At 70.7% G+C, this 56944-nt stretch carries 52 protein-coding genes and 3 tRNA genes (2 of these 55 only partly in view); 29 read left to right on the forward strand and 26 right to left on the reverse strand.

The window, feature by feature from the left end:
- Together AS029_RS01020 and AS029_RS01025 are read left to right on the forward strand one after the other, a co-directional pair.
- On the forward strand, window positions 1–67 hold the 3' end of the coding sequence (locus tag AS029_RS01020) for a response regulator (RefSeq protein ID WP_058230757.1). Its footprint begins 602 nt before the window's first position; 67 of the gene's 669 nt are visible here — the last part of the coding sequence; the start codon falls outside the window, past its left edge; it ends in the stop codon at window positions 65–67.
- 141 nt (window positions 68–208) lie between these two features.
- On the forward strand, window positions 209–751 hold the full coding sequence (locus AS029_RS01025) for a TetR/AcrR family transcriptional regulator (RefSeq protein WP_244886975.1): 543 nt from the start codon (window positions 209–211) through the stop codon (window positions 749–751).
- 16 nt (window positions 752–767) lie between these two features.
- Here AS029_RS01025 and AS029_RS01030 read toward each other — a convergent pair whose 3' ends face one another.
- From AS029_RS01030 to AS029_RS01040, 3 genes are all read right to left on the reverse strand, one after another.
- Entirely contained in the window at window positions 768–1790 is a 1023-nt protein-coding gene (locus AS029_RS01030; RefSeq protein WP_058230759.1) for a pirin family protein, read from the reverse strand.
- Window positions 1787–2125, reverse strand: a complete 339-nt coding sequence (locus AS029_RS01035) for a GNAT family N-acetyltransferase (RefSeq protein WP_058230760.1) — start codon at window positions 2123–2125, stop codon at window positions 1787–1789. The genes AS029_RS01030 and AS029_RS01035 overlap by 4 nt, the downstream gene beginning before the upstream one ends.
- A 120-nt stretch (window positions 2126–2245) precedes the next feature.
- A complete protein-coding gene (locus tag AS029_RS01040; protein WP_058230761.1) occupies window positions 2246–3004 on the reverse strand; it encodes a hypothetical protein in 759 nt (252 codons plus the stop codon).
- Between the two features lie 166 nt (window positions 3005–3170).
- Between AS029_RS01040 and AS029_RS01045 the strand changes: the two genes are divergently transcribed.
- From AS029_RS01045 to AS029_RS01080, 8 genes are all read left to right on the forward strand, one after another.
- Entirely contained in the window at window positions 3171–4859 is a 1689-nt protein-coding gene (locus AS029_RS01045) for a PHP domain-containing protein (RefSeq protein ID WP_058230762.1), read from the forward strand.
- A gap of 8 nt (window positions 4860–4867) precedes the next feature.
- Entirely contained in the window at window positions 4868–5077 is a 210-nt protein-coding gene (locus AS029_RS01050) for a twin-arginine translocase TatA/TatE family subunit (protein ID WP_058230763.1), read from the forward strand.
- A 147-nt stretch (window positions 5078–5224) separates the two neighbouring features.
- The gene (locus AS029_RS01055; protein ID WP_058230764.1) at window positions 5225–7489 is read left to right on the forward strand and encodes a carbon starvation CstA family protein; all 2265 of its coding nucleotides are present in this window, start codon (window positions 5225–5227) and stop codon (window positions 7487–7489) included.
- Between the two features lie 20 nt (window positions 7490–7509).
- The gene (locus tag AS029_RS01060; protein ID WP_228375849.1) at window positions 7510–7737 is read left to right on the forward strand and encodes a YbdD/YjiX family protein; all 228 of its coding nucleotides are present in this window, start codon (window positions 7510–7512) and stop codon (window positions 7735–7737) included.
- 13 nt (window positions 7738–7750) lie between these two features.
- Window positions 7751–8923, forward strand: coding sequence for a sensor histidine kinase (locus AS029_RS01065; RefSeq protein ID WP_058230766.1), 1173 nt, complete (start codon window positions 7751–7753; stop codon window positions 8921–8923).
- Window positions 8920–9624 carry a LytR/AlgR family response regulator transcription factor gene (locus tag AS029_RS01070; protein ID WP_058230767.1) on the forward strand — a complete coding sequence of 235 codons (705 nt, stop codon included), beginning with the start codon at window positions 8920–8922 and terminating at the stop codon, window positions 9622–9624. The genes AS029_RS01065 and AS029_RS01070 overlap by 4 nt, the downstream gene beginning before the upstream one ends.
- Window positions 9625–10108: 484 nt before the next feature.
- Window positions 10109–10501 carry a hypothetical protein gene (locus AS029_RS01075; RefSeq protein WP_058230768.1) on the forward strand — a complete coding sequence of 131 codons (393 nt, stop codon included), beginning with the start codon at window positions 10109–10111 and terminating at the stop codon, window positions 10499–10501.
- Window positions 10498–11952: a sodium/solute symporter gene (locus AS029_RS01080; RefSeq protein ID WP_058230769.1), complete on the forward strand. Its 1455-nt coding sequence runs from the start codon at window positions 10498–10500 to the stop codon at window positions 11950–11952. Before AS029_RS01075 ends, AS029_RS01080 begins: the two co-directional genes overlap by 4 nt.
- A 228-nt stretch (window positions 11953–12180) precedes the next feature.
- On the opposite strand, the gene AS029_RS01085 is transcribed toward AS029_RS01080, so the two are convergent.
- The 8 genes from AS029_RS01085 to urtA all read right to left on the reverse strand — a co-directional run bounded on the left by AS029_RS01085 (window position 12181) and on the right by urtA (window position 19928).
- Complete coding sequence (locus AS029_RS01085) at window positions 12181–12759, reverse strand: TetR/AcrR family transcriptional regulator (protein WP_058230770.1); 579 nt, start codon at window positions 12757–12759, stop codon at window positions 12181–12183.
- Window positions 12759–13313: a TetR/AcrR family transcriptional regulator gene (locus AS029_RS01090; RefSeq protein ID WP_058230771.1), complete on the reverse strand. Its 555-nt coding sequence runs from the start codon at window positions 13311–13313 to the stop codon at window positions 12759–12761. The genes AS029_RS01085 and AS029_RS01090 overlap by 1 nt, the downstream gene beginning before the upstream one ends.
- Window positions 13310–15013: a purine-cytosine permease family protein gene (locus AS029_RS01095; RefSeq protein ID WP_082642086.1), complete on the reverse strand. Its 1704-nt coding sequence runs from the start codon at window positions 15011–15013 to the stop codon at window positions 13310–13312. The genes AS029_RS01090 and AS029_RS01095 overlap by 4 nt, the downstream gene beginning before the upstream one ends.
- 72 nt (window positions 15014–15085) lie before the next feature.
- Window positions 15086–15766, reverse strand: a complete 681-nt coding sequence (gene urtE, locus AS029_RS01100) for an urea ABC transporter ATP-binding subunit UrtE (RefSeq protein ID WP_058230772.1) — start codon at window positions 15764–15766, stop codon at window positions 15086–15088.
- Window positions 15766–16542 (reverse strand): urea ABC transporter ATP-binding protein UrtD, encoded by a 777-nt coding sequence (urtD, locus tag AS029_RS01105; protein WP_058230773.1) that lies wholly within the window; start codon window positions 16540–16542, stop codon window positions 15766–15768. The genes urtE and urtD overlap by 1 nt, the downstream gene beginning before the upstream one ends.
- On the reverse strand, window positions 16539–17642 hold the full coding sequence (gene urtC, locus AS029_RS01110; RefSeq protein WP_058230774.1) for an urea ABC transporter permease subunit UrtC: 1104 nt from the start codon (window positions 17640–17642) through the stop codon (window positions 16539–16541). Before urtC ends, urtD begins: the two co-directional genes overlap by 4 nt.
- Window positions 17639–18523: an urea ABC transporter permease subunit UrtB gene (urtB, locus tag AS029_RS01115; protein ID WP_058230775.1), complete on the reverse strand. Its 885-nt coding sequence runs from the start codon at window positions 18521–18523 to the stop codon at window positions 17639–17641. Before urtB ends, urtC begins: the two co-directional genes overlap by 4 nt.
- Window positions 18524–18626: 103 nt before the next feature.
- Window positions 18627–19928 carry an urea ABC transporter substrate-binding protein gene (urtA, locus tag AS029_RS01120; protein ID WP_058230776.1) on the reverse strand — a complete coding sequence of 434 codons (1302 nt, stop codon included), beginning with the start codon at window positions 19926–19928 and terminating at the stop codon, window positions 18627–18629.
- A 436-nt stretch (window positions 19929–20364) separates the two neighbouring features.
- Here urtA and AS029_RS01125 point away from each other — a divergent pair, with 436 nt between their 5' ends.
- The 7 genes from AS029_RS01125 to AS029_RS01155 are packed head-to-tail and all read left to right on the forward strand — an operon-like array spanning window position 20365 to window position 26004.
- On the forward strand, window positions 20365–20667 hold the full coding sequence (locus AS029_RS01125) for an urease subunit gamma (protein ID WP_058230777.1): 303 nt from the start codon (window positions 20365–20367) through the stop codon (window positions 20665–20667).
- A gap of 9 nt (window positions 20668–20676) precedes the next feature.
- Complete coding sequence (gene ureB / locus AS029_RS01130) at window positions 20677–21015, forward strand: urease subunit beta (protein ID WP_058230778.1); 339 nt, start codon at window positions 20677–20679, stop codon at window positions 21013–21015.
- The gene (locus tag AS029_RS01135) at window positions 21015–22718 is read left to right on the forward strand and encodes an urease subunit alpha (protein ID WP_139167982.1); all 1704 of its coding nucleotides are present in this window, start codon (window positions 21015–21017) and stop codon (window positions 22716–22718) included. The genes ureB and AS029_RS01135 overlap by 1 nt, the downstream gene beginning before the upstream one ends.
- Complete coding sequence (locus AS029_RS01140) at window positions 22718–23392, forward strand: urease accessory protein UreF (protein ID WP_058230779.1); 675 nt, start codon at window positions 22718–22720, stop codon at window positions 23390–23392. The genes AS029_RS01135 and AS029_RS01140 overlap by 1 nt, the downstream gene beginning before the upstream one ends.
- Window positions 23385–24275: an urease accessory protein UreG gene (ureG, locus tag AS029_RS01145; RefSeq protein ID WP_058230780.1), complete on the forward strand. Its 891-nt coding sequence runs from the start codon at window positions 23385–23387 to the stop codon at window positions 24273–24275. Before AS029_RS01140 ends, ureG begins: the two co-directional genes overlap by 8 nt.
- Complete coding sequence (locus AS029_RS01150) at window positions 24272–25012, forward strand: urease accessory protein UreD (protein WP_139167983.1); 741 nt, start codon at window positions 24272–24274, stop codon at window positions 25010–25012. Before ureG ends, AS029_RS01150 begins: the two co-directional genes overlap by 4 nt.
- Window positions 25000–26004 carry a HoxN/HupN/NixA family nickel/cobalt transporter gene (locus tag AS029_RS01155; RefSeq protein WP_058230781.1) on the forward strand — a complete coding sequence of 335 codons (1005 nt, stop codon included), beginning with the start codon at window positions 25000–25002 and terminating at the stop codon, window positions 26002–26004. Before AS029_RS01150 ends, AS029_RS01155 begins: the two co-directional genes overlap by 13 nt.
- A 649-nt stretch (window positions 26005–26653) precedes the next feature.
- On the opposite strand, the gene AS029_RS01160 is transcribed toward AS029_RS01155, so the two are convergent.
- Window positions 26654–27169 carry a CGNR zinc finger domain-containing protein gene (locus tag AS029_RS01160; RefSeq protein WP_058230782.1) on the reverse strand — a complete coding sequence of 172 codons (516 nt, stop codon included), beginning with the start codon at window positions 27167–27169 and terminating at the stop codon, window positions 26654–26656.
- 25 nt (window positions 27170–27194) lie between these two features.
- Here AS029_RS01160 and AS029_RS01165 point away from each other — a divergent pair, with 25 nt between their 5' ends.
- The 4 genes from AS029_RS01165 to AS029_RS01180 all read left to right on the forward strand — a co-directional run bounded on the left by AS029_RS01165 (window position 27195) and on the right by AS029_RS01180 (window position 33222).
- Entirely contained in the window at window positions 27195–27416 is a 222-nt protein-coding gene (locus AS029_RS01165) for a hypothetical protein (RefSeq protein WP_058230783.1), read from the forward strand.
- Window positions 27417–27441: 25 nt separating this feature from the next.
- Window positions 27442–29520: a DNA helicase RecQ gene (gene recQ, locus AS029_RS01170; RefSeq protein WP_074615793.1), complete on the forward strand. Its 2079-nt coding sequence runs from the start codon at window positions 27442–27444 to the stop codon at window positions 29518–29520.
- Window positions 29521–30410: 890 nt separating this feature from the next.
- Complete coding sequence (locus AS029_RS01175) at window positions 30411–32513, forward strand: acyl-CoA dehydrogenase family protein (RefSeq protein WP_058230784.1); 2103 nt, start codon at window positions 30411–30413, stop codon at window positions 32511–32513.
- Window positions 32514–32649: 136 nt separating this feature from the next.
- Window positions 32650–33222, forward strand: a complete 573-nt coding sequence (locus tag AS029_RS01180; protein ID WP_058230785.1) for a DNA-3-methyladenine glycosylase I — start codon at window positions 32650–32652, stop codon at window positions 33220–33222.
- Window positions 33223–33242: 20 nt separating this feature from the next.
- Here AS029_RS01180 and AS029_RS17965 read toward each other — a convergent pair whose 3' ends face one another.
- Window positions 33243–33374, reverse strand: coding sequence for a hypothetical protein (locus tag AS029_RS17965; protein ID WP_261742729.1), 132 nt, complete (start codon window positions 33372–33374; stop codon window positions 33243–33245).
- Window positions 33375–33618: 244 nt separating this feature from the next.
- On the opposite strand from AS029_RS17965, the gene AS029_RS01185 reads away from it, so the two are divergent.
- Both AS029_RS01185 and AS029_RS01190 read left to right on the forward strand, forming a co-directional pair.
- On the forward strand, window positions 33619–35166 hold the full coding sequence (locus AS029_RS01185) for a DEAD/DEAH box helicase (RefSeq protein WP_058230786.1): 1548 nt from the start codon (window positions 33619–33621) through the stop codon (window positions 35164–35166).
- A 240-nt stretch (window positions 35167–35406) separates the two neighbouring features.
- A complete protein-coding gene (locus AS029_RS01190) occupies window positions 35407–37746 on the forward strand; it encodes an ATP-binding cassette domain-containing protein (protein WP_058230787.1) in 2340 nt (779 codons plus the stop codon).
- Window positions 37747–37813: 67 nt separating this feature from the next.
- Here the strand turns inward: AS029_RS01190 and AS029_RS01195 are convergent, their stop codons facing one another.
- The 8 genes from AS029_RS01195 to AS029_RS01230 form a co-directional block, all read right to left on the reverse strand.
- Window positions 37814–38287, reverse strand: coding sequence for a hypothetical protein (locus AS029_RS01195; RefSeq protein ID WP_058231171.1), 474 nt, complete (start codon window positions 38285–38287; stop codon window positions 37814–37816).
- Window positions 38288–38372: 85 nt separating this feature from the next.
- Complete coding sequence (locus AS029_RS01200) at window positions 38373–40121, reverse strand: cation:proton antiporter (protein WP_074615794.1); 1749 nt, start codon at window positions 40119–40121, stop codon at window positions 38373–38375.
- A gap of 142 nt (window positions 40122–40263) precedes the next feature.
- A complete protein-coding gene (locus AS029_RS01205) occupies window positions 40264–40812 on the reverse strand; it encodes a hypothetical protein (RefSeq protein ID WP_058230788.1) in 549 nt (182 codons plus the stop codon).
- Between the two features lie 199 nt (window positions 40813–41011).
- Window positions 41012–42298, reverse strand: a complete 1287-nt coding sequence (locus tag AS029_RS01210; RefSeq protein ID WP_058230789.1) for a kynureninase — start codon at window positions 42296–42298, stop codon at window positions 41012–41014.
- Window positions 42288–43226 (reverse strand): amidohydrolase family protein, encoded by a 939-nt coding sequence (locus AS029_RS01215; protein ID WP_058230790.1) that lies wholly within the window; start codon window positions 43224–43226, stop codon window positions 42288–42290. Before AS029_RS01215 ends, AS029_RS01210 begins: the two co-directional genes overlap by 11 nt.
- 10 nt (window positions 43227–43236) lie before the next feature.
- A complete protein-coding gene (locus AS029_RS01220) occupies window positions 43237–43494 on the reverse strand; it encodes a glutaredoxin family protein (protein WP_058230791.1) in 258 nt (85 codons plus the stop codon).
- Between the two features lie 66 nt (window positions 43495–43560).
- Window positions 43561–44688, reverse strand: a complete 1128-nt coding sequence (locus tag AS029_RS01225) for a glycosyltransferase (RefSeq protein WP_058230792.1) — start codon at window positions 44686–44688, stop codon at window positions 43561–43563.
- 155 nt (window positions 44689–44843) lie between these two features.
- Entirely contained in the window at window positions 44844–45995 is a 1152-nt protein-coding gene (locus AS029_RS01230) for a polysaccharide deacetylase family protein (protein WP_082642088.1), read from the reverse strand.
- Between the two features lie 106 nt (window positions 45996–46101).
- Between AS029_RS01230 and AS029_RS01235 the strand changes: the two genes are divergently transcribed.
- The 3 genes from AS029_RS01235 (at window position 46102) to AS029_RS01245 (ending at window position 50042) form a co-directional block, all read left to right on the forward strand.
- Window positions 46102–47058, forward strand: a complete 957-nt coding sequence (locus AS029_RS01235) for a Gfo/Idh/MocA family protein (protein ID WP_058230793.1) — start codon at window positions 46102–46104, stop codon at window positions 47056–47058.
- Window positions 47059–47098: 40 nt separating this feature from the next.
- Window positions 47099–48292 carry a chromate efflux transporter gene (chrA, locus tag AS029_RS01240; protein ID WP_058230794.1) on the forward strand — a complete coding sequence of 398 codons (1194 nt, stop codon included), beginning with the start codon at window positions 47099–47101 and terminating at the stop codon, window positions 48290–48292.
- 166 nt (window positions 48293–48458) lie between these two features.
- Window positions 48459–50042, forward strand: a complete 1584-nt coding sequence (locus tag AS029_RS01245; RefSeq protein WP_058230795.1) for an AMP-binding protein — start codon at window positions 48459–48461, stop codon at window positions 50040–50042.
- A gap of 51 nt (window positions 50043–50093) precedes the next feature.
- On the opposite strand, the gene AS029_RS01250 is transcribed toward AS029_RS01245, so the two are convergent.
- The 4 genes from AS029_RS01250 to AS029_RS01265 all read right to left on the reverse strand — a co-directional run bounded on the left by AS029_RS01250 (window position 50094) and on the right by AS029_RS01265 (window position 52892).
- On the reverse strand, window positions 50094–52154 hold the full coding sequence (locus AS029_RS01250; RefSeq protein ID WP_228375850.1) for an MDR family MFS transporter: 2061 nt from the start codon (window positions 52152–52154) through the stop codon (window positions 50094–50096).
- Window positions 52155–52580: 426 nt separating this feature from the next.
- A tRNA-Phe gene (locus tag AS029_RS01255) sits at window positions 52581–52653 on the reverse strand.
- Window positions 52654–52717: 64 nt separating this feature from the next.
- Window positions 52718–52791, reverse strand: a tRNA-Asp gene (locus AS029_RS01260).
- A 28-nt stretch (window positions 52792–52819) separates the two neighbouring features.
- Window positions 52820–52892: transfer RNA gene (locus AS029_RS01265), tRNA-Glu, on the reverse strand.
- Between the two features lie 215 nt (window positions 52893–53107).
- Between AS029_RS01265 and AS029_RS01270 the strand changes: the two genes are divergently transcribed.
- Window positions 53108–54556, forward strand: a complete 1449-nt coding sequence (locus AS029_RS01270; protein ID WP_058230796.1) for a M23 family metallopeptidase — start codon at window positions 53108–53110, stop codon at window positions 54554–54556.
- A gap of 58 nt (window positions 54557–54614) precedes the next feature.
- Here AS029_RS01270 and AS029_RS01275 read toward each other — a convergent pair whose 3' ends face one another.
- Window positions 54615–55148 carry an inorganic diphosphatase gene (locus AS029_RS01275; protein WP_058230797.1) on the reverse strand — a complete coding sequence of 178 codons (534 nt, stop codon included), beginning with the start codon at window positions 55146–55148 and terminating at the stop codon, window positions 54615–54617.
- A gap of 267 nt (window positions 55149–55415) precedes the next feature.
- Between AS029_RS01275 and tilS the strand changes: the two genes are divergently transcribed.
- Both tilS and hpt read left to right on the forward strand, forming a co-directional pair.
- Complete coding sequence (gene tilS / locus AS029_RS01280) at window positions 55416–56414, forward strand: tRNA lysidine(34) synthetase TilS (protein ID WP_058230798.1); 999 nt, start codon at window positions 55416–55418, stop codon at window positions 56412–56414.
- Between the two features lie 38 nt (window positions 56415–56452).
- Window positions 56453–56944, forward strand: partial view of a hypoxanthine phosphoribosyltransferase gene (hpt, locus tag AS029_RS01285; RefSeq protein WP_058230799.1) — the 5' portion only. Its footprint extends 60 nt past the window's final position; 492 of the gene's 552 nt are visible here — the first part of the coding sequence; the start codon lies at window positions 56453–56455; its stop codon lies off the right edge, out of view.

Raw genomic sequence — 56944 nt, forward strand, 5'->3', positions numbered from 1 at the left:
AAAGCTCCACGTGCACAGTCGCGCCCATCTCGTGGCGCTCGCCCACCGGACGGGTCTCGCCCCGTGAACCTCGAGGGGTCTGTGTAGGCTCACGTGTGCCGCCCGCCCCGCAGGGGCGCCATCGCGAAGCCCGCTGAGACGAGAGCAGCTCATGTCGCCCACGCCGTCCCCCTCCATGCGGTCCTCTGAAGCCACGACGCGACGCATCTTGGACGCCGCGCGCGAGGAGTTCGCTGAGCACGGCTTCAAGGGCGCTCGCATCGAGCGGATCGCGGAGGACGCGCGCGCGAACAAGCAGCTCATCTATCGGTATTTCGGTGACAAGGATGGGCTCCACGAAGCGGTGCTCGAAGAAATGGTCGCGGTCTGGTCCACGGAGCAGACGGCGCTGCCCGACGACACGACGTCGGCGGGCGCCTCCGACGCCCGCACGTGGGCGCGCTTGTCCGTCTGGGAGATGCTCGCCGCGGGCGAGGGGCCCGCGCCCGGGTCTGACGTTCTCCGCGGATCGATCCTCCGACGCGTCGAAGAGGTGCGGCGGGAGCAGCGCGAGGGGCTCGTCGACGAATCCCTCGATCCGGAGATGGTCCTGCTTCTGCGTGCTGCCCTCGCGGCTCTGCCGTGGGTCGCCCCCCATCTGGTCGAAGCCGCGACGGAGCGCCACCCGTTCCACGATCCGGAGATCCGACGACGGCTGCGCGACTTCGGTGCGCACCTCACCGCGCCGTCACGGCTCGGCGACACGCCGTAGGTTCAGCCGCTAGGCGTCAGGCCCGCCGCCTCCTGGGCGTCAGCCGCACCGCCGGGAGCGGCGGTGCCGGGATCCGCTCGGGCCCGTGGTCGACGACCGCGCCGAATCGATCGGCCCGCGCTTCCCACGCCTCGCGCGCCTCGACGATCTCGTCGTGCGAGCGGCCGACGAAGTTCCACCACATCACGATGTCGGCCTCGAACGGCTCCCCGCCCAGCAGGAAGACCCGGGCGCCTTCGTCGCTGCGCAGCTCCAACCGGTCGCGACCCTTGCCGAGGTAGACCAAGCGCGTGTGATCGACGGATGCCGTCGCGCCCGGCCCCACAGCGGAGGAGGGGTGTCGCGCGGCGTCGGCGTCGACGGCATCCATTCCCGTCACCGCCTCCGCGGTGCCGGTCATGCCGTAGACGGCGTACTCCCACTCCGGGCGGAGCGGCACGCGTACGTCGACCCCGGCCGGCAGGCGCAGCTCGGCGCCCACGATCGGCGTGTGCACCGTCGCGGGGGAGTCCACCGCACCCAGCGAGCCCATGACCACGACCGCGTCGGCGCCGTCGCCCAGGTCGAGCACCGGCAGATCCTCGTGCCGTTCGAAGGCGGGACCGCCGTGCCGGCGGGACTCCGGCAGGGCGACCCACAGTTGGAGCGCATCGAGCGGGATGGGCTCATCGCCCACCGAGTATTCGGAGTGCGCGATCCCCGCGCCGCTCGTCATCAGGTTGAGAGCGCCGGGGCGCACCACGACGTCGCTGCCCACGGCATCCCGGTGTCGCACCTCGCCGATGATCGGCCACGTCACCGTCTGCAGGCCGATGTGCGGGTGGGGTTCGACGCGCATCAGGGTGTCCTGCGGTCCGAACCGGTCGAGGAAGCACCACGCGCCCACCATCGGCAGCGCACGGTGAGGGAGTGTGCGGTGAACCTCCATGCCGCGCACGCCGCCGAGCGGCACCTCGCGCGCCTCGATGACGAGTGCGCGCGGCCCGTCGCAGTCGACCGGGCCCTCGGATGCCGGGGGAGCGACGTCGAGCCGGGTCACGAGGGTTCGCCGGGTCCCGCCTGGTCGGCGGCGTCGGCCTCGTCGGGCCACTCGACCACGAGGCCGGGCACGTCGTTCTCGCGCAGGTAGTGCGCGACGAACGGGCAGGAGGGGATGACGCTGCCGCCGCGGCGGGCGAGGTCGCTCAGCGCTTCGCTGGCGAGGGTCTTGCCGAGACCCCGGCCCTTGAACGCGGGGTCGACCTCGGTGTGGGGCAGATTCAGGCGGTCGTCGCCCGCGGGGCGGAACTCGAGGAACCCGCCCAGCTCGTCGCCCACGTGGATCTCGTAGCGGCGTGCCTCGTCGTTTCGGGTCACGGTCACGTCATCGGCCATCGGCGTCTCCTGTCGTCGGTGTCCACAGCAACGTACGTCGGCCCTGCGGTGTTCCGCACCCCCTCGACAGCGCGGCATCCGTCCCCGTGCGCGGGATCGACGTCACCCCTCCGGCGAGGATCAGTCCTGTGCAGCGGGCCGTCGACGCGCGCGAACCACCGTGATGAGTGTTCCGGCGGCCAGGGCGAGGAGTCCGATTCCGACCACGCCCGCGACCTGGACGCCCGTGTTCGCGAGGCCGGAGGCCGAGCCGGCGGCGGGGGCCGCCGACGATGACGGGGTGGCGGCGGCACCCGACGCCGCGGCGGTCGGGGTGGACGTGGGGCCGGAGCTCGTGGGGGAGGGCGTGGGCGCGGGGCTCGCGTCGGTCGGCGTCGGCGTCGGCGTCGGCGTCGGCATCGTCGTGCCGGAGATCGACCACTGTCCGGCGGAGAACGCGATCGGCAGGGTCGCCGCGGGGACGACGGTGACGGGGATTCCGCCGCTCACGGCGAGGCACTCGAGGGTCAGCGTCGCGCCGCCCGCCTCCACTCCGGCCGGGACGACCTCGGCGAAGGAAGAGGACATGGGGACGGTGACCGGGGAGGCGCCGTCCGTCGAGATGGTCGCGGAGACGACCACGACGGAGGTGTCGGCCGTCACGCTCAACCGGGCGGCGTCCTGCGCCCCGCTGGGGCATCCTTCGGCCAGGGTCGCACTCGCGAACGACGGGTAGGCCGTGGCATCCCCGCTCGTCACCGTCGTTCCAGCGGAGTCCTGCAGGACGAGAGACGAAACTGCCGCCACAGCAGGCGTGGTGGCGAGAGCGGTGGTACCGAGCATCGCGACGGTCGCCAGAGCGACGCGGACGGGGCGGGAAAGCGAGGGGGTGCGGGACATGACGGCTCTCTATCGGGTGGACGCGACGTGCGCGGGACAACCGGGACTGTCGCCGATCGAAGCGTCGGGCACGTGAACAAACAACGTTGTTCCGTCGGCATCCGTATGAGCGTCATTAACTCGGCGTCGCTACGGTCCCCGTCGTCCCTCACACGAAAGCCCGTCGATGCCTGAACACAACACCCCTTCCGGTTTCACCCGTCGCACCTTCCTCGCCGCGACAGCCGTGGCGACAGCCACCACATCCGTCGGCCTCGCCGCCGGAACGACGGGGGCGCAGGCGGCGATGTCCGGTGCGGCGGACGCGACGACCCCTCGCGCGGCGGGAGCGGTCGATCCGGCCCGCGTGCAATGGGTGGTCTTCGATCACCACGTGCACTCGTTCTATTCGCACGACGCGAAGTACGCCATGACGACCATCCTCGACAATGCGCAGCGCTTCGGGGTGGGCGCGATCGCGTTCACCGAGCACAGCAACTTCGGCCACGCCAACACCGGTGGCATCTTCAACGCCGCCCGCGAGATCGAGGTGGCCCGCGCGGCTCGCCCCGACCTGCTCGTCTTCCAGGGGTTGGAGTGGTACATCCCCGCCGCCGAGCACGGCACCGTGCTGGTCGCCCCGGGGCCCCAGGTGACGCAGATCCTGCGTCGCTTCGAGCTGCTGTTCGACGGCAAACTGAACAAATGGGACAAGCCCGACCCGGCCACCGACCAGGCTGCCGAGTACCTCCAGCACGCGGTCGAGGGCATCCAGTGGCTCGCGCAGCAGCGCGACGAGGGTCTCATCGACGACGTGCTCGTGCTGGCCAACCATCCCTGCCGCTTGGGCATCGATTCCCCCGCCGAGCTGCGAGCGTGGCAGGATGCCGACCCCGACATCTTCATCGGGATGGAGGGCGCGCCGGGTGCGCAGGCATCGGGCCTGGCGACCAACACCTCCGACGCGAGCCAGCGGGGCGAGTACGAGAACGCGCCCGGCACCTACTCCTACGCCGGTTTCCCCGAGGTGGCCTACCGCCTGCACGGGGGCTTCGACTGGATGACCGCCGTCGTCGGCGGCATGTGGGACAGCCTCCTCAGCGAGGGTCGCCGGTGGTGGATCACCACCAACAGCGACCTGCACCTCAAGAACCTCGACACCGTGCGAGTGGGTGATTTCCCCACCGGGGACAACTGGGAGGCCGGTCTCACCCTCGGCAACTTCAACCGCGCGGGTCGCCGACCCGAGCCCATCGCGACCTCCGATCCCCAGTTCGGAAGCGACCTGTGGCCCGGTGAGTTCAGTCGGAACCACGTCGGGGTCACCGACCGGACGCACACGGGCTTGATGTCAGCCGTCCGCGCGGGCCGCGTCTGGGTCGACCACGGTCACCTCATCTCGGGGCTGTCCGTGGCGCTGCGATCCGTCGACGACACGGCGGTGACCGCGACCCTCGGCGAAACCCTCACCGTGGCCTCGGGCACCGCTCTCGAGCTCGTCATTGACGTGGAGCCGACCACCACCCCCAACTCCTACGGCATCCTGCCCCGGCTGGCGCATCTCGACGTGATCGCTGGTGTGGTCACCGGTCCGGTCGCCGACCGTCAGACGATGTCGGCCCCGCAGACCCGTGTCGTGAAGATGCTCGATGTCAGCGATCGCAGCGCTTCCCGGTTCCAGGTCGTGGTGCCGCTGGGGGCCGTCGAGGCCGACGGGTATCTCCGCCTGCGCGGTTCGGACGGCAAGCGCAACGGCGTCGGCCCGATGGGCGCCGATGTCGACCCGCGCGCTCCGCAGCCCCACGCCGCGGGCGAGGCGAACTGCTGGCTCGACACCTGGATGTACACCAACCCGATCTTCGTCGAGATCGGCTGAGCGGCGTCATGGGTCTTCTCGGCAACGCGTTCAGCGGGTGGCATCTGCTCCTCATCCTCGCCGTGATCCTGCTGCTGTTCGGCGCGGCGAAGCTCCCGGGCTTGGCCAAGGGCGTCGGCGAGTCGGTGCGGATCCTCCGTTCGGAGAGCCGGACTCCCCCCGGTGCCGGGGGTGAACGTCCCTCATCGGCACCGGCCGGACCCGACCCGTCGTCCTGACGCCTCCGCGCCACTGCGGAGAACGTCGCGCACGCCGCTCGTCGCACCGATCGCGCCGTTCGCCGCACGATGAGCGGATGCCACTGGCCCGGCCCGTGGCATCCGCTTAGCCTGCTCGAGTCCGCAGTGCCGCGAGCAGGAGAACCCATGAGCGCTTCCGTCGACGACGACATCGTCACCGATCCGAACCTTCCCCCCGTCGCCGTAGAGCCCGAGAAGCTCCGCAGCAGATGGACCCCCGCCAAGATCGCGCTCTGGATCGGGATCGCCCTGCTGGGTGGCCTCGGCTGGACGATGCTGGCGATCGTGCGCGGAGAGACCGTTAACGCGATCTGGTTCGTGTTCGCAGCCGTGTGCACGTATCTGATCGGCTACCGCTTCTATTCGAAGGTCATCGAGCGGTACATCACGCGCCCCGACGACCGTCGGGCCACCCCCGCCGAGCGCAAGCAGGACGGCAAGGACTACGTCCCCACCGACCGCCGCGTGCTCTACGGCCACCACTTCGCCGCCATCGCCGGTGCCGGCCCGCTCGTCGGTCCGGTCCTCGCCGCCCAGATGGGCTACCTGCCGGGCACGATCTGGATCATCGTCGGCGTCATCCTCGCCGGCGCGGTGCAGGACTACCTCGTGCTGTTCTTCTCGATGCGCCGCGGTGGCCGCACGATCGGCCAGATGGCTCGTGACGAGCTGGGCAGGATCGGCGGCACCGCGGCGATCCTCGCCAGCCTGCTCATCATGCTGATCATCGTCGCGATCCTCGCGCTCGTCGTGGTGAACGCGCTCGGCGAGAGCCCCTGGGGCGTGTTCAGCGTTTCGATGACGATCCCGATCGCCCTCTTCATGGGCCTGTACCTGCGCTACATCCGCCCGGGACGCATCACCGAGATCTCGATCATCGGCTTCGTGCTGCTGATCGGCGCGATCGTCGCCGGCGGCTGGGTCGCCTCGACCGAGTGGGGCTACGCGGCCTTCCACCTCGACCGCACGGTCATCGCCTGGGGCATCATCATCTACGGCTTCGTCGCGGCGGTGCTTCCGGTGTGGCTGCTGCTCGCCCCGCGCGACTACCTGTCGACCTTCATGAAGGTCGGCGTGATCGTCATGCTCGCCGGCGCGATCGTGCTCGTGCGGCCCGAGATCTCGGTGCCCGCGTTCAGCGAGTTCGCCGGCGGCCAGACGGGTCCCGTATTCAGCGGCCCCATCTTCCCGTTCCTCTTCGTCACGATCGCCTGCGGTGCCTTGAGCGGGTTCCACGCCCTCATCGCCTCGGGCACGACGCCCAAGCTCGTCGAGAAGGAGCGCCAGACGCGCTTCATCGGTTACGGCGGCATGCTCATGGAGTCGTTCGTGGCGATCATGGCGCTCGTCGCCGCCCTGTCGATCGACCGGGGCATCTACTTCGCGATGAACTCCTCGCCCGCCGCGACCCTCGGCACCGTCGAGGGGGCCGTCGCGTTCGTGAACGGCCTCGGCCTCGCGGGCGTCAATCTCACGCCCGACATGCTCACCTCCACCGCCGCCGCGGTCGGCGAGAGCTCGATCGTCTCGCGCACCGGTGGCGCCCCGACCCTCGCGTTGGGTCTCGCGCACATCATGCAGCAGGCCCTCGGCGGTCAGGCGATGATGGCGTTCTGGTACCACTTCGCGATCATGTTCGAGGCGCTGTTCATCCTCACGGCGGTGGATGCCGGAACCCGCGTGGCCCGCTTCATGCTCCAGGACTCGATCGGCACCGTCATCCCGAAGTTCAAGGACCTGTCGTGGCGGCCCGGTGCCTGGATCTGCACGGCGATCATGGTCGCGGGCTGGGGCTCGATCCTCATCCTCGGTGTGACCGACCCGCTCGGCGGCATCAACACCTTCTTCCCGCTCTTCGGTATCGCCAACCAGCTGCTCGCGGCGATCGCGCTCGCCGTGGTGCTCGCGATCGTCGCCAAACGGGGCCGGTCGTACTTCCGGTGGCTGTGGATCGTGGCCGTGCCGCTGGCGTTCGCCGCGGTCGTGACGATCACGGCATCCATGTACAAGATCTTCTCGCCGGTGCCGGCGGTCGGATACTGGGCCAACCACTTCGCCTTCCGCGGCGCGCTCGCAGAGGGCAAGACCGAGTTCGGCACGGCGAAGAGCGTCGCCGCGATGGAGGCCGTCGTGCGCAACACCTTCGTGCAGGGCGTGCTGTCGGTGATCTTCGTCACGCTCGCGATCATCGTGATCGTCATGGCGGTGATCGTGACGGTCCAGGCGCTGCGGGGCGGCGGGGGAGAGAACCTCGAGGACGCGCCCGTGCCCTCCCGCCGCTTCGCCGCCGCGGGCTTCCTCGCCACGAAGGAGGAGCGCGAGATCGAGAAGGAGTGGGAGGCCCTCCCCGCCGACCACCCCGGCCGCCCGTCCGTCTCGTCCCACCACTGAGTCCGCGGGACATGACGAACATGGATGCCACGACCCCCGGCCCCCTGCAGCGCGTCGGCGCACGGGTGGTGCGGGCGGGTCGTGGCATCCGGTGGTACGTCACGACACTGATGGGCGACCGGGCCTACGACGTGTACGTCGCGCACCTGAAGGCCCAGCATCCTGACGCGACACCGCTCACCGAGCGGCAGTTCTGGCGGCAGCGCACCGCCGAGCAAGACGCCAACCCGGGCGCGCGCTGCTGCTGAGTAGGCTTCGACAATGCTCGATGCCCCGCTGCTCGCCGGTGCGGCGGGCGTGGTCGTCGGCGTCGCGCTGACCCTGGTGCTCGTCTACGCTCGCCGTTTTGCGCTCGCCCCGCGCGACCTCGGCAGCGACGCCGAGCGGGCCACCCATCGCACGCTCCACGTCGCGGCGGCCGCGGCGGCGGCGCTGCGCGGCGGACGCGACGAACCGGATGCCACCCGCGCGGCGAAGCACCTGCGGGTCCTGCTGGCCGCCGACGCGGTGGCGATCGTGGAGTCGGGAGCCGACCGGGTGGCCGTCGACGGCCCCGACGCGCTCGCCGGACCCGCCCGGCGGATCGCCACCCGCGTGTACGAGTCGGGACGTCGGCAGGTCTTCAGCGAGGCCGGCGAAGCCGCGGTCGGCGCGCCGATCGTCGTCGACGGGAGGGTGTGGGGCGCGGTCGTCGCCTTCGCCGCCGACGTGCGCGCTCCGCTCGTGCGTGCCACGGGCGATGTCGCCGACTGGTGCGCGGCCCAGATCGAGCTCGCGGGGCTCGACGCGTCTCGCGCGGCCCTCGCCGAGGCGGAGCTGAGGGCGCTGCGCGCGCAGATCAGCCCCCACTTCATCTACAACGCCCTCACCGCGATCGCGTCGTTCATCTCGACCGACCCGCCCCGGGCGCGTGATCTCGTGCTCGAGTTCGCCGATTTCACGCGGTACTCCTTCCGCCGGCAGGGCGAGTTCACGACGCTGTCGGAAGAGCTCCGCAGCATCCACTCCTACCTCGAACTGGAGCGCGCGCGCTTCGGCGACCGCCTGACCGTGCGGCTGCGCATCGCCCCCGAGACGCTGGCGACCGTCATCCCGTTCCTGTCGGTGCAACCTCTGGTCGAGAATGCGGTGCGCCATGGGCTGGAGCGACGCGAACGCGGGGGCGTGCTCACCGTGACGTCGATCGACGACGGCACGCACACCGAGGTCATCGTCGACGACGACGGCGTGGGGATGGACCCCGATGAGCTCGCCACCCTGCTCGACCTCGACGCCCCGTCGTCGCACGTCGGCCTCCGCAACGTCGACGCGCGGCTGCGCCAGCTGTATGGCCCGGGTGGGGGCCTCGTGGTCGAGACCAACGTCGGCTCGGGAACATCGGTGCGCCTGCGGGTGCCCAAGTCGCAGCCCCAGCACGAGACGGCGCGCACATGAGCGTCGAGGTGCTCGTGGCCGATGACGAGGCGCCGGCGCTCCATGAGCTGGCGACGCTGCTCTCCGCCGACCCCCGGGTGGGGGTCGTGCGCACCGCGAGCGGGGGAGCCGAGGCGCTGCGGATGCTGGAGCGGGGCGAGATCGCCGTGGCCTTCCTCGACATCCACATGCCCGGGATCACCGGGTTCGACCTCGCGAAGGCGCTCGCGGGGCTCCGTTCGCGTCCCGCCGTCGTCTTCGTCACGGCTGACGACTCCGGCGCGATCAGGGCCTTTGACCTGGAGGCGGTCGATTACGTGCTGAAGCCGGTGCGCGCGGAACGCCTGTACCGGGCGCTCGGGCGTGCGCTGGCCTCCGCGGCGGGAGGGGACCAACCCGACGACGAGACGATCCCCGTCACCGTCGGATCGAGCACGCGGCTGGTGCGGCGGGCCGAGATCCGCTGGGTGCAGGCGAACGGCGACTATTCGCGTCTCTACACGCCCACCTGCGACCACCTCGTGCGCATTCCGCTGTCGGAGCTCGCCGAGCGCTGGTCGGGTGCGGGATTCGTGCGCGTGCACCGCTCGTATCTCGTGCACCGCGACGCCGTCACCGAGGTGCGGTTGGCCGGCTCAGCGCCCACCGTCGTGCTGGCCGAGATCGAGCTGCCGGTGAGCCGTCGCCTCGTGCCGTCCGTGCGCGACGCGCTGCTGCGCTGACCCCGCACCCCCTGCGGCGCCGCCGCGCTGCTGCGCTGACCCCGCACCCCCTGCGGCGCCGCCGCGCTGCGGCGCCGCCCCTCTGTGTTGACTTGCGGGACATGCTCGCCGGATAGGGGCGTCGGCGTACACACGGCGCGAGTCAGCGGCATCCGTCGGGTCGTCGCGCAGGCCGACGCGAGCGGTCCCGCGCTCTCGCGCAGGCCGACGCGAGCGGTCCCGTGCTCTCGCGCAGGCCGACGCGAGCGGTCCCGCGCTCTCGCGCTCCTCCGCTCTCGCGCTCCTCCGCTCTCGCGCTCCTCCGCTTCCGAGCCCCCCTGCTGCCGCGTCGCCGCGATGCTTCTCCGACGCCGCCCTCTCCGGTGACTTGCGCGAATTGCTCGCCGGATGAGGGCGTCGGCGTACACACGGCGCAAGTCAGCGGCATCCACCGGGTCGTCCCGCGCATCGACGCCGGCGAGAGCGGATGCCACGATGGGATGCCATGACCGACGACGAGCGTCCCCTGCCGCGCGTGCGGGTCACGGCATCCACCGCGGGTCGGGTGTCGCGCCCCGTGACGCGCGGCTTCGCGCTGCCGGGGCGCACGGCGGACGAGGCCGACGAGGTGTTCTCGCGGGGACTGGTGCGCGCGCAGCTGCGCCTGGCCCTCGGCTGCGTCGCGGCGTTTCTCGTCGTGGCCGCCGCGTTGACCGGCATCATCGCCGCCCTGCCGACGCTCGGCGACCCGACGGTGTTCGCGGTGCCGCTGTCGTGGCTTCTGCACGCGTACGGCTTCTATCCGCTGATCCTCGTCTTCGCCCTCATCTACGCCCGGGCCGCAGCGCGGAACGAACGTCGGTACCGTCAGCTCACCGAACCCGAGGATGCCGAGTGAACCCGGTGTTCGACCTCGCCGCGGTGGGGCTGCTCGTGGTGACGACCGCGGTGCTGGGGTTCGCCGGCATCCGGTCTTCTCGCACGCGCAGCGACTTCTTCGTGGCATCCCGCAGCGTCGGGAGCGTCTGGAACGCGTCGGCCATCAGCGGCGAGTACCTCTCGGCCGGCACGTTCCTCGGCCTGGCGGGACTCGTGCTGCTGTCGGGGGCGGAGGGCTTCTGGTTCCCGATCGGCTATGCGGCGGGGTATCTGCTGGTGCTGCTGTTCGTCGCGGCGCCCCTGCGCCGGAGCGGGGCGTACACGATCCCCGACTTCGTCGAGGCGCGGCTGGAGTCGCGCGCGGTGCGCCGGGTCACCAGCGTCGTCGTGCTCGTGATCGGCTGGCTGTACATCGTGCCGCAGTTGCACGGCGCGTCGCTCGCGCTCGGCGTCGTGGCCGATGTGCCGCCCTGGGTGGGCGGGGTGGTCGTCGCGGTGCTGGTGGCGGGCATCGTCGCCGCGGGCGGGATGCGCGCGATCACGGCGGTGCAGGCGTTCCAGTACTGGCTGAAGCTGACCGCCCTGCTCGTGCCCGCCGTCTTCGTGCTGGTGGCGCTCTCGGGCGGCGGCTTCGACGTCGATCCCGCGCGGGTGTTCCCCGTCGAGAGCGGCCCGGGTGCGCTCGACGCGTACGCGACCGTCTCGCTGCTGCTCGCGCTCCTGCTCGGCACCATCGGACTGCCTCACGTGCTCGTGCGGTTCTACACCAGTCCGAACGGGGCCTCGGCCCGGCGCACCACGGTGATGGTCATCGTGCTGATCGGTGCCTTCTATGCGGTGTCGTCAACGATGGGATTGATCGCGCGCGTGGTCGCCCCCGACCTGGCGGTGCCGGGCGTCGCCGACACCGTCGTGCTCGCGCTCCCGTCCCGGGTGTTTCCGGGCCTCGTGGGCGAGCTGCTGACCTCGCTCCTCGTGGCCGGAGCGTTCGCGGCCTTCCTCGCCACGTCGTCGGGGATCGTCGTGTCGCTCGCCGGGGTCGTGAGCCAAGACGTGTTCGGCGGAGGCGTGCGCTCGTTCCGCGTCTCGGCGGTGCTGTGCACCGCGGTGCCCCTCGCCGTGGCGCTGCTGAGCGAACCCGCCGGGCTCGTCGCGAGCGTCGGGCTGGTCTTCGTCTTCGCGGCGTCGACCCTGTCGCCCGTGCTGCTGCTGGGCGTGTGGTGGCCGCGGCTCACCGCCCGCGGCGCGGTCGCCGGAATGGTGGTCGGCGCCGTCTCGTGCGGTGCGGCGCTGCTGGCCGGCGGGGCGCTGCGCGGCGCCGGCGGGTGGGCGGTGCTGGTGACGCAGCCGGCGGCCTGGACGATCCCGCTGACCACGGCGGTCATCGTCGCCGTGTCGCTGCTCGACCGCGGTGGAGCACCCGTGCGCGTGGAGCGGTACCTCGCGCGCCTGCACACGCCGGACGCGTGAGGCGGCAGGCACGTCCGGCGCCGGCGGCGCGGCGTCGCCGGGCGGCGGTGCGCGCGTTTCGTCCGGGCGTGCAGCGATAACGTGTGCGCCGAGAAACGGCATCCGCGGCGGGAAATGTGGTGTCAAGGCGTTTCTGCCACGGAATCGCGTTTCTCGCCGGGAAAACACCGCCGCGCGCCCCCCCCGGAAGAACACCGCCGCGCGCCGGGCCGACGCGAGAAGCGCGTGTCAGCCCTGGTGCGCCCGCGCCCGCAGCGGGTCCAGCACGGCTTCGGCCGCCCACGCCGCGGCATCCGCGATGTCGCGCCCGCGCATGCCCAGCTCATGCCGCATCGTGACCCAGGTGGTCGAGGAGTCGAGGTGGCTCAGCGCCGTGACGATGGCGAGGCGTTCGTCGTCGTCGAGCTCCGTCACCTCCCGGTCGAGCAGCCGCTCGAACTCCGCGCGGTGCGGCGCGGGATCGGCGCCGTTGACGCCGCGCATCGCGGTCTCGGCCACCACGTGCGCCAGCTCGGGGCGGCGCTCGTACGCCGCCATCGTCTCGCGGATGGCGAGGGGCACGTCGAAGATCGACTCCGACGCGGCGCGCGAGAAGATCGTCGCCTCGATCCACGCCGCCGTCGCCAGCAGCAGATCGGCGCGGGCGGGGTAGTACCGGAACACGGTGCGTTCTCCGACTCCCGCGCGCGAGGCGATGATGCGGAACGACACGTCATCGGTGCCGACCTCCTCGATCAGCTCGGCGTAGGCGACGAGGATCGCGGTCTCGGTGCCGGGGGTGTTGTCCTGCGTCTTGCGTGCGGCCATCACGCGGCCCGCGCGGCCCCGGTGGCGGCGGGCAGCACGCGATCGACGGCCCGGTCGAACAGTCGCGAGGTGGTCTCGGCGTCGGCGTCGAACGAGGTGCGCAGGCGCGCCCAGTACATGGCCGAGGCGAACGTGCGCAGCGTCGCGGCAGCGCGCAGGGCGTCACGACGGTTCAGGTGAGGGACCGTCTCGGCGAGCATCGCGACGATCGCCTCGGTGAGAACGGATGCCGAGCGCTGCCCGGTGGGAGAGAGGGCGGCGCCGCGGGCGGCGACGAAGGCCAACGCCGGCTGGGCGTCGTAGGCGCGGAAGCGCGCGTGCACGGCGGCTCGGAACTCCGCGAGCGTGTGGAACGCCCCCAGCGGCAGGTGCTCGTCGTCGATCCACACCGACAGGGCCTCGAGCAGGTGCGAGCGCGTGGGGAAGCGACGGTAGACCGTGCGTTCCGACACGCCGGCGAGCTCGGCGATGTCGGCGTACGAGATGTCTTCGAACGTGCGCTGCCGCAAGAGCAGGGCGGCGCCGGCGAGCACGGAGGGCGCCTCGTCGTTCATCGCTCCACCTCGGTCTCTTCGCGGGCGGCGGTGAGGGGCTCGGGGGGAAGCACGTATCGATCGGTTTCGTCGAGCGTCAAGGCCAACGACGACACGTACTGCACCTCGCCCCCGGGGCCGGATTCCGCCGACACAAGCATATCCGGCCGCTCGAAGACGTAGCCCGTGACGTGGCAACGCAGGCGCTCACCCGACGGGTTGCCGTCCTCGTCGAGGAGGGGGAGGGGGATGCCGTCCGACCGGCGGCGCAGGTAGTACCGACCGCGGGTGAACACCGCCATGGCGGGCGTGACCACAGCGGCCACCCCGATCGCGACGAGCACGGAGAGGGGCTGCATCCCGGGGCCGAAGACACCGGCGAAGCACAGCAGCGAGGCGACCGAGGCGAGGCCCACCGACACCGGGCCGACCGGGTTCCAGTCGTGCAGCATGCCGCGCCGGAACTCGGGGAAGCGCGGCGACAGGCGCAGCACGTGCTTGTTGACGACGATGTCGACCGAGATGGTCACCAGCCACGCCATCACGACGTTGGCGTACAGGCTCAGCACGAACGAGATGAGGCTGAACACGTCCATCAGCATGAGCGAGAGGGCGATGACGAGGTTGAACACGACGAACACCGTGCGGCCGGGGTAGCGCTTGGTCGCGCGCGTGAACACGTTCGACCACGCCAGCGAGCCGGAGTAGGCGTTCGTGACGTTGATCTTGATCTGCGCGACCACGATCAGAAGCAGCACGAGTACCACCGCGGCCCAGTCGGGCAGCAGAGACTCGTAGAGGCCGAGGAACTGCTTGACCGGTTCGACGGCGTCGTCGTCGATGGACGGGTCGATCTTGGTGATGAGGTACACCGCCAGGAAGATGCCGATGATCTGCTTCGTGCCGCTGAAGATGACCCAGCCGGGCCCGCTGAACACGAACGCCGTCCACCACGATCGCCGGTTCGCGCGGGTCAGCGGCGGCATGACGCGGATGTAGTCGATCTGCTCGGCGAGCTGCGGGGTCAGGGCGAAGCACACGGCGGCGCTGGAGGCGACCGCGCTCAGCGAGACGGTGCCGTCGGAGCGCCCGGCGAACGACCAGAAGCCCTCGACGGCGCTCGGCTGCGAGATCACCACCCACGCCAACGGCAGCAGGGCGAGCACGAGCCACAGGGGCGTCGTCCAGAAGTGCAGGCGCTCCAGCGCCCGCATCCCGAAGATCACGATCGGAACGACCACGACCGTCGAGATCGCGTAGCCGATCGGAAGCGGCACGCCCGCCGCCATCTCGAGTCCCTGCGCCATGATCGCGCCCTCGAGCGCGAAGAAGATGCAGGTGAACCCGGCGAAGATGATGGTGGTGATGATTGAGCCGTAGTAGCCGAAGCCCGAACCCCGGGCGATGAGGTCGAGGTCGATGTTGTACCGGGCGCCGTAGAAGGCGACCGGGAACCCCACGGCGAAGATGATGACGGATGCCACGAGCACCCCGAGCGCGGCGTTGGTCGCGCCGTGCTCGAGGCCGATGCTCGCACCGATCGAGAAGTCGGCGAGGAAGGCGATGGAGCCGAGCGCCGTGGCGCCGACCGACACCGCGCTCCAACGGCGGAACGAGCGGGGGACGTACCGGAAGGCGTAGTCCTCGAGGCTGTCCTCCGCGGCGGCGCGTGCGTCACCGCGGTGGGTTCTGCCTCCCGCTGCCCGTTCGCCCACGCTCACCTCGCTCCCTCGGACACGAAGATCCTCCCCGCCCCGCGTTTCCCCCGCGTTGCCGCGGCGAGAAGAGACACGTCAGATCGCCATGGCCTCGCGCACCGCGCCCACGGCATCCGCTCCGCCCTCGCCGCTGACGGCGACCCTGCCCGACTTGACGACGTAGAAGCGGTCGGTCGAGCGCAGCGCGAAGCCCACGTGCTGCTCGACGAGCAGCACCGACAGGTCGCCGCGGCGGGTGAGGTCGATGATGACGCGTTCGATGTCGGCGACGACGTTGGGCTGGATGCCCTCGGTCGGCTCGTCGAGCACGAGCAGCCGGGGCTTCGTCAGCAGCGTGCGCGCGATCGCGAGCTGCTGCCGTTGACCGCCCGACAGCAGACCGGCGCGGCGGCCCGCGAGCTCACCGAGCACGGGGAACAGGCTCAGCACCTCGTCGAGGTCCGACTGCTTCTTCATCGTCAGCTGCAGGTTCTCGCGCGTGGTGAGCTGCGGGAAGCACTGCTGCCCCTGGGGCACGTATCCCAGGCCCCGCTCGACGCGCTTCGACGGTGGCATCCGGGTGACGTCCTCGCCGTCGAGCAGCACGCGGCCGCGCATGACGGGCAGCAGACCCGTCGCGACCCGCAGCAGCGTCGTCTTGCCGGCACCGTTGTGGCCCATGACCGACACGGCCCCGCCCGTGGGCACCTCGATCGAGACGTCGTGCAGCACCTCGGTGCGGCCGTAGCCGGCGGTGACGCCGATGATCTCCAGCATCAGTGGTTCCCCTCGCTCTCGACCGCCGCGTCGGCGGCGGATCCCAGGTAGACCGTCTGCACCCGCGGGTCGGCCTGCACCTGTTCGACGCTGCCCTCCGTGAGCAGGGCGCCCGCGTGCAGCACGCTCACCCAGTCGGCGTAGGAGCGCACGAAGTCCATGTCGTGCTCGATCACCACGACGGTGCGGTCGGCGCCGATGCGGCGCAGCAGCTCCCCGGTCTCGTCGCGCTCGTCGCCGTTCATGCCCGCGACGGGTTCGTCGAGGAACATGACCCGGGCGTCCTGCACGAGCAGCATCCCGATCTCGAGCCACTGCTTCTGCCCGTGGGCCAGGATGCCGGCGGGTCGGTCGCGCAGCTCCTGCAGGCCGATGGTCTCGAGCGCCCGCTCGACGTACTCGGGCACCGATCTGCGCGCGAAGGCCAGCTGCCAGGCTTTGCGATGCAGGCCCCCGGCGATGTCGAGGTTCTGCAGCACCGAGAGCTCGTCGAACACCGTCGCGGTCTGGAACGTGCGACCGACACCGGCGCGCACGATGCGGTTCGTCTTCATCGCCACGAGGTCGCGGCCCTCGTACATCGCCGTGCCGGTCGCCGGCACCAGGCCGGTCAGGGCGTCCACCAGGGTGGTCTTGCCAGCGCCATTGGGGCCGATGAGGAAGTGCACCTCGCCGGGCCGCAGGGTCAGATCGACGTGGTCGACGGCGACGAAGCCGTCGAACGAGACGGTGAGGTCGGACACCTGCACCGAGGCGTCGCGGTCGGTGCGGCTCATGCCAGCTCCTTCTCGGGGACGGACACGCGGTCTTCGGATGCCGGAACCCGGCGACGCCGCAGCGATGTCACGCCCGTGCTCACCAGCGAGGCCAGCCCGCCCGGCAGGAACAGCGTCACGAGGATGAACACCAGACCGAGCAGGTACACCCAGCCCTCGGGCCATCCCGACGCGAGGCTCGACTGCCCCCACCCGATCGCCATGGCGCCGAGCACCGGGCCGAACAGCGATGCGCGGCCGCCGAGCGCGACGCCCGCGATCATGAGGATGGATGCCGAGGCGCCGATCTCCTGCGGGGTGATGATGCCGACGATGGGCACGAACAGCGCCCCGCCGATGCTCGCCATGACGGCGGCGATCACGAAGGCGACGAGCTTGATGTTGGCGGGGTCGTAGCCGAGGAATCGCACGCGCTCCTCGGCATCCCGTGTCGCCAGCAGCACCTCGCCGAAACGGCTGCGGCGCAGCTGCCACGACACGAGCATGCACGCGACGAGCAGGCCCGCGGCGATCAGGAACAGCATGAGCTTGTTCGCGTCGTCATCCAGCACGTACCCGAAGAAGTACTTGAAGCCGCTGAGGCCCGTGTCGCCGCCGGTCTCGCGGATGGTGGAGCTGATCAGCACGGCGAGGGCGACGGCGAGAGCCTGGGTGAGGATCGCGAGATAGGCGCCCTTCACCCGCCGCTTGAACAGCGCGAAGCCCAGGATGCCGGCCACCACCACCGGGAGCAGCACGATCGCGACGAGGGTGAACGCGTCGCTGCGGAACGGCTCCCAGAAGGCGGGGATGGATGCCAGGGGGTCGTACAGGATCATGAAGGTCGGCGTGGCGCCGGGGCCCGCGGTCTCGAGGGTGAGGTGCATCGCCATCGCGTACGCCCCGAGGCCGAAGAAGACGCCCTGGCCCATGACGAGCATGCCGCCGCGCCCCCACACGAGCCCGATGCCGACGGCCACGATGGCCCACGTGCAGTACTTGCCGAGGTTGTTGACCCAGTGCGGCGACAGCACGAGCGGTGCGACGACGAGAAGGAGCACGGCGAAGACGGCGATGCCGATCAGCGAGCCCCACGGGGCGAATCTCTTGACGACGCTCATGCGAGCCCCCTGGTGCGCACGGAGAACAGTCCCTGTGGACGGATCTGGAGGAAGACGACGACCAGGGCGAAGGCGATGACCTGCGCGAGGCTGCCGGTGGTCCAGTCGGCGAACAGCGACATCGCCACGCCGACGGCCCAGGCGGCGATCACCGTGCCGGCGATCTGTCCGATGCCGCCGGCGACGACGACGAGGAAGGCGGGGATGATGTACTGCGCGCCCATCTGCGAGTTCGTGCCGCCGATGAGGGATGCCGCGACCCCGGCGACCCCGGCGAGCCCCGAGCCGACGAAGAACGTGAGGCGGTCGACCGAACGCGTGCGCACGCCGACGGTCTCGGCGAGGTCGCGGTTCTGCACGGTGGCGCGGATACGGCGACCGAACGAGCTGTACTTCAACCACGCGGCGAGGGCGGCGACGCAGACGGCGGCGAGCACGATGGTGAAGACCTGGCGCAGCGGCCAGGCATAACCCATGATGTCCACCTGCCCCTGCAGCCATTCGGGATTCTCGACGGGCACCCCCTGAGCGGGGAAGATCTGCAGCGCGATCTGCTGCAGCACGAGCGAGACGCCGACCGTCACCAGCAGCGTGTCGAGCGGGCGCCGGTACATCCACCGGATGATCGAGGCCTCGAGCAGCAGGCCGAGCAGGCCGGCGATGACGAAGGCGACGGGCAGGGCGAGGGGGATCGAGATGTTGCTGTCGGGCACGACGGTCTGGGTGAGGTAGGCGACGAACGCGCCGGCCATGATGAACTCGCCGTGCGCCATGTTGATCACCCCCATCTGTCCGAACGTGAGCGTGAGGCCGAGGGCAGCCAGGAGCAGCAGAGCGCCCAGCGCCGTGCCGTTCAGCAGGGGCGGGATGAGAGCTTCCATGCGGTGCCTCCCTTCTTTCTGACGAGTGCGTGGGCGCCGCCCGTGGCGGCGCGAGGGGGGAGAGCCCCGGGTCGTCGCCGACCCGGGGCCCGGGGAGGGAAGGTCAGCCCGCGGCCTTCACGAGCGCGTCGCGCACGTCGGCGGGGAACCAGTCGTAGCCCTCGAGGTACGGGTCGGGCTCGATGAAGCCGTCGGACGCCCAGACGATGTCGAACTGGTTCTGGTCGTTGATGCGGCCGATGTGCCCGGGCTTGGAGATGTGGTGGTTGTCACCGTCGAGGGTGACGACGCCCTCGGGAGCGTCGACGGTGATGCCGCCGGCCTTGGCCGCCGCGTTGATGGCATCCACGTCGAACGAGCCGGCCTTCTCGGCGAGCGCCTTGTAGAGGTACATCGAGATGTACGCGGCCTCCATCGGGTCGCTGGTCACGCCGCTGCTGCCCGGGTAGGCCTTCCAGGCCTCGATGAAGGCCGGGTTGTTGGGGGTGTCGAGCGACTGGAAGTAGTTCCACGAGGCGTAGTTGCCGGTGACCGAGTGACCCATCGCGGGTGCTTCCTCTTCGGCGATGGAGACCGAGATGATCGGCGTCGTCTCCGGGGTGAGACCGGCGTCGTAGTACGCCTTCACGAAGCCGACGTTGGAGGAGCCGTTGATGGTGTTGAAGACGTAGTCGGGCTTGGCGGCGACGATCTTGGCGACCTGGGTGGTCCAGTCGTCCTTGTCGAGCGGCACGTACTCCTCGCCGACGATCTCGATGCCGAGCTCGGCCGCGTACAGCTTGATGATCGCGTTCGCGGTGCGCGGGAAGACGTAGTCGGACCCGGCGAGGAACAGCTTCTTCACACCCTGGGAGGCCAGGAAGTCCATGGCCGGGATGATCTGCTGGTTGGTCGTGGCGCCGGTGTAGTAGATGTTCGGCGACGACTCGAGGCCCTCGTACTGCACGGGGTAGAAGAACAGGCCGTTGTGCTTCTCGACGACGGGCTTGACGGCCTTGCGCGACGACGAGGTCCAGCCGCCGAAGATCGCCGCGACGCAGTCCTGCGTGAGCAGCTTCTCGGTCTTCTCGGCGAAGGTGGGCCAGTCGGTCGCGCCGTCTTCCTGCACGTACTCGATCTGCTTGCCGAGGATGCCGCCGTCGGCGTTGATCTCGTCGGCGGCCATGTGCAGCACGTTCGAGACCGTCTTCTCCGAGATGGCCATGCCCCCGGTGAGGGAGTTGAGGAAGCCGAGCTTGATGGTGTCGCCGGAGGTGTCGACGCAGCTCGCGGCGGCCTCGGTCGAGGCGCCGCCGGCGGTGTCGCCGGCCTTGGCGCCGCAGCCCGACAGCACGAGGGCGGCTGTCGCGGTGACGGCTCCGAGGGTCATCAGCGCCCGGAGGCGCGGTCGTCGGGTCGTGGTCATGCTGTGCTCCGTTTCGGTGTGAGGGAGGTGCAGGTGGTGCGCGATCCCGCCGGGGTGCTCGAGGCGACGTCCGTGGGCGGTGACGCGGCATGGGCCGCCCTCGGTGGTGCGCTCGTTCCTCGCTCGGATGCCGGCGGCGGCAGAACTTCGACGCCGGCTTCGGGTGGTCTCACAGTGGGACCACGGCATTGCACTGCCATTTCTCGAACGTGTCGAGGATGTAAAACCTCCCCGGCCCCGCGCGGCGGGACCGTTGATTTTCCGCGGATCACGGCAGGTATCAGGCGATATGAGACCAAGAGGGTGAAGTTCGCGGTGGCAGACTCGTGACATCTTCGAGACCCGCCGCGAACGACGCTCCATGTCAGCGACATGTCACGAACCGTACAGTCGGGCACATCACCCGATCACGCCTGAGGAAGGACGCACGAGGCCCATGCACCTGTCGCCCGCAGACGCCGAGAAGCTGCTGCTGGCCGTGGCCGGGATGGTCGCGCGCGATCGCCGGCAACGCGGCATCCTGCTGAACCACCCCGAAGCGGTCGCTCTGCTCTCGACCTGGGTGATCGAACGCGCCCGAGAGGGGGCCGAGGTCGCTCAGCTCATGACCGAGGGCCGTACGGTGCTGAGTCGCGCCGAGGTCATGGACGGCGTCGCCGACATGCTCACCGACGTGCAGGTCGAGGCGACCTTCCCCGATGGGCGCAAGCTCGTCACCCTCCACCACCCGATCGACTGAGGAGTCGTCATGGCCGCAGGTACGTCAGAGGGGCCCGGAGCCGTCCGTGTGCGCCCCGGCTGGATCGAGCTGAACGCCGACCGCGGGCCCGACGAGCGCCGCGCGTTCGTCATCGTCAACACGGGCGACCGGCCCGTGCAGATCGGCTCGCACATCCACCTCGCTCAGGTGAACCCGGCTCTCGCGTTCGACCGCGCGGATGCCGAGGGGTTCCGCCTCGACATCCCCTCGGGCACCTCGGAGCGCTTCGAGCCGGGGGTGTCCAAGCGTGTCGACGCGGTGACCTTCCGCGGCGCTCGCCGGGTGCCCGGCATCCAGATCCCTCGTATCGAGGGAGGGGAGCGCTGATGGTGCGCATCGACAGGGAGCGCTACGCGCGCATCTACGGCCCCACCGCGGGCGATCAGATCCGACTGGGCGACACCGATCTCTGGATCGAGATCGAGGACGACCTGACGGTCGGCGGCGAGGAGGCCGTGTTCGGCGGCGGCAAGTCGATCCGCGAGTCGATGGCGCAGAGCACCTGGTCACGGGCCGACGGAGCCCTCGACACCGTCATCACGAACGCGATCATCCTCGACTGGTGGGGGATCGTCCGCGCCGACGTCGGCATCCGCGACGGGCGCATCGTCGGGATCGGTCGCGCCGGCAACCCCGACATCGCCGACGGCGTCGACCCGCGCCTGGTCATCGGCCCCTCGACCGACGTCATCTCGGGGGAGGGGCGCATCCTCACCGCGGGCGGGATCGACTCGCACGTGCACCTGCTCTCGCCGTCGCAGATTCACGAGGCGCTCGCCACCGGCATCACCACGATCGTCGGCGGCGGCACCGGTCCCTCGGAGGGGTCCAAGGCCACCACCGTGACCCCGGGTGCCTGGCACCTCGAGCAGATGCACCGCTCCCTCGATCGGCTGCCGGTCAACGTGCTGTTGCTCGGCAAGGGCAACACCGTCTCGCGCGCCGCGTTCGAGGAGCAGGCGCTGGCCGGGGCCGCCGGCTACAAGGTGCACGAGGACTGGGGGTCGACCCCCGCCGCGATCGACGCCAGCCTCCAGGCGGCGCAGGATTGGGGACTGCAGGTCGCCCTGCACAGCGACTCGCTCAACGAAGCGGGCTTCGTCGAATCGACCATCGACGCCATGGCGGGGCGCAGCATCCACGCGTTCCACGTCGAGGGTGCCGGCGGCGGACACGCGCCCGACATCCTCTCGATCGCGAGCCTGCCCTACGTCATCCCCGGCTCGACCAACCCGACGCTGCCGCACACGGTGAACACGGTGGCCGAGCATCTCGACATGCTCATGGTCTGCCACCACCTCAACCCCGGCGTGCCCGAAGACCTGGCGTTCGCCGAGTCGCGCATCCGCGCCACCACGATCGCGGCCGAAGACATCCTGCACGACATGGGGGCGATCTCGATCACCTCCTCCGACGCTCAGGCGATGGGCCGTATCGGCGAGGTCATCACGCGCACGTGGCAGGTCGCCCACGTGATGAAGGCCCGTCGCGGGAGCCTCGGCACGAGCCTGCCCGCCGACAACGAGCGCGCACGTCGCTATGTGGCGAAGTACACCGTCAACCCGGCCATCGCGCACGGCATCGACCACGAGGTCGGGTCGGTCGAGGTGGGCCGCCTCGCCGACCTCGTGCTGTGGGATCCGCGGTTCTTCGGCTTCCGCCCCGCGATCGTGATGAAGGGCGGTGGGCTGGTGTGGGGCGCGCTCGGCGACCCCAACGCCTCGATCCCCACCCCGCAGCCCGTGCTCATGCGGCCTTCGTTCGCGGATGCCATCGGCGCGACGCTCTCGGTGTCGTTCGTGTCGCCGCACGCGCTCGCCGCAGGCCTCGAGGAGCGGCTCGGTCTCTCGCGCCGCCTTCTGCCGCTGAAATCCACGCGCGAAGTTGGCAAGGCCGACATGCGCAACAACGACGCGCTGCCCCGCATCGACATCCGTCCCGACACGTTCGACATCAGCATCGACGGCGAGCAGGTCGAGGCGGCCCCGGCCTCCTCGCTCCCGCTCGCCCAGCTCTACCAGCTCTTCTGATGGCATCCGTTCCACCGCTGTTCGCCACGCTGCTGCTGGCCGACGCCCGCCTGCCGTCGGGCGGTCACGCGCAGTCCGCGGGGGTCGAGCCGGCCCTGCTCGGCGGCCTCGACCCCGCCGACCTGCCTGCGTTGCTGCGCGCGCGTGTGCGCACCACGACGCTCGTCGAGGCGGGAACCGCGGTGGCCGCGCTCGCGCAGCACCGCGCGGGTGCCGACCTGGCCCCCGTCGAGCGGGCGTGGGAGGCGCGCACGCCCAGCGCCGCCCAGCGCGACGCGTCGCGGCTGCTCGCGCGCGGATACCTGCGGGTGGGAACGCAGGTGCTGCCCGACGACGCCGTGCTCGCCGCGTGGGGGCAGCGGCCCGTGCCGCCGCCGCGCCCGTGCGTGCTCGGGGTCATGGCATCCGGTCTCGCGATCGGCGCGGCCGAGCTCGCGCGCGTCGTCGTCTACGAAGACCTGCAGGCGGCCACCGCCGCGGTGCTCAAGCTCGAACCTCGCGACCCCCTCGACCTCGTCTCGCTCGTCACCTCCCTCTGCGCCGAGATCGACGATCACCTCGACGAGGTGGCATCCCTCACCGACCCGTCCGACATCCCCGCGGCGTCCGCGCCGCAGTCCGAAGCGTGGGCCGAAGCCCACGCCCGATCCCGTAGGAGGCTCTTCCGTGCCTGAGAACACCACCCCCCGCGCCCTGCGCCTCGGCGTCGCCGGTCCCGTCGGCACCGGCAAATCGTCGCTGATCGCCACCCTCTGCCGGGCTCTGGCCGACGAGATCCGCATCGGCGTCATCACGAACGACATCTACACCGACGAAGACGCCCGCTTCCTCCGCTCCGCCGGCGTGCTCGACCCCGAGCGCATCGTCGCCGTCGAGACGGGCGCGTGCCCGCACACCGCGATCCGCGACGATCCCACCGCGAACCTCCTCGCCGCCGAAGACCTCGAGCGGGCCTTCTCGCCACTCGACCTCGTCGTGATCGAATCCGGCGGCGACAACCTCACCGCCACCTTCTCGCCCGCCCTCGTCGACGCGCAGATCTTCGTGCTCGATGTCGCCGGCGGCGGAGACGTGGCCCGCAAGGGCGGCCCCGGCATCGCCCGCGCCGACCTGCTGGTGGTGAACAAGACCGACCTCGCGCCCTACGTCGGCGTCGATGTGCCGCGCATGGTGGCCGATGCCACCGAAGCCCGCGACGGGCGCCCGGTGCTCGCGCTCTCGCGAACGGATGCCGACTCCGTGGCCACGTTGAAGAGCTGGGTGCTGTCGATGATCGCGGCGCACGTCAGCGGTTCGCACGTGCCGCAGGACCCGGGTCCGATGGCGCCGCACTTCCACGCCGACGAGAACGGGGAGGGGTATCTGCACGTGCACGACGAGGCGGACGACGCCGCGCACGCGCACGAGCACGGTGCCGCCGCGCACGCGCACGGTGCGGGCGCTCACGCGCACGGGCATGGCGCGGCGGGTCACGCGCACGAGGGTGGTGCCGTCGCGCACGCGCACGGTACCGCGGGTCACGCGCACGAGCACGCACCGGCCGGGGCGCACGGGTGAGCACGACCGTCATCGACGTCGCGCCGCGCGGGGCCGACGCGGCGTACGCGCTCTCGGGCGAGCTCATCGTTCCGCGCCTCGTCGCGCGCCGCGGTCGCCGGGTCGAGGTGGCCCTCGTCGCCGGTCGCGCCATGCTGCTCCCGGGCGATCACGTGCACCTCGACGTCCGCGTGGGCGAGGGCTGCACGCTCGCCCTCGTCGACATCGGCGGGCTCGTCGTCTACGGCCGCCCCGAACTCGGCGACGAGCCGTCGGGCTGGCACGCCGAGATCACGCTCGCCCCCGGTGCGCGGCTGACGTGGGAGGGGCTGCCGACGGTCGTGACCGCCGACGGCGAACTGCTGCGCTCGAGCGTGCTGCGCCTGGCATCCGGATCGTCCGTCGCCCTGCGCGAGACGCTCGTGCTGGGGCGCGCGGGTGAGGCAGGCGGCCGGCTGCGGTCCGACCTGGATGCGACGGATGCCACGGGGCCGCTGCTGCGCGAGAGCCTCGAGGTGCGCGGCGATCGGCCGGAGCCCGGCGTGCTCGGGCGCTCGCGCGTGATGGACACCGTCGTCGTGCTGGGCGAACGGCTCGGCCCGGTCGACGAGACCGACATCGCGCGGCTCGACCTGGCGGGAGAGGGCACCACGCTGCGCTACCTCGGCGACGCCGCGCACCACAGCCCGTTGGGGGAGCTGTGGCGCTCCGCGGTCGCCGCGCCCCGCGAGACGGAGGTGCTGGCGTGCGCCGGCTGACCCCGGCCGCGCGCGGCGTGCTGCTGACGATCGCGCTCCTGCTCGTCTTCAGCTGGACCCTGATGGCGCTGGTGCTCGTGCCGAACGAGGCCTCGCTGGGAACAGCCGCGACGGGGGTCGGCATGGCCGTCACCGCTTTCCTGCTCGGGGTGCGTCACGCCTTCGACGCCGACCACATCGCGGCGATCGACAACACCAGCCGCAAGCTCACCGACGACGGCAAGGACCCCTCGGGTGTGGGCCTGTGGTTCGCGCTCGGGCACTCCACGGTGGTCGTGGTGGCGGTGGGGCTCGTCACGGCGGGCGTGGGGGCGCTCACCGCGCAGCTCGGGGCCGACGATTCCCCGCTCGTCGTCGTCACGGGCGTCTGGGGGCCCACGGTGTCGAGCCTGTTCCTGTTGGTGATGGCAGCCGTGAACCTGTGGATCCTGGTGGGGCTGGTGCGCGGTCGCGGCGTGCACGACGGCCGGCCGCGCGGTGGCGGGCCGGTGTCGCTGATGATCGGCCGCCTGTCGGCGACGCTCGACGCGCCGTGGAAGCTCTTCATCGTCGGCCTGTTGTTCGGCCTCGGCTTCGACACCGCGTCGACCATCGCGATCCTCGTGCTCGCGGGCGGCGCGGGGGCCGCGCTGCCCTGGCAGGCGGCGATGGTCGTGCCGCTGCTGTTCGCCGCCGGCATGGCGACGTGCGACGGTCTCAACAGCATCGTCACGGCGCGGATCTATCGCTGGTCGGTGGATCGTCCCGGCCGTCGCCGGCGCTACAACATCGCACTCATGTCGATCTCGATCAGCGTGGCACTCGTCGTCGGGGTCGTGGGCATGTGCGGCGTGCTCGTCGACACGGTGGGCGTGGGCTGGGGCCCGGTGCAGGCGATCGCCGCGACCGACCTCGATGTGTTCGGCTTCGTCATCGTCGCCGTGCTGCTTCTGGCGTGGGCCGCCAGCTGGGCGATGTCGCGGCGGCGGCGCGGCGTGGCGTTCACCCCGTAGTCGGGCGATAAACGCGATCCGCGGGGAGGAACGCGTTGGCGCGGCGTTTCTTGCGGTGGATGCCGTTTCGGCGCCGGCGCCGGCGCCGCCGTCGGCACCGGTGCGGTGGGTTCGGTGCTCGCCGTGTCGGTGGTGTCGGTGCAGCCCTGCGTCGGCGGCGGGCTTACGGTGCGGGGGATGTTCGCCGATAAACGCCACCTGCGGGGAGGAACGCGTTGGCGTGGTGTTTCTTCCTGCGGATGCCGTTTCTCGGCCTGATGCGATGCGTGCGGTACTCGCCGCGTGAGTGGTGTTGGCGCAGCGCTGCGTCGCCGGCGGGCTCACGGCGCGTGGGATGCTCACCGATAAACGCGATCTGCGGGGAGGAACGCGTTGGCGTGGTGTTTCTTCCTGCGGATGCCGTTTCTCGGCGCCGGCGGGCGCCGGCGCCGGCGCCGACACCGGTGCGGTGCGGTGCGGTGCGGGCGGTGCGGCGCAGGCGCACGGCCGTGTTGCTGGCGCAGCGCCGCGTCGGCGGCGGGCTCGCGCTGCGTGCGGTAGTCGCCGATAAAACGCGATTCACAGCGATAAACGCGTCGACGTGGCGTGTTTCGTCGCGGATGCCGTTTCTCGCCGCCGTTTCGCGTCCCCGGTGCCGGGCTCGGTGGGCTCACGCGCGGGCGCGGTGCCGGCGCACGGCGGCGCGGTTCGCGCACCGCACCGAGCAGTAGCGCTGTCGGCCGTTGCGCGTGACATCGACGACCACGTTGCCGCAGGGGTCGGCGGCGCAGCGGCCGAGGCGGTTCATCCCGCGGGTGACGAGGTGCAGCGACGTGCCGACCGAGATGACCGCGGCGAGCACGCGCGGAAGCGCCTCCTCCTCGTCGCGATAGTGCAGGTGCCACCCCTCGCCGTCATGGTCGGTGAGGCGCGGATACGCCGTCACCGCCGCCATCTGCGCGTTCAGCAGGCCGGCTCGTTCGTCGGGGTCGTCGGCATCCACGACGCGCAGCCACTCGTCGATGACCCGTCTCGTTCCGACGTGGTCTCCGGATGCCACGGGGAACCGCATCGTCATGCCGTGCTCTCGCGTACGCTCCTCGATCCCCGCTCGATCGGCGGGCCAGTCGTTGGCGAGGGAGGCGGCGAGGAGCACCGCGTACTCGCCGTAAGGGTTGAGATGCATAAGGGCATTACATCACTGTGGGGTCATGACCGCCTCCCACCTCCTCTCCACCGCAGCGCCCGCACCCGTCCACGAACACGCGTGGGTCACCGAGTCGGTGCACGCGACGAGCGAGGGTCGCATCCGCTACGTGCGCTGCGTCGCCTGCGTCGCGCGGCGCGTCGACCTCGACCCGCCGGTGATCGCCCCGGCATCCGCCCTGTCGCGCGAGTTCGGCGGAGCGCGCCCCTCCTCCCCAGCGGGCTGATCCGGCCGATGGTCCCCACGGAGGGATGCGTGTCGGTGGCCCGGGTTACCGTGGGGAGGTGACTTATCCCGGCGCCGCCCCCGAGCCGTATGCCGACGCGCCGCCCGAGCCGTACGGCGACTACGACGACCCGTACGCCGGCGCCGACTGGGATCCCGACCAGTTCGCCCCGCCCGAGGACTTCGACGCGCCGCCGCCCCCCGTCGATCCCTCGTCGCCCTTCGCCCGTGCGGTCGCCGCGACCGGAACCGCACGCGAGCTGCCCGCCGTCCGCGACTTCACGGGGCGCAATCCCCGCGAGGTGTTGCACGAGGTCTACGGCTACGACGCGTTCCGCGGCGACCAGGCCGACATCGTGCAGCACGTCGTCGACGGCGGCGACGCCGTCGTGCTCATGCCCACCGGCGGTGGCAAGAGCGTCACCTATCAGGTGCCCGCGCTCGTGCGGCCCGGCACCGGGCTCGTCGTCAGCCCGCTCATCGCGCTCATGCACGACCAGGTCGAGGCGCTCATCGCCAACGGCGTGCGGGCGGGGTACCTGAACTCCACGCAATCGCCGGCCGAGCGTCAGGCCGTCGAGCAGGCGTACCTCGCGGGCGAGCTCGATCTGCTGTACGTCGCTCCCGAGCGGCTGAACGGCGCCCAGACGCTGGCGTTCCTCGCCCGCGGGCGTCTGAGCGTGATCGCGATCGACGAGGCCCACTGCGTGTCGCAGTGGGGCCACGATTTCCGCCCCGACTATCTGGCGCTGGGAGACCTCGCCGATCGTTTCCCCGGGGTGCCGCGCATGGCGCTCACCGCCACCGCCACCCCGGCCACCGCGCAAGAGATCGTGGAGCGCCTGCGTCTGCGCGACGCCCGCGGCTTCGTCGCGAGTTTCGACCGGCCCAACATCCAGTACCGCATCGACGCGAAGGTCGACCCGCGGCGTCAGCTGGTGCAGTTCATCAAGAGCCAGCCCGAGGGTGCGGCCGGCATCGTCTATGCGCTCAGCCGCAAGAGCGTCGAGCAGATGGCGGCCTACCTCTGCACGCAGGGGCTCGACGCACTGCCGTACCACGCCGGTCTCGACGCCTCCGTGCGCGCGGCGAATCAGTCCCGGTTCCTCCGCGAAGACGGCGTGATCATGGTGGCGACGATCGCATTCGGCATGGGCATCGACAAGCCCGACGTGCGCTTCGTCGCCCACATCGACCTCCCCAAGTCGGTCGAGGGTTACTACCAAGAGACCGGCCGCGCGGGGCGCGACGGCGACCCGTCGGTGGTGTGGATGGCGTACGGCCTCGGCGACGTCGTGCAGCAGCGCCGCATGATCGACCAGTCGCCCGGCGATCGCTCCTACAAGCTGCGCCTCGGCCAGCACCTCGACGCCATGCTGGCCCTGTGCGAGACGGTCGGATGCCGACGGCAGAACCTTCTCGACTACTTCGGGCAGCACTCCGAACCGTGCGGCAACTGCGACACGTGCCTCACGCCTCCCGACACGTGGGACGGCCTGATCGCTGCGCAGAAGCTCCTGTCGACGATCGTGCGCCTGCAGCGCGAGCGCGGACAGGCGTTCGGGGCCGGCCACCTGATCGACATCCTGCGCGGGGCGAAGACCGAGCGCATCGCCCAGCAGGGCCACGACCGCCTCAGTACGTACGGCCTCGGCGCCGACCTGAGCGATCAGGATTGGCGCAGCGTCATCCGGCAGCTGCTCGCCCGCGGCATCATCGTGGCTCAGGGTGACTACGGCACGCTCGCCTTGAGTGACGCGTCGGCACCCGTGCTGCGCGGTGAGGTGGCCGTGCCGCTGCGCCGCGACGTGCTCGGCCGCACGGGCGGTGGGGGCGGCGGGGGCGGAAACCGTCAGCGCAGATCGAGCGCCGACGATGTGGCGCCCGACGACCGCGACCTCTTCGAGGCGCTCCGCGCCTGGCGCGCCGAGAAGGCGCGCGAGCAGGGCGTGCCCGCCTACATCGTCTTCGGCGACGCCACCCTCCGCGCTATCGCCGCGGCTCGCCCCGCATCGGTCGGCGACCTCGACGGCATCACCGGCATCGGCGCTAAGAAGCGCGAGGCCTACGGCGACGGCATCCTGACGGTGGTCGCCGCGAACTGATGCCGGGCTGCCGGCGACCCGCCGGCCGCACTGCCCGCCGCCGGCCACCGCGCCCGCGCTGCCCGCCAGCCGGGCTACCCGCCGACCGGGCTACCCGCCGACCAGGCTGCCCCCCCCGCCCGCGCTGCCCGCCGGCCGGACTGCCCGCCGCCGGCCACCGTGCCCGGACTGCCCGCCGGGCCGGACCGCCCGCCGGGCCGGACCGCCCGCCGGGCCGGACTGTCCGCTCGCCGCTGCGCCGAGAACAGGGGATGCCACGAGAACAGGCCGGATTTCGCTCAGACGCCCTGTTCTCGTGGCATCTTCCTGTTCTGGTGACAGCATCGCGCACACCTGCCCGCCACCGGCCACCGCGCCCGGACTGCCCCCCGGCCGGGCTACCCGCTGGCCGTGCTACCCGCCGGCTGCGCTACCCGCCGACCGGACTACCCGCCGGCCGCTGCGCCGAGAACAGGGGATGCCACGAGAACAGGCCGGATTTCGCTCAGACGCCCTGTTCTCGTGGCATTTCCCTGTTCTGGTGACAGCAACGCGCACACCTGCCCGCCGCCGGCCACCGCGCCCGCCTGCCCGCCGGCCGCTGCGCCGAGAACAGGGGATGCCACGAGAACAGGCCGGATTTCGCTCAGACGCCCTGTTCTCGTGGCATTTCCCTGTTCTGGCGACAGCAGCGCGCCCGCCTGTCCGCCACCGGCCACCCACCGCGCCCGCCTGCCCGCCACCGGCCACCCACCGCGCCCCCGGCGCCTTCTCCAGAATGTTGACCGTCCACAACGACCCGGGCCCACGTCGCCCGCCGTCGTTGTGTTGACCTCACACAATGATTGCCGGGTCGTTGTGGGACACCTACCGTGAATGGCATCCCTTTGCCCCGTCGAGAGGTGCCGAGAATGACCGACGCCGCCGTCCGTCCCACCACGCCCGCCACGAGCACGCGTACGCCCGTCGGGGGTGCGCCCACCGCGGCGCACTCCGCCGCCGAGGCCGCGGAAGCCCGCATCGACACCGAGCGGGTCACCGACCTGCTGCTCGGCACATGGGCGAACACGCGCCGCGAGGCGCGCGAGATGATCAAGGATCCGGCGCTGTGGCGCGACGACAGCCTCGGCATGGACGCGCACCGCGAGCGCACCCTCAGCCAGCTGCACCTGCTCGTGCAGAACAAGGCCGTGCACCGCGCCTTCCCCAAGCGCTTCGGCGGAGAAGAGAACAACGGCGCCAACATCGCCGGCTTCGAGGAGCTCGTCGCCGCCGACCCGAGCCTGCAGATCAAGTCGGGCGTGCAGTGGGGCCTCTTCGGATCGGCCGTCCTGCAGCTGGGCACCGCCGAGCACCACGACAAGTGGCTGCCCGGCATCATGAGCCTCGAGATCCCCGGCGCTTTCGCGATGACCGAGACCGGTCACGGCTCCGACGTGTCGGCCATCGGCACGACCGCGACCTATGACGTCGCCACCGAGGAGTTCGTCATCCACACGCCCTTCCGCGGTGCGTGGAAGGACTACCTCGGCAACGCCGCCCTGCACGGCAAGGCGGCGACGGTGTTCGCGCAGCTCATCACGAACGGCGTCAACCACGGCGTGCACTGCTTCTATGTGCCGCTGCGCGACGAGAACGGGGCCTTCCTGCCCGGAATCGGTGGCGAGGACGACGGTCTCAAGGGCGGCCTGAACGGCATCGACAACGGTCGCCTGCACTTCGACCACGTGCGTGTCCCCCGCACGAACCTGCTCAACCGCTACGGCGACGTCGCCGCAGACGGCACCTACTCCAGCGACATCGCCAGCCCCGGCCGCCGGTTCTTCACCATGCTCGGCACGCTGGTGCAGGGCCGCGTCTCGCTCGACGGGGCGGCAGCGTGGGCGTCGGCCATCGGCCTCATCATCGCGATCACCTACGGCAATCAGCGCCGCCAGTTCGACTCCGGCAGCGGCACCCCCGAGGTCACCCTGCTCGACTACGGCAAGCACCAGCGCCGCCTCCTGCCGCGTCTGGCGACCACGTACGCCGAGATCTTCGCGCACGACGAGTTCCTGCAGAAGTTCGACGGCGTCTTCAGCGGCGCGCTCGACACCGACGCCGATCGTGAAGATCTCGAGACCCTCGCCGCGGCTCTCAAACCCCTGTCGACCTGGCACGCGCTCGACACGCTGCAGGAGTCGCGCGAAGCGTGCGGCGGTCAGGGCTTCCTCTTCGAGAACCGCCTCGTGGGCCTTCGCGCCGATCTCGACATCTACGTCACCTTCGAGGGCGACAACAACATCCTGCTCCAGCTCGTCGGCAAGCGCCTGCTCGCCGACTACGCCCGCCAGTTCAAGGGCAAGGATGCCAAGCAGCTCGCCGCCTTCGCCGTGGGGCAGACCGCGGGAAAGCTCTTCCACGGCGCCGGCATGCGCCAGCTCGGCCAGGCCGTCAGCGACTTCGGCTCCACCGCCCGCTCCGTGGAGAAGGGGCTCCGCGCCGAGCAGCAGCACGAACTGCTGGCCGGCCGCGTGCAGCAGATGATCGCCGACATCGCGGGGCGCCTGCGCCCGGCATCCAAGCTCTCGCGAGAAGACGCGGCGGCACTGTTCAACGAGAACCAGTCCGAGCTCATCGAGGCCGCGCGCGCGCACGGAGAGCTGCTGCAGTGGGAGGCGTTCACCGACGCCATCAACCGCATCGACGACACCGACACCCTGAAGGTGCTCACCTGGCTGCGCGACCTGTTCGGCCTGCAGCTCATCGAGAAGCACCTCGCCTGGTACCTCATCAACGGGCGCCTGTCGGCTCAGCGCGGCGCGGCCGTGTCGAGCTACATCGATCGCCTCTGCGCGCGGCTCCGTCCGCACGCGCAAGACCTGGTGGATGCCTTCGGCTACGGCCCCGAGCACATCCGCGCGGCGATCGCGACGGGCGTCGAAGACGACCGGCAGAACGAAGCGGCGGCCTACTACGAGGCGTTGAAGGCGTCGGGTGCCGCCCCGGTGCCCGAGAAGAAGCCCGCGAAGTGACGGCATCCCTGTAACGACAACAGGGGAAGCGACGAGAACAGGCCGATCCGTGCGGGATCGGCCTGTTCTCGTGTCACGCCCCTGTTCTCGTCACCGCTCGGCGGCCGATGTCGGGGCCCGCCCCTACCCTGGGGACATGAGCGATCTGCTGACCGGTTCCGACGGCGTCGTGCGCTGCGCGTGGGCGGGCGTCGACGCCGAGTACCAGCGGTATCACGATGAAGAGTGGGGCACGACGCTGCGCGGCGACCGCCCGCTGTTCGAGAAGCTCAGCCTCGAGGGCTTCCAGGCCGGGCTTGCCTGGATCACGATTCTGCGCAAGCGCCCCCGCTTCCGCGAGGTCTTCCACGGCTTCGAGCCGGCGGTCGTCGCGCGATTCGGCCCCGACGACGTCGAACGCCTGCTCCAGGATGCCGGCATCATCCGCCACCGCGGCAAGATCGAGGCCGCGATCGGCAACGCCTCGATCGTCGCCGCGATGGCCGAGGGCGAGTTCGACGCTCTGATGTGGTCGTTCGCCCCCGCATCTCACACGTCGCCCGCGACCTTCGCCGACGTGCCGGCTGTGACGCCGGAGTCGACCGCCCTGAGCAAAGAATTGCGTCGCCGCGGCTTCCGCTTCGTCGGCCCGACGACGATGTACGCCCTCATGCAGTCGTCCGGCATGGTCGACGACCACGTCGCGGGGTGCTGGCGCGCCGCCGCGTGAGGGCGCGCTGACGACGTCGGCTATGCGTCGGGGGTGTCGGCAGCGTTCTGCGCCTCGATCTCGCGCAGGCGTCGCAGCTTCGCCCACGGGTAGAACGCGATCCAGGCGACCGACGCGATGGAGGCGCCCATGATCATCGATGAGGTGTCCATGATTCCGACGCTACGCCGCGTGGACGCGGCGACGGATCCCCCGCGCGAGGGAGATCGACGTCTCACCCGGTAGACTGGGTCTCGGAGCTCTCGCTCCCAGCGTCGTCGAACGCACCGGCCCCTTCTTCTCGGGCCTTTGACCTTCACGGCGAACGGATGCGCCACCCGGCGCCTTCGCCCACTTGGCCGCAGCATCGCGGCATCCCGAACCGCCGTGCGCGCCTGCGCCGCGGCAGGAGTATCCATGACGTCCCAGACTTTCGCCGACCTCGGCGTGCCCGCCCCTCTCATCGACGTTCTCGCCGCCCAGGGCAAGAACGAACCGTTCCCGATCCAGGCCGACACCCTGCCCGACACGCTCGCCGGACGCGACGTGCTCGGCCGCGGCAAGACCGGCTCGGGCAAGACCCTCGCCTTCTCGCTGCCCCTCGTCGCGCGCCTCGCCGGCACGGCCGACCGCCGCCGTGGCCGCAAGCCGCGCGCGCTCGTGCTCGCCCCCACCCGTGAGCTCGCCAACCAGATCGACGAGGTCATCAAGCCCCTCGCCCAGGCCTACGGTCTGATTACGACAACCGTGTACGGCGGCGTGAACCAGAAGCGACAGGTCGACGCGCTGAACGCCGGCGTCGACATCCTCGTCGCCTGCCCCGGCCGCCTCGAAGACCTCATCGGGCAGGGCTTCGCCAACCTGGGCGACGTCGAGATCACCGTGCTCGACGAGGCCGACCACATGGCCGACCTCGGCTTCCTGCCGGGTGTGACCCGCCTGCTCTCGCGCACCCCCGCCGACGGCCAGCGTCTGCTGTTCTCGGCGACGCTCGACAACGGCGTCGACAAGCTCGTGAAGCGCTTCCTCCGCAACGAGGTGCTGCACTCGGTCGACGAGGCCCACTCGCACGTCGCGGCGATGACCCACCACGTCTTCGCGCCCGCCGATGCGGATGCCAAGAAGGAGCTCGTGCAGACGCTCGCCTCGGGCACGGCCCGTCGCATCCTGTTCATGCGCACCAAGCACCAGGCGAAGAAGCTGGCGAAGGCCCTCACCGCCGCCGGCATCCCCTCCGTCGATCTGCACGGCAACCTGTCGCAGCCGCAGCGCGACCGCAACCTCGCCGCGTTCGGCGACGGCCGCGCGAAGGTGCTCGTCGCCACCGACGTCGCCGCCCGTGGCGTGCACGTCGACGGCGTCGAGCTGGTCGTGCACGTCGACCCGCCCGTCGAGCACAAGGCGTATCTGCACCGTTCGGGCCGCACCGCCCGCGCCGGCACCGCCGGTGACGTCGTGACGATCATGTTGCCCGAGCAGCGTCGCGACACCCTCGACATCCTGCGCAAGGCCAAGATCTCGGCGACGCCGCAGCCCGTGACGCCGACCTCGCCCGAGGTCGTCGCCCTCGTCGGCGAGGTCGCCCCCTACGTCAAGCCCGAGCCGGTCGTCGCGCAGCCCCAGGGCGGCGGACGCTCGCAGGGCGCCAACGCGCAGCGCAAGCGCGCCGAGCGCGCGCAGGGCGGCCAGGATGCCGCTTCGGCCGGTGGCGGACGCCGTCGCCGCGGCCGCGGTGGCAACGGCCAGGGCGCCGAGGCTTCCGCAGCCGGTCACTCGCCGCAGGGCGGCCGGGGTCAGGGCCAGCGCTCCGGTGCCGGTCGCGGCCAGGGTGCGGGTGGCGCGCAGCGCGCCGGTGCGGGCGCCGGCCGGACGCAGGGCGCGGGCCGCTCGGCATCCGGAACCCCCACGACCGGCATGGTCGTGGGCGCGCGCAATCCCCGCACGAACCGCCGCGCCCAGGGCTGAACACGTCGTTCCGGTGCCCCCGCAGATGCGTCTGCGGGGGCACTCGTCTTTTCGCCGGGCGGGTAGTGGACGCGGGCGAACGGCGGACACAACGGCGGTACGCGTGCCCGACACGCCTTTCCCATGGGTGCGGCAGCGGCGTGTGCGGTCAGAGTCCTGCCGTTGTGCACACGGATGCCATGATGTCTCGCGGATGTCGGAGGTCTCCGCCACACTGGGGACGATCCCGAGGAGGCACCCGTGACCGGTCCCGATGCCCACGACGTCATCCGTGTGCGCGGCGCGCGCGAGAACAACCTGAAGAACGTCGATCTCGATGTGCCGAAGCGACGCCTGACGGTGTTCACCGGTGTCAGCGGGTCGGGCAAGTCGTCGCTGGTCTTCGGCACGATCGCGGCGGAGTCGCAGCGGCTCATCAACGAGACCTACCCCACGTTCGTGCAGCAGTTCATGGGCGAGCTGTCGCGGCCCGACGTCGACGCGCTCGAGAACCTGAGCGCCACCATCCGCGTCGACCAGGAGCGCATGGCGGCGAACGCCCGCTCCACCGTCGGCACCGCCACCGACGTGCACGCCATGCTACGGGTGCTCTTCAGCCGCCTCGGGCAACCGCACGTGGGGTCGTCGCAGGCCTTCTCGTTCAACGTGCCCTCCATCTCCGGCGCCGGTGCCGTGACGATCGCGACCGGGGCGAAGAAGGGTCAGAAAGAACGTCGGTCGTTCGAGATCACCGGCGGCATGTGCCCCGACTGCGAGGGGCTCGGCCAGGTCAGCGACATCGATCTCGACCAGCTCGTCGACAAGACCCTCTCGCTCAACGCCGGAGCGATCCTCGTTCCCGGCTACACGGCCGACGGCTGGATGGTGCGCATCTACGGTGAGTCGGGCTTCCTCGATCCCGACAAGCCCGTGCAGGACTACACCGCGCAGGAGCGGCAGGACTTCCTCTACAAAGAGCAGACCAAGGTTCGCGTCGCGAACACCAACATGACCTACGAGGGCCTCGTGCCCAAGGTCACGAAGAGCATGCTGCAGAAAGACCGCGACGCGCTCCAGCCGCACATCCGCGCGTTCGTCGATCGGGCGGTGACGTTCGTCGCCTGCCCCGCGTGCGGCGGGACGCGCCTCAACGAGGGCGCACGGTCATCTCGCATCGGCGGAGTCAACATCGCCGACGCCGCGGCCATGCAGATCACCGACCTCGCCGCCTGGGTGCGCACGATCGACGACCCGACGGTCGCGCCGCTCACCCAGGGCCTCCGCGAGACGCTCGAGGCGTTCGTGCATATCGGGCTCGGTTACCTCTCCCTCGACCGATCCAGCGGCACCCTGTCGGGCGGTGAAGCGCAGCGCACCAAGATGATCCGCCACCTGGGCTCCAGCCTCAGCGACATCACCTATGTCTTCGACGAGCCCACAGCCGGTCTGCACCCCCACGACATCCAGCGCATGAACGAGACGTTGCGGCAGCTCCGTGACAAGGGCAACACCGTTCTCGTGGTCGAGCACAAACCCGAGGTGATCGAGATCGCTGACCACGTCGTCGACCTCGGGCCCCGCGCCGGTCGCGACGGCGGCACCGTGCAATACGAGGGCGACGTGGCGGGGCTCCGAGCATCCGACACCCTGACGGGCCGCTTCCTCGACCACCGGGCCCAGCTCAAGGGGGCGGTGCGCCGGGCGACGGGCGCCATGCCGATCCGCGGTGCGTCACAGCACAACCTCCGCAACGTCGACGTCGACGTGCCGCGCGGCGTGCTCACCGTGGTGACGGGCGTCGCGGGCTCCGGCAAGTCGTCGCTCATCCACGGCAATCTGCCCGCGTTCGACGACGTGGTCGTCGTCGATCAGACGGCGATCAAGGGCTCGCGGCGCAGCAGCCCGGCCACCTATACCGGCATCCTCGACGCGGTGCGCGCGGCTTTCGCCAAGGCGAACGGTGTGAAGCCCGCTCTTTTCAGCGCGAACAGCGAGGGCGCGTGCCCCGCGTGCAAGGGACTCGGCGTGATCGTCACGCAGCTGGGCTTCCAATCGACCGTCGAGACGGTCTGCGAGCTTTGCGAGGGCACCGGTTTCTCGGATGACGTGCTCGAGTACACCCTCGACGGCAAGAACATCGCCCAGGTGCTGGCGATGTCGGTGACCGAGGCAGCGGAGTTCCTCCGGAAAGGACCAGCCGTGGCCGTGCTCGGTCGCCTGCGCGACGTCGGGCTCGGTTACCTGACCCTCGGGCAGTCGCTCAACACCCTGTCGGGCGGTGAACGCCAACGTCTGAAGCTGGCGATCTCGATGGCCAAGACGGGTGCGGTCTACGTGCTCGACGAGCCGACGACGGGTCTGCATCTCGCCGATGTCGACACGCTTCTGCGCCTGCTCGATCAGTTGGTGGATGCCGGCAACACCGTCGTGGTCATCGAGCACCACCAGGCCGTGATGGCGCATGCCGACTGGATCATCGACCTGGGCCCCGGTGCGGGCCACGACGGCGGTGTCGTCGTGTTCGAGGGCACGCCGGCCGGTCTCGTCGCGGCGCGGTCGACACTCACCGCCGAGCACCTCGCCCGCTACGTCAGTGCCTGACGGCGACGGCGTGGCGCCGGTGGTGACGGAGAAGTCCGCGCGGCACCGACGATGACGCCGAGCCGCGTCAGCCGTGCGTGCTCAGCGTCGCGTCGTGAAGGTGCCGGTCGCCGTGCGGCAGCACCTTGACCATCACGCCGCGGCGGCGCAGGTCGGCGATCGCTCGGGTCTCGTCTTCGCGGGTCGCGCCGAGGGCGTGCACGCTCGCGACGACCAGCACATCGCCGCGGGTCAGCGTTCCGAAGAAGCGGTCGAGGCGGTTCGCCCAGCCCTCGAGCGTCTCGGGGGCCGGGTGACGGAAGCCCTCGATCGGCACGCCGAATCGGGTGAGGTCGTCGCGCTGCTGCACCACGGTCGGCATGTCCGGCCGCGAGACGACGAGGCCGACCAGCCGCGAACCCGCGGGGCGGGCACGCCACCAATCCCGGTCGCTCTGCAGCTCGGTGAAGCACTTGGGGCATTCGGCTGCGGCGTGCACGTGGGGCACGCTGCCGGTCCCGGCGTCCGCGGATGACGGCATCGTCGAGATCGAATCGCTCATGGAGACCTCCGCCTCCATTGTGCCTCACGCTCTTCGTGGACGGCTCGTCCGCGAACGAGCCCGACCGTGCCGGAAAGGGCGGCCCTCAGCTTTCCTCGCCGTCGTCGATCCGCAGCTCGAGGCTCAACTGATCGGCATCCAGCTCGGCGAGGGCATGGCGAAGCGCGGCCGTGCTGTATCGCCCGTCGCGGCCGGCGTCGTGGAGCCGACGGCGCATGGCTTCGATCGACGCGAGGCGAAGCTCGAGGAAGTCGTGCACCCGCGTCGACGCGTCTTCGTCGGGCGGTTGCACGATGCGTGCACCGGCACGCTGCAGGAGTTCGGCCGAGAAGGGCTGGCCGTCGCGTCGCCGCAGGGTGCCCGCGCGCAGCGCCGCACCGGCGGCCTCCCGCATCTCGGCGTCGAGGGCGCGCTGCTCGTCGCGCGACGGGCCTTCCCCGCCGTCGCCGGCGAGGCCGACCGCCCGCACGACGGCGCCGAGGGTGAGCCCCTGCAGAACCAGGCTGAAGAGGGCGACGAGGAACGCGACGAAGATCAGCAGGGGACGCTGCGGGGTGTCTTGCGGCAGTGTCTGCGCGGCGGCCAGGGTGACCACCCCGCGCATTCCCGCCCACACGATGACGGTGCCGTGTTGTGCGCCGAGAGGGGTGTCGCGGTAGTAGTCCAAATCCGCCATCGTGCGACGGATGCGCGTGCGCATCCAGCCGATCCGGCGCTCGGTGCGCGCCGGGTCCGCGCCGCGGATGCCGAACTGCTCGGGCGTCTCGCGGAACGCCTCCTCGAAACGGTCGAGGCGCTCCTGCGCGCCCTCGATCCGGTCCTGACTCCGCACGTGCCGACGGCCGCGAAGCCCCTGCACCCAGATGAGCCCCGACACCCACAGTGCGCGCACGATGAGCACGATGCCGAGCGCACTCAGGGCGAGCCACGTTCCGTGCCAGAGTCCCTCGTGCTCGCGGAGGTTGGCGCCGACGATGTCTTTGAGTTCCAGCCCGAAGACGAGGAACACCCCGCCCTCGAGCACGAGTTCGACCGTGCGCCAGTTCAGGCGATCGCTGATGCGTTGCTCGGGTGTGAAGCGACGCGCGGCTCCCTGCCCGGTGACGATCCCCGCGACCACGGCGGCGACCAGACCCGACCCGCCGAGGTGCTCGGTGGGCAGGTAGGCGATGAAGGGGATCGTGAAGCTGAGGGCGGTGTTGGCCGCGGGGTTCGCGACGCGTTCGCGCACGCGCAGGTTCACCCAGCCCACGACGGCACCGAGCACGAGGGCGAGGGCGACCGCCCAGGCGAAGTCGGCCACCGCGTCGCCGAACGCGAAACCGGATGCCACGGCGGCCACCGCCGTGCGCAGCAGCACGAGCGCGGTGGCATCGTTGAGCAGGCTCTCGCCCTCGAGCATCGTGACGACGCGCGGCGAGATGCCCAGGCGTTTCGCGATGGAGGTGGCCACGGCATCCGTGGGGCTCAGGATCGCGCCGAGGGCGATCGAGAGCGCCAGGCCGAGCCCTGGGATCACCGCCCAGAAGAAGAGCCCCAGCAGTACGGAGCTGATGACGACGAGGACCACCGACAGACCCGCGATGGGCGCGAAATCGCGGCGGAACTCGATGGCCGGCAGTTGCACGGCCGCGGAGTAGAGAAGCGGCGGCAGCACGCCGACGAGGATGATCTCGGGGTCTACCGCCACCGGCGGCACGAAGGGCAACAGGCTCACGCCCGCGCCCACCGCGAGCAGCACCAGCGGGCCGGCGACGTTGAAGCGCGGCCCGATGACCGTGGCGAGGGCGACCACCACGACGCCGGCGATGACGACGAGGAGGGGATCGATCATGCTCCGAGGCTAGCCGTCGCACGTCAGACCGAGCGATGAGTCCGTTCGCACCGTGCTGACTCCGCCGGGGAGGAGCTACGAGCGCCTACAACACAGGGCGCGCCGCCACGTGCCCGACGTGGCGACAGCAGGGTGATGACCGTCAGAGCGCGCTCGCGAACACACTGACGAGGAGGAAGGCGGCGACGCCGACCCCGGCTGAGACCACCGCGGAGATGGCTCCGAACATCGTGAGGGATGCGAAGAACGGTGGCCAGAACGGTGCGCCCTTCGCCCGCTGCATTGCGTGAACGGTGGCCGTGCACAGCGCGGCGACCGTCACCACGGTCGGAACGATCGGTTGGACGACCGATGTGGCGACTTGGGGGAAGAGGAAGAACAAGAAGAAGAAGCCGCTCGACATGAGCCCGTAGGTGAGGAACGACATCACGATCCACACGATGTTGAAGACCGTGTAGCGCTCCGACCGCGTCCACCGCTTGCCCACCACGACCGGGCGGTGCTTGTCGCTCGGGAGGCCCGCGCGCGGATTCATCGAGGCGGCCGCCGCCCCCACAGCGGCGTTCATCGTCGACCTCGCCTGCGCGACGGCACGACGGTGCTCAGCGGTGGCCCTGTCGAACTCGGACGGCGGCCCCTCCCACGTGAAGTCGCACGTGGACTTTCCGCAACGAACCATCAACACGCTCATGGCCCTCATCCTCACGCACCGTGAGTGCCGAATGTGCCCTGTCCACCGGGTGAATTCCGGACCGTCGATGGTGATTCCCCGGGGGCGCCTCGCGATCACTGCTCGATAGCGCGAGCACGTGCGCTGCGCATCGGTGAGAAGACGCGGTCGCGCGGGGGCGTCCGCGATTCGTGCACGGGCCGCCGTGAGACGCCCCGCCTCAGCGCTCCGCGCGTACCGCGTCGGCGACGGCGCGGAGCCCCGTGAGCGTCTCGGCGAAGCTCGTCGACAGCGGCGATAGGCCGATCCGCAGGCCGTGCGGATCCCGGTAGTCGGGGATCACGTCGCCTTCCCACAGGTGGGCGGTCACGGCCCGCATCGCGGGGTGCGACAGCGTGACGTGGCCGCCGCGCTCGGCGCTGTCGCGCGGGGAGGCGAGGCGCACCCCGAGCGGACTCAGGATGCCGTCTGCCACCCGCACCGTGAACTCGGTCAGTGCGACGGACTTCGCTCGCACCGCGCCGATACCCGCCTCCTCGATCAGATCGAGGGTGTCCTGCATCGCGATCATGGCCAGCACCGGCGGCGTGCCCGAGAGGAAGCGCCGCATCCCGTCGGCGGGGCGGTACACCGGCCCCATCGAGAAGACGTCGGCCGCGCCCATCCAGCCCTGCACGGGCTGTGTCAGCGTGCGCTGGTGCCGCTCGGCGACGTAGGCGAAGGCGGGAGAGCCCGGTCCGCCGTTGAGGTACTTGTACGTGCAGCCGACGGCGAGGTCGGCCCCCCACGCGTCGAGCTCCACCGGTACGGACCCGGCGGAGTGGCAGAGGTCCCACAGCACGAGCGCGCCGGCGTCGTGCGCGATGCGCGTGAGAGCGGCGCCGTCGGCCAGGTATCCGGAGCGGTACGACACGTGGCTCAGCAGCACGACGGCGGTGCGGTCGGTCACCGCGGCGCCGAGCAGCTCGGCATCCACCCCGCGCGAGGTGTCGACGTCGACCCACACCACGCGGGCACCACGCTCGGCCGCGATGCCCTCGACGAGGTACCGGTCGGTCGGGAAGTCGTCGCGGCCCACCACGATCTCGACCCGTCGCGGATCGGCGGTCATCTGCGCGTCGAGCGCGGCCCGCAGCAGCTTGTAGAGCAGCACGGTCGTGGAGTCGCCGATGAGGGTCTGGCCGGATGCCGCGCCGAGCGCGAGCGCGCCGATACGGTCGCCGATGGTGAAGGGCAGCTGCATCCACGACTCATCCCATCCGCGGATGAGGCGACCGCCCCACTCGTCGGTGACGAAGCGCGACAGACGGTCGACCGTCGCACGCGGCGGGCGCCCGAGGGAATTGCCGTCGAAGTAGACCAGGGGAGTCTCGGCGCCGACGAAGGCGGCCCGGTGATGCTTGAGGGGGTCATCGGCGTCGAGAGCCGACGCCTCCGCCTCGAGCGACACAGGGGGCACCTCGAGGGCGTCGACGGAGCCGAAGTCGGGGGTGGGGTCAGTCGACATGGGTCAGCTCCTCTGTGGCGACGACCGTGCCGCGGCTGAGCCAGGTGGGCACGTCGTCGGGATCGGTGGGCGCGGGGCCCGGCACGAAGGTCGAGACCGCGGAGTTCGGCCCGACGTGCGGCCACGGGTCGGTGAGGGCCGCGACGAGGGCGTCGCCGCGCACACCCGCGTCGTGAAGAGCCCGCAGCTCGCGGCGGTTCACTCCGACGGGCAGGGGACCGTTGCCGAGGTCGGTGCCGTAGAGCACTCGGCCCCCGCGCGCCGCGAAGGCGCGCAGGTTCGCGATCGCCTGGGCACGGGCGGCGCCGCGGTGGATGTCGAGCGTCGAGATCCAGACCTGGCCCGCCGCGACGGCCCGCGACAGCGTCCGCCGCGAGACCGGTGCGTCGAAGGGGGTGTGCGCGAGCGCAGCGACACCGAAGGCGATCGCCCGTTCGACCTGGCCGGATCCCTGGGCGTGGGCGACGACGGGGAGCCCGCGGTCGCCGGCTGCCGCGACGATCGACGCCAGCACCTCGTCGGACACCACCGGACCTGCGTCGGCGTGCAGCGCCACTTTGATGACGGAGGCTCCGGCATCCGCCTGTGCGTCGACGGCGGTCTGCGCGCCACCGTCGACCCCGGGATGCCGCGAAGCGTCGGTGACGATGCGCACCGTGGCATCGGGAGCCCACGACCGACCCTGCGGATACCCGCCGGGTGCGGTGAGGAAGGCACCGGCGTACGCGATTCGCGGCAGACCGGCCGCTCGGCGGGCGAGGGCGACGGGATCACCGCCGAGGTCGACGACACCGGCGATGCCGCGGGCGGCGAGCGCGGTGGGGTCGATCAGGTGCAGGTGCACGTGGTGATCGACGAAGGCCGGCAGCGCGGTGCCGGCCTCCGTCGTCAGTGCGCGCCGGACGGACCGGGCGGCGGACAGGGTCATGCCGACCCGATCAGATCAGCGACAGCTCGCGGAGCTTGGCCTCGACGTCGGCGTTGGAGGGCTCGACGTGGTGGCTGGAGTCGGGGTACACCACGACGGGGATGCTGGTGCGCCCCGAGATCTCTTTCGCCACGTCGGCGGCGGCGGGGTCGGCGACAAGGTCGACGTAGTCGTAGTCGATGCCGAGCTCGTCGAGCTGCTTCTTCGTGCGGATGCAATCGCGGCACCAGTCGGCGCCGAACATACGAATGGGTGCGTCAGAGGACATGCCTCCAGCGTACGCGGGTGCGCCGACACCGGCCCCGGCCGACGGCGCGGAGCGGCGCCTGAGTCGTCAGGCGGTGACTTCGTCTTCGAGGGGTTCGATGGCGCGCACGGCCTTGCCGACCCGGCTCTTCTTGGGGGCGTAGACCACGAGGGCGTGGAAGACGAAGCGCACGACGAACGCGGCGATGAGGGTCAGGGCGGCGGCGAGGACGCTCTGGATGTGCGCCTGGCTCACCAGCACCCAGATCACCGGGATGCGCACGATCGCCTCGATGCCGTTGAAGGTGAACGACTTGATGAAGCGGTGCCGCATGAGCCCGGACTCCGCGCGCATGTCGGCGAAGACGAGGTATTCGAGGGCGAGGAAGTTCGCCACGATCGTCACCACGCTGGCGATCACCGCGGCGACGATGTACTGCACGCCCACCATCTGCAGCGCCCACATGATCGCCAGGTTGGCGAGGGCGCCGAGCCCGCCCACGAGCGCGAAGGCGGACATGCGACCGAAGCGCAGCATCGTCAGCTGCAGCAGGAACCGCATGCCCTGGCTGAACGACGCCTTCGACTCCCCGGCGAAGCGGGCGGCGAACGAGAACGGCACCTCGGCGATGCGCATCTGCTTGCGGGCGAGGATCTCGAGCAGGATCTTGAACCCGCGCGGCTGCAGCGTCTCGACCTCGAGGGCGCGACGGTCCACCAGGAAGAACCCGGTCATCGGGTCGGAGCAGTTGTGCAGCTTCTTCGGGAACATCGCCTTGGTCAGAAGCGTCGATGCGCGCGACACCGCGGTGCGCACCGCGTTGGCGAGACCGTCGGAGGTGCCGCCGGCGATGTACCGGGATGCCACGACGACGTCGACGTCGCCCTGCTCGGCGCGGGCCAGCAACTCGGCGATGACCTCCGGCGGGTGCTGCAGATCGCCGTCCATCACCACGCACCGATCGGATGCCGCGGCCTTGATGCCCTCGACCACGGCACCGCCGAGACCGCCCACGGGGTCGTCGCGGTGGATCAAACGCACCGGGATCTGCGCGGAGGCGGCGACCGCGCGGATCACGTCGGGGGTGTCGTCGGTGGAGTCATCGACGAAGATCACCTCGACGACGCGGCCCGCCATGGCATCCGTCGTGCGACGCACGAGTTCGGCGACGTTCGGACCCTCGTTGAAGGTCGGAACGATGACGGAAAGATCCATGGGTACTCGCGTTTTCGTGAAAAGTCTGGGGTGACACAGCGTAATGAGACCGACGCGTGCCTCTACAGGATTGTCGCGGACGTACCTGTGAGCTAGCGGTTGCCAGCCTCCGCATCGTGTGCGCGACGGTGGCGCGAGATGCTGGGGGGCGGTTGTCAGCCGATCTTGGCTCGAAGGTCGTCGACGGTCATGCCGTAGTCGATGCGGACGACGGGCAAAGCCAGCTTATCGGTCCCGATCCGGACGTACCCGGGTTCGATCCCGCGGCCGAGCTCGAACCCCGCCCGGCGCACGCCTTCCTTCGTCGTGTCGTTGTAGTGGCCGAACGGGTAGGCGACGACCTCCTTCGCGCCGAGGATCTGCGCCGACTGCTCGAGGTCGGCCGCGATCGTGGCGGCGTCGTCGTTGACCATGCGGCCCTTGCCGTTCGCCCCCGCGCGGTGCATGTCGTGCGTGTGCGAGCGCTGCAGCACGAAGCGGTTCGGGGTGGGTTCGGTGCGCGCCGAGGTGATGACGAACGAGGTCGTGAGCAGGTTGCGTCCGTCGACGATCGGGGCCGCCATCTCGAGCCAGGTGCTGTCGGCGTCGTCATCCGTGATCACGACCGACCGTTTCGGCAGGAACAGTGCACCGTCGATGAACGCGCTGACTTCGTCCCAGGTGGGCAGGTAGAACTTCCCGTCCTGGATGTGGGCCATCTGCGCGTCGAAGTCGCCGATGTAGGCGTAGTTGCCACGCAGCCAGTTGTCTTCGCCGTCGGGGTTCCGCGTGAACTGGTGGTACATCAGGATCGGCAGAGCGGTGTCTTCCGCCGCGTTCGCGTCGGGGGTCGTCCATGCGGCGTACAGCGTGCGCTCGCGATCGGTGCAAGTGACGAGGTCGGCCCCGTTGATCCGCTCGGCCGCGTTCAGCGACGCGGCTTCGGCAGCCGTCGGGTACCACCCGGCGAACACGCGACCGTCGGCGCGGGGGAGGGGCAGCTCGTCGTACCGCACGTCTTCGGTCTGCAGCTGGGGTTCGAGGGCGATGCCGTCTCCCACGAACGACACGGCGCAGGCCTTCGGATCGGTCGTCGTCGCCAGCAGCTTCTCGGCGGGGCTCAGCGGCGTGGGGGTCGGCGTCGGGCTGGGGGTCGGCTCGCTGGAGGTCGTCGGCTCCGCAACAGGGGTGGGCGATGCGGTGCGGGTGAGGGCGAAGGCGGCGACGCCGCCGGTGATCAGCACGACGGCGACGGTTGCGACGATCGTGCGGCGCAGGCGCACGCGTCGAGAGGTGCGGCGGCGGTGCTCGGCGCGGCTGACGGTCATGAGGCCTCAGGGGTCGGTGGTCGGGTCGGCGCGATCCTATCGGGACGTATGACGAAAGCCTGGGACGCATCGCGCCGCACCGCGGCGGGCGCGGCAGGATGAGGGGATGATCCGCTTCGGCATCGTCGGCACCAGTTCCATCTCCGAGCGCTTCGCCGGGGCGGTGAGGCAGGTCGCGGGCGCGGGCGTGAGCCGCGTGTCGTCGCGCGACGCCGAACGCGCTCGGTCGTTCGCCGACCGCATCGGAGCGCCCGGAGTCGCGGTGGGCCTCGACGACCTGCTCGCCGCTCCGGACGTCGACGCCGTGTACCTCGCCAGTCCCAACTCCGCGCATGCCGCGCAGATCGCGTCGGCGGTGGATGCCGGCATCCCGGTGCTCGTGGAGAAGCCCGCGGTGCTGACGGCGGCGGAGTGGGATGCCGCCGTCGCGCGCGCCCGTGACCGCGGCGTCGTGCTGCTCGAGGCGATGCGCACGGCGTACGACCCGGGCCTGGCCGCCGTTCGAGCGGCGCTGGGCGATCTCGGACCCGTGCGGCGTGTCTCGCTGCGGTACGAGAAGCGGTCGGCGCGGTACGACGAGGTGCTTGCGGGCCGTCAGACGAACATCCTCGACCCCGAGATGGGCGGGGGCGCCCTGCGCGATCTCGGCGTCTATCCGCTCCACGCGCTCGTGCGTCTGTTCGGCGCGCCGCGGGCGGTGCAGGGGGTGCGCGTGGGGATCGCGTCGGAGACCGACGGTCTGGGCAGTGCGCTCGCGACCTACGACGGCTTCGTGGCCGACGTCGCCTGGTCGAAGATCACCGACACCAGCCTGCCGAGCGAGATTCAGGGCGAAGAGGGGTCGCTGCTGATCGATGCGATCGACGCGCCGCGGCGCCTCGTCGTCACCCCGCGCGGCGGCGTCCCCCGCGTCATCACCGTGCCCGCCGATGACAACCCCATGGTCGGCGAGGTGCGCCGCTTCGTCGACGCCGTCGCGGGGGCCGACATCGACGAGGACCAGCGGGCCACCGCGACGACCCTCGGGCTCGTCGACGCCCTGCTCGATCGCCCTCTTGCCTGAGGTTCACCCGTTGTTTCCCCCGCGGCGACAGGATGCCGGGATGCAGCGAGCGGGACGTGCGGGTGAGGTGTTCTTGGCGTTCCTCCGCCTGGGGCTGACGTCGTTCGGGGGACCGGTCGCGCACCTCGGTTACTTCCGCGACGATCTCGTCGTGCGGCGGAAGTGGATGGACGACCGCGCGTACGCCGACCTGGTCGCGCTGTGCCAGTTCCTCCCGGGTCCGGCGTCGAGCCAGGTCGGCTTCGCGATGGGGCTGCAGCGCGCCGGGTTCACCGGTGCGCTCGCCGCCTTCGCCGCCTTCACGCTGCCGTCGGCGATCCTGCTCGCGGCGTTCGCAGCCGGTGCGGCGGCTCTCGGCGGCTCCGTCGGCGAGGGGGTCCTGGCCGGGCTCAAGATCGTCGCCGTCGCGATAGTCGCGCACGCCGTGTGGGGGATGGCCCGCACGCTCACCCCCGATGCGCCGCGCGCGGGGATCGCGGTGGCGGCCCTGGCGCTCGCCCTGCTGCTCCCCGCCGCGCCGGGGCAGCTCGGCGCGCTCGCCCTCGGCGTGGTCGCGGGTCTGCTCCTCCTGCGCGGCGTCGAAGACTCCGCCGTCGCGTCGCTGCCGTCGTTCGGCGTGCGGCGCCCGGTGGCGGTCGTGTGCCTCGCCCTGTTCGCCGGCGGGCTCATCGCGCTGCCCCTTGTGGCCGCCGCGACGGGGTCGGGCGCGGTGTCGCTCGTCGACGCCTTCTTCCGCGCCGGGGCCCTCGTGTTCGGCGGCGGGCACGTCGTGCTGCCCCTGCTGCAGGCGGGTGTCGTCGACACCGGCTGGGTGTCGCCGGAGTCGTTCCTCGCGGGCTACGGCGCAGCGCAAGCCGTGCCGGGACCGCTGTTCACCTTCTCGGCGTACCTGGGGGCCGTCTCGACCGCCGGGCCCGGTGGCATCCCGGGTGCCGCCCTCGCCCTCGGGGCGATCTTCCTCCCCGGCTTCCTCATCCTCGTCGGCGTGCTCCCGTTCTGGGACGCCGTGCGTGCGCGCCCGCGCGTGCGGGCCGCGATGCGCGGGGCGAACGCCGCCGTCGTCGGCATCCTGGCCGCCGCGCTGTACGCACCGGTGTTCACCACGGCCATCACGGGCCCGGCACCGCTCGTGCTGGCGGCGGTGGGTTTCGTGCTGCTGACAGTGTTCGAAGCGCCGGCGTGGGCGGTCGTGCTCGTCGGTGCCGCGGGCGGCGTCGTGCTCGCGCTCGTGTGAGCCGACGGGCGTCGCGGCGCTCTCCCCGCGGTGCACCACCGCCCGGCGCCAGACCGGGGTCGCCGGCATCCTGAGACTCGTCTTGGGGAATGGTGACACCGGGTGTCAGCGGTGCCAGGATGAGCGCACGGCGACGACGCCGCCGGTGTTTTCGAGGGAGAGAACCGTGTTCCACAGCCCCCACCCGTCCGTCGAGGTGCCCGATGAGAGCATCTACGACTACCTGTTCGGCTCGCTCGACGATGGCGACCTCGACCGCGTCGCCCTGGTCGATCCGGCGAGCGGTGCCGAAACCACGTACGGTGCACTCCGCGCGCAGGTCGACGCGTTCGCCGGGGCGCTCGCGGTGCGCGGCGTCGACACCGACACGGTCGTCGCGATGCTCTGCCCGAACGTTCCGGCCTTCGCGACGGTGTTCCACGGCATCCTGCGCCTGGGCGCGACCATCACCACGATCAACTCGCTCTACACCGCGCACGAGATCGAGAACCAGCTCCGTGATGCCGCGGCCACCTGGCTCGTGACCGTGTCGCCGCTGCTGCCGCAGGCCCTCGAGGCGGCGCGCGCGGTCGGCATCCCCGACGAGCGGGTGATCGTGCTCGACGGCGTCGAGGGGCACCCGGATCTGCGCGCCCTGCTCGGCGAGGGGCGGACGCCGCCCGAGGTCACGATCGACCCCGCGACGCACGTCGCCGTGCTGCCGTACTCGTCGGGGACGACGGGGGTGCCGAAGGGCGTGATGCTCTCGCACCGAAACCTCGTCGCGAACGTGCACCAGTGCCGCCCGGTGATCGAGATCGGCGCCGACGACCGCGTGCTCGCCGTGCTGCCGTTCTTCCACATCTACGGTATGACGGTGCTGCTGAACCTCGCCCTGCGTCAGCGCGCGACACTCGTCACGATGCCGCGGTTCGACCTGATGGAGTTCCTCCGCGTCATCCAGGATCACCGCTGCACGTTCCTCTTCATCGCCCCGCCCATCGCGGTCGCGCTCGCGAAGCACCCGGCCGTCGAGCAATTCGACCTCTCGAGCGTGCACAGCGTGTTCTCGGGCGCCGCCCCGCTCGACGGCGAGACGGCCGAGACCGCGGGCCGGCGCATCGGCGCCCGGTTCTTCCAGGGCTACGGCATGAGCGAGCTGAGCCCGGTGTCGCACGCGATCCCGGCGGAGGGTGGGATGCCGGTCAGCTCGGTCGGCGTGCTCATCCCGAACTGCGACGCCAAGCTCGTCGATCCAGAGACAGGCGCGGAGCTCGAGGAGCACGGCGACGACGGACTCACCGCGCCGGGGGAGATCTGGGTGCGCGGCCCCAACGTCATGCTCGGCTACCTGAACCGTCCCGACGCCACGGCCGAGACGCTCGATGCCGACGGGTTCCTGCACACCGGAGACATCGGCGTGCACCACGTCGACGGGTACTTCACGATCGTCGACCGGCTGAAGGAGCTCATCAAGTACCACGGCTATCAGATCGCCCCGGCCGAGCTCGAGGCGCTGCTGCTGTCGCATCCGAAGATCCAGGATGCCGCCGTCATCGGCGTGCGCGGCGACGACGGCGAGGAGATCCCCAAGGCGTTCGTGGTGGCGGCACCGGATGCCGGCCTGTCGGCCGAAGACGTGATGGCGTTCGTGGCGGGGCAGGTGGCGCCGCACAAGAAGGTGCGCCGCGTGGAGTTCATCGATGCGGTGCCGAAGTCCGCGTCGGGCAAGATCCTGCGGAAGGACCTGCGGGCGCGCGAGGCCGCGTGAGAACGCCGAAGGGCGAGGGTGTCGTCGAGACACCCCCGCCCTTCGTTCCCGTCACGGCGTGAGCAGCGCGCCGGTGTTGACGGCGGCCTCGGCCGCGCGCTTCTCTTCGTCGTCCTTACCGCGACGCTCGTCGGCGGCCTCCTGCAGCGCCGACTTCGACCGCAGCGGCGGGGTGCGGAAGAACAGCGACAGCACGAACGCGAGCAGCACGACGCTCATCGCCACCCAGTAGACGCTCGTCGCCGACGAGTTGAAGCCGACGAGGAAGGGCTTGGTCAGCCGCGCGTCGGCACCCACGAGGAACGACGTGTCATCCAGCGTCGACCCGCCGATCGAGGTGTCCTGGTCGCCCGAGGTGAACCGGTCGGTCAGGGTGTCGGCGACGCCGTCGACGAAGGCCTCGCGGTCGGCGGCATCCGAGAAGTCCAGGCTGACGGAGCCGTCGCCACCGACGCGGGCGACGGGCACCTGCTGGCGGATCTGCGCCGACGCGGCCGAGATCGCCTGTGCCACGGCGGCCTGCGTCGCCTGCGTCTGGGCGGCGGCGGGAATCTGGCCCGCTGCCACCTGCTGCGCCACGGCCTGGGTCGCGGCATCCGTCGCCTGCTGCACACCCTGCTGCACCTGCTGGGTCACGGCATCCGTCGTCTGGGTCACGATCGGGGCGTAGATCGACGACATGATCTTCTCGTTCGCGGGCGCCGATGCCGTGGCCGGATCGAAGGCGGCGTCGAGCGCGTCGGTGAGGGTGGCCCGGTCGCCGAACGAGCCGACGATGTTCGAGGGCATGAGCGTGAACAGCAACGACAGCAGCACCGCGGTGCCGAGCGTTCCGCCGATCTGACGGAAGAACGTCGAGCCGCTGGTGGCCACGCCCATGTCGCGCACGCCCACCGAGTTCTGGCTCGCGATCGTGAGGGTCTGCATGAGCTGGCCGAGGCCGAGACCGATCACGAGCATCGCGATGGCGACCTGCCAGTAGGGGCTGTCGTACTTCAGGAACGTCAGCAGGAAGAAGCCGACCGACATCAGCGCGGTGCCGAGGATCGGGAACAGGCGGTAGCGACCCGTGCGCGCGATGATCTGGCCGCTCGCGATCGAGGCGATCATGAGCCCGAGGATCATCGGCAGCATCTCGAGGCCGCTCTGCGTAGGGGTCGACCCGAGTACGAGCTGCAGGTACAGCGGCAGGGTCAGCATCGCGCCGAACATGCCGAAGCCGACGAGCACGCCGATGACCGTGGCCATCGAGAACGTCGGCGAGCGGAAGAGCTTCAGCGGGATGAGCGCGTCGTCTTTCATCTTCGTCTCGGCGATGACGAAGGCCAGGATGCCGAGAGCACCGACGACGTAGCACGCGAGGGCGATCGGGGAGCCCCAGCCCCACTCGCGGCCCTGCTCGGCGACGAGCAGCAGCGGCACGAGGGCGACGATCACGAAGGTCGCGCCCCACCAGTCGATGCGCACCGAGTGCCGCGGCTGCTTCGGAATGTGCAGGAACCGCCAGACGATCCCGAGCGCGACGATGCCGATCGGCACGTTGATGAGGAACACCCAGCGCCAGCCGGTGATGAAGAGGATCTCGCTCGCGCCGGCGAACAGGCCGCCCACGAGCGGGCCGATCACGCTGGAGATGCCGAAGACGGCGAGGAAGTAGCCCTGGTACTTCGCACGCTCGCGCGGAGCGAGGATGTCGCCCATGATCGCCAGCGGCATCGACATGAGCCCACCCGCGCCGAGGCCCTGGATCGCGCGGAACGCGGCGAGCTCCACCATCGAGGTCGAGAAGCTCGCGAGCACCGAGCCGATGATGAAGATGAGGATGGCGATGAGGAACAGCGGGCGCCGGCCGAAGATGTCGGACAGCTTGCCGTAGATGGGCGTCGAGATCGTCGACACGATCAGGTACGCCGTGGTGACCCACGCCTGCAGGCTGAGGCCCTGCAGGTCGTCGCCGATGGTGCGGATCGAGGTGCCGACCACGGTCTGGTCGAGCGCGGACAGGAACATGCCGGCCATGAGGCCGAAGATCACGAACATGATCATGCGGTGCGTCATGACCGTGTCGGTGGATGCCGTGTGCGCGCGACGGCTGCGGGTGATGTCTGACATCGGGGCCTCTTCGTGAGAAGCCTGGCGGACGGCTCAAAGGGCTCGGTCGGGCGCCAGGTATTTGCTGAAAGTCAAGCAAATAGTAGCGCCGCTCGGTGGCGTCGCGTAACCATCCCCGATGCGGGAATGCTATGCAGTCACCCGCCGCACCGCGGCAGGGGCGCGCTCCGCCGCCGTCAACGACGCCCGCCACGAGAACAGGGGGATGCCATGAAGACAGGGCGATCTGGCCGAGAAAGGCCTGTTCTCGTCACGCAGCCTGTTCTCGTCGCAGCGCGCGCCCGTGGCGCGGGGAGGCAGATGGGAGGAATGCCAGTGCGAGACGGGGCCGATAACCCGAAACGCTTTCTCGCCAGGGAAAGACAAAACCCCCGCCATGTAGAAGCTAGGCGAGGGTTTCTGGGACCGTTGTAACGACGGTCCTTGTGGCTCCGACGGGCGTCGATCCCGTGACCTCACGATTTTCAGTCGTGCGCTCTACCAACTGAGCTACAGAGCCGAGCGGCATGTCTGCCGCTTCCTAGACGAAGGGCCTTCCCGAAAGAAGGCCCGTCGCTATGGAGCGACCCTGACGGGACTTGAACCCGCGACCTCCGCCGTGACAGGGCGGCACGCTAACCAACTGCGCTACAGGGCCATGCTTGTTTAGTTGTCTTACCGGAAAGTGACCCCAACGGGATTCGAACCCGTGCTACCGCCGTGAAAGGGCGGCGTCCTAGGCCGCTAAACGATGGGGCCGGATGAGCCTGAAACCTTGCGATTTCAACCTCGCTTGCCGACGACCGAGCCTACTTCACAATCTCGGAGATTGCCAATCGAGGGCGTGGCGATGCGACATCCGCGCGTGTCGCGGGGTCAGAATCGGTAGTCGACCGGGGAACTCGCCCTGTTGTGTCTGTGACTCGTGTTGCTACTGTTGGCCGAGTTGCGACCCGGTGAGAAGAGGTATTCCCGTGACGCTCGAGCGCCCCGAAACCCCCGACGACTGCGGCTGCGCGCCCACGGCGAGTGAGAAGCGGCGTCTGTGGCCGGCGCTCGACCGCCGCAGCGCCCTGAAGTTCGGTGCCCTCGGCGCCGTCGCCTTCGGAGCGTTCGGCTCGGTGGCATCCGGATTCTCCACACCCGCGCTCGCCGCTGACTACCCCTCGTGGGCCGACGTCGAGGCCGCGCGCGCCAACGAGGCCGCGAAGGCCGCGGAGATCACTCGCATCCAGGGGCTCATCCAGGGTCTGCAGTCCGAGGTCGAGCGCACGCAGGCCGAGGTGAAGGCGCGCTCCGACGAGTACTTCGCCGCGCAGCAGGCGTACCAAGACGCCGACTACCGCGCGCAGCTGCTGCGGCAGCAGGCCGACGCCGAGGCGAACCGGGCGACGGAAGCCGCGAACAAGGCCGGCAAGGTCGCCGCGCAGCTGTACCGCTCGGGTGGTGACGACACGTCGCTCGATCTGTTCTTCTCGGGCTCCGCGGCGTCGGCCGACGACCTGCTCGCCAAGCTCGGCACGATGGACAAGCTGCTGGAGCGCAACCGCTCGGTCTACGCCTCGGCGGTGGCCGCGCGCGACAACGCGAGGAACCTCAGCAGCCAGGCCGACGACGCGACCGCCGAGCGCGAGCGACTGAAGGCGATCGCCGAAGAGAAGATGGCGGCCGCTCAGCAGGCCGCCCAGGCCGCGCAGGAAGCGCTCGCGGCCCAGCAGGCGAACCAGGCCGTGCTCGAGGCGCAGCTCGCCGCCCTGCAAGACACCACGGCCAAGACCGTCGCCGAGTACCAGGCGGGCGTCGAGGCCGAGCGCAAGGCCCGTGAGGAGCGCGAGCGCAAGGCGCGCGAAGAGGCCGCCGCCCGCGACGCCGAAGAGCGCGCGCGCCGCGAGCGCGAGGCCGCCGCCCGCCAGAACAGCGGCGGTGGCGGTGGCGGTGGCGGAAACTCCGGCGGCGGCGGTGGAGGCGGCGGAGGCGGTGGCGGTGGCGGAAACGTCAGCGGCGGCGGCTGGGCCCGTCCGTCGTCGGCGTACACGTCATCGGGCTATGGTCCTCGCTCCGGACAGTGCAACTCCAGCTACTGCGCCAGCACCTGGCACCTCGGACTCGACTTCGGCGCGAGCTGCTGGTCGCCGATCTACGCGGCATCCTCTGGCCGCGTCACCTACGCCGGCTACAACGGCGGCTTCGGCAACTACATCCGTATCGCCCACGACGACGGCTCCGGCACGGGATACGGCCACATCGTCGACGGCGGCATCTACGTCTCGTACGGCCAGCGCGTCGAGGCCGGTCAGCAGATCGCGGCGACCGGGCAGACGGGTAACTCGTTCGGCTGCCACCTGCACTTCGAGGTCTACCCGCCGTGGGGCGGCACGACCGATCCCGCGCCCTGGCTGCGCGATCGCGGCGTCGACGTCTGAGTCGCCGCACGAGAAAACCCCCGGTCGATCGACCGGGGGTTTCGTCGTACGCGGAGCGTCAGAGCGTGTTCGGAGCCTCGCCCGAACCCTGCGTCTTGGTCTGCGCGTCGTGCTCGTCGAAGCGCGTGAACGCCTCGCCCACCAGGCGCTCGGCCTCGGCGGCATCCGCCCACTCGTCGACCTTGACCCACTTGTTGGGCTCGAGGTCCTTGTAGTGCTCGAAGAAGTGCGTGATCTCCTTCTTGGTCCACTCGTCGATGTCGGCGACGTCCTGGATGTGGTCCCAGCGCGGGTCCTTCGCGAGCACGGCCACGACCTTGTCGTCACCGCCCGCCTCGTCGCTCATCTTCAGCACGCCGACGGGGCGCACCTTCGCGAGGATGCCGGGGTGCAGCTCGCGGTCGAGCAGCACGAGCACGTCGAGCGGGTCGCCGTCTTCGCCGAGGGTGTTCTCGAAGAAGCCGTAGTTGGCCGGGTAGCCGAACACCGTGTAGAGGATGCGGTCGAGGTAGACGCGGCCGGTGCCGTGGTCGACCTCGTACTTCACGCGGCTGCCGCGGGGGATCTCGATGACGGCGTCGTATGCGCCCATACTCATGCTCCTTGAAGTCTGTGGATTTCGCCGCTCAGCCTAGCCGGGAGGCCGCGTCGACTCCGATCCGTGACCCTGCACGACTGCGACCACCGCTCATTCCGCCCGCGGTGGATCGCCGGAGGACCGGCTTGCCGGGGTTGGGCGCACAACTCCTGCGGAGTCGGCCTGACGAGGCGCCAGGTCGCCGGCGCGGACCGGATTGCAGGAGTTGTGCGCGAGACGCCCGGGGCCGCGCCAGACGGTGCGCGCCGATACCGTGGGGGCATGGACCACCGCCCCGGACTCGACCCTTCCGTCGCCGAGGTGCGCCGCGCCGTGCGGGCGATGCTCGACACGGTCGACGGGCCCGTCGTCGTCGCCCTGTCGGGCGGCGCGGACTCCCTCGCCCTGGCGGCGGCGACGGCGTTCGAAGCCGGGCGGCGCGGCATCCGGGCCGAGGCGGTCGTCGTCGACCACGGTCTGCAGGCGGGATCGAATGCCGTGGCGGCGGCGGCCGCGGCGAAGGCCGGCGCCCTGGGGCTCGCCGCCAGGGTCGTCGCCGTCGACGTCGGCACGGCGGACGGGCCCGAAGCCGCTGCCCGGGAGGCCCGCTATGCCGGCCTCGCGCGCGCGGCGGCCGACATCGGCGCCGACACGGTGCTGCTCGGGCACACGCTCGACGACCAGGCCGAGACCGTGCTGCTGGGGCTCGCGCGCGGATCGGGCGGACTGAGCCTGGCAGGCATGCCAGCGGAGAGACGGGATGCCACGGGCCCGCGGTGGGCGCGTCCGCTGCTCGGCATCCATCGACGAACGACCCAGGCTGCGTGCGCCGCGGAGGGGCTCGAGCCGTGGTCCGACCCGCACAATCTCGACCCCGCGTACGCGCGGGTGCGGGTGCGCGAGCGCGTGCTGCCGGTGCTGGAGGCGGAGCTCGGGCCGGGCGTCGCCGAGGCGCTCGCGCGCACCGCCGAGCAGCTGCGCGAAGACGCCGAGGCCTTTCAAGACATGATCGACGAGACGATCGAAGACATCGTCGAGCACGCCGAAGCGGGTATCTCGATCTCGGTCGCAGCCCTCGCCGCCAACCCTGCGGCACTGCGCAACCGCATCGTGCGCTACGTCGTCGAGAGCGAGTTCGGCGCCGCCCTGTCGCGTACGCAGACGCTCGAGGTCACGCGGCTCGCCGTGGACTGGCAGGGGCAGGGGCCCATCGACCTGCCCGGGTGCGTCGCCCGTCGCGTCGGGGCGGGCATCGAGATCACCGCGCGCGCGGCATCCTGACCAGCCGTCTCGCAGACGACGCGACATAGACTTTGCGGATGCGCGCGGCCGACATCTCCGACGACATCAGCGAAGTCCTCCTCACCGAGGAACAGATCCACGACAAGCTCGCCGAACTGGCGACGCAGGTGGTCGCCGACTACGACGGCCGCGAGGTCGTGCTCGTGGGCGTGCTCAAGGGCGCGGTCATGGTGATGGCCGATTTCGCCCGGCACCTGCCCGTGCACGTGTCGATGGACTGGATGGCGGTGTCGTCGTACGGCGCGAGCACCCGCTCCAGCGGCGTGGTGCAGATCCGCAAAGACCTCGACACCGACATCACCGGCAAGCACGTGCTCATCGTCGAAGACATCATCGACTCGGGCCTCACCCTCAGCTGGCTGCTCGAGAACTTCGCGTCTCGCGGCGCGGCCTCGGTCGAGGTGCTGGCGCTGCTTCGCAAGCCGGATGCCATGAAGGTCGAGGTCGACTGCCGGTACGTCGGCTTCGACATCCCCAACGACTTCGTGATCGGTTACGGCCTCGACTAT

The organism is Microbacterium enclense (genome assembly GCF_001456955.1).
Taxonomy (GTDB): Bacteria; Actinomycetota; Actinomycetes; order Actinomycetales; family Microbacteriaceae; genus Microbacterium; species Microbacterium enclense.

Bases quoted from the DNA above. Each gene is read 5' to 3' on its own strand.
- AS029_RS01035 (WP_058230760.1), bottom strand. From the start codon at position 2,125: ATGGCCGATGACGTGACCGTGACCCGAAACGACGAGGCACGCCGCTAC.
- AS029_RS01040 (WP_058230761.1), bottom strand. From the start codon at position 3,004: ATGTCCCGCACCCCCTCGCTTTCCCGCCCCGTCCGCGTCGCTCTGGCG.
- AS029_RS01045 (WP_058230762.1), top strand. From the start codon at position 3,171: ATGCCTGAACACAACACCCCTTCCGGTTTCACCCGTCGCACCTTCCTC.
- AS029_RS01050 (WP_058230763.1), top strand. From the start codon at position 4,868: ATGGGTCTTCTCGGCAACGCGTTCAGCGGGTGGCATCTGCTCCTCATC.
- AS029_RS01055 (WP_058230764.1), top strand. From the start codon at position 5,225: ATGAGCGCTTCCGTCGACGACGACATCGTCACCGATCCGAACCTTCCC.
- AS029_RS01060 (WP_228375849.1), top strand. From the start codon at position 7,510: ATGGATGCCACGACCCCCGGCCCCCTGCAGCGCGTCGGCGCACGGGTG.
- AS029_RS01065 (WP_058230766.1), top strand. From the start codon at position 7,751: ATGCTCGATGCCCCGCTGCTCGCCGGTGCGGCGGGCGTGGTCGTCGGC.
- AS029_RS01070 (WP_058230767.1), top strand. From the start codon at position 8,920: ATGAGCGTCGAGGTGCTCGTGGCCGATGACGAGGCGCCGGCGCTCCAT.
- AS029_RS01075 (WP_058230768.1), top strand. From the start codon at position 10,109: ATGACCGACGACGAGCGTCCCCTGCCGCGCGTGCGGGTCACGGCATCC.
- AS029_RS01085 (WP_058230770.1), bottom strand. From the start codon at position 12,759: ATGGCCGCACGCAAGACGCAGGACAACACCCCCGGCACCGAGACCGCG.
- AS029_RS01090 (WP_058230771.1), bottom strand. From the start codon at position 13,313: ATGAACGACGAGGCGCCCTCCGTGCTCGCCGGCGCCGCCCTGCTCTTG.
- urtE (WP_058230772.1), bottom strand. From the start codon at position 15,766: ATGCTGGAGATCATCGGCGTCACCGCCGGCTACGGCCGCACCGAGGTG.
- urtD (WP_058230773.1), bottom strand. From the start codon at position 16,542: ATGAGCCGCACCGACCGCGACGCCTCGGTGCAGGTGTCCGACCTCACC.
- urtC (WP_058230774.1), bottom strand. From the start codon at position 17,642: ATGAGCGTCGTCAAGAGATTCGCCCCGTGGGGCTCGCTGATCGGCATC.
- urtB (WP_058230775.1), bottom strand. From the start codon at position 18,523: ATGGAAGCTCTCATCCCGCCCCTGCTGAACGGCACGGCGCTGGGCGCT.
- urtA (WP_058230776.1), bottom strand. From the start codon at position 19,928: ATGACCACGACCCGACGACCGCGCCTCCGGGCGCTGATGACCCTCGGA.
- AS029_RS01125 (WP_058230777.1), top strand. From the start codon at position 20,365: ATGCACCTGTCGCCCGCAGACGCCGAGAAGCTGCTGCTGGCCGTGGCC.
- ureB (WP_058230778.1), top strand. From the start codon at position 20,677: ATGGCCGCAGGTACGTCAGAGGGGCCCGGAGCCGTCCGTGTGCGCCCC.
- AS029_RS01135 (WP_139167982.1), top strand. From the start codon at position 21,015: ATGGTGCGCATCGACAGGGAGCGCTACGCGCGCATCTACGGCCCCACC.
- AS029_RS01140 (WP_058230779.1), top strand. From the start codon at position 22,718: ATGGCATCCGTTCCACCGCTGTTCGCCACGCTGCTGCTGGCCGACGCC.
- AS029_RS01160 (WP_058230782.1), bottom strand. From the start codon at position 27,169: ATGCATCTCAACCCTTACGGCGAGTACGCGGTGCTCCTCGCCGCCTCC.
- AS029_RS01165 (WP_058230783.1), top strand. From the start codon at position 27,195: ATGACCGCCTCCCACCTCCTCTCCACCGCAGCGCCCGCACCCGTCCAC.
- recQ (WP_074615793.1), top strand. From the start codon at position 27,442: ATGCGTGTCGGTGGCCCGGGTTACCGTGGGGAGGTGACTTATCCCGGC.
- AS029_RS01175 (WP_058230784.1), top strand. From the start codon at position 30,411: ATGACCGACGCCGCCGTCCGTCCCACCACGCCCGCCACGAGCACGCGT.
- AS029_RS01180 (WP_058230785.1), top strand. From the start codon at position 32,650: ATGAGCGATCTGCTGACCGGTTCCGACGGCGTCGTGCGCTGCGCGTGG.
- AS029_RS17965 (WP_261742729.1), bottom strand. From the start codon at position 33,374: ATGGACACCTCATCGATGATCATGGGCGCCTCCATCGCGTCGGTCGCC.
- AS029_RS01185 (WP_058230786.1), top strand. From the start codon at position 33,619: ATGACGTCCCAGACTTTCGCCGACCTCGGCGTGCCCGCCCCTCTCATC.
- AS029_RS01195 (WP_058231171.1), bottom strand. From the start codon at position 38,287: ATGAGCGATTCGATCTCGACGATGCCGTCATCCGCGGACGCCGGGACC.
- AS029_RS01200 (WP_074615794.1), bottom strand. From the start codon at position 40,121: ATGATCGATCCCCTCCTCGTCGTCATCGCCGGCGTCGTGGTGGTCGCC.
- AS029_RS01205 (WP_058230788.1), bottom strand. From the start codon at position 40,812: ATGAGCGTGTTGATGGTTCGTTGCGGAAAGTCCACGTGCGACTTCACG.
- AS029_RS01210 (WP_058230789.1), bottom strand. From the start codon at position 42,298: ATGTCGACTGACCCCACCCCCGACTTCGGCTCCGTCGACGCCCTCGAG.
- AS029_RS01215 (WP_058230790.1), bottom strand. From the start codon at position 43,226: ATGACCCTGTCCGCCGCCCGGTCCGTCCGGCGCGCACTGACGACGGAG.
- AS029_RS01220 (WP_058230791.1), bottom strand. From the start codon at position 43,494: ATGTCCTCTGACGCACCCATTCGTATGTTCGGCGCCGACTGGTGCCGC.
- AS029_RS01225 (WP_058230792.1), bottom strand. From the start codon at position 44,688: ATGGATCTTTCCGTCATCGTTCCGACCTTCAACGAGGGTCCGAACGTC.
- AS029_RS01230 (WP_082642088.1), bottom strand. From the start codon at position 45,995: ATGACCGTCAGCCGCGCCGAGCACCGCCGCCGCACCTCTCGACGCGTG.
- AS029_RS01235 (WP_058230793.1), top strand. From the start codon at position 46,102: ATGATCCGCTTCGGCATCGTCGGCACCAGTTCCATCTCCGAGCGCTTC.
- chrA (WP_058230794.1), top strand. From the start codon at position 47,099: ATGCAGCGAGCGGGACGTGCGGGTGAGGTGTTCTTGGCGTTCCTCCGC.
- AS029_RS01250 (WP_228375850.1), bottom strand. From the start codon at position 52,154: ATGTCAGACATCACCCGCAGCCGTCGCGCGCACACGGCATCCACCGAC.
- AS029_RS01275 (WP_058230797.1), bottom strand. From the start codon at position 55,148: ATGGGCGCATACGACGCCGTCATCGAGATCCCCCGCGGCAGCCGCGTG.
- tilS (WP_058230798.1), top strand. From the start codon at position 55,416: ATGGACCACCGCCCCGGACTCGACCCTTCCGTCGCCGAGGTGCGCCGC.